Source organism: Brevibacillus sp. Leaf182, assembly GCF_001423865.2.
Classification (GTDB): domain Bacteria; phylum Bacillota; class Bacilli; order Brevibacillales; family Brevibacillaceae; genus Brevibacillus; species Brevibacillus brevis_C.
The window spans coordinates 1-55966 of the sequence record NZ_LMPN02000031.1; the positions used below are offsets into that span (position 1 = coordinate 1).

Sequence of the window (55966 nt, forward strand, 5' to 3'; positions counted from 1 at the left end):
GCAGAGGGTCGGCGGTTCGATCCCGTCAGCCTCCACCATTTTTATATGCGGTCGTGGCGGAATTGGCAGACGCGCTAGATTCAGGTTCTAGTGGTGGCAACACCGTGGAGGTTCAAGTCCTCTCGACCGCACCAAGCAAACCTTATATATGGCGGTCGTGGCGAAGGGGTTAACGCACCGGATTGTGGCTCCGGCACTCGTGGGTTCAAGTCCCATCGATCGCCCCATATATGTTCAAATGTAAAATGAAATAGCCCAGCGGTGGCTCCTGTACAGGAACTCCGGCTGGGCTTTCTTAGTTTCCGTCTACGTATGATCAATAGGCTGATAAAAATGAAGGCGATTGCCAAAAGGATCGGTCACGCTCACTTCAAGCGTTCCCCACGGCGTCTCTTCTAGACCGGGACGAGCGTACATGTATTCTTGACGCAACAGTGACTGATGAAAAAGCTCAATGTTCTCTACCTGTACTCGAATCGCTGAGCCAGGACAAGCATCCCCATGATGTCAGACAGATGAAGCGTGCATGATGGTGAGGAAATTTGCATGTACAAAGGAAAGTGATCCTCGTAACGATGCTCCCAATCAATTTGAAACCCTAGAAACTCCACATAAAACTCTCTTGCCTTCTCAACGTCAAACATGCGAAAAATAGGTGTTATGATCTGATTCATTTGCCAAGAAACCTCCTGATTGTATTGAGGGAGGCGAGGTGCACCCCTTCGTGAAAAATCGTTCGGACAAGCACTTGTGCAATCGTATGCATGCCGGATTCCGTTGCGGGAAATTCTTCTTCTAATCGATCCTTGTAAGCAGCTTGTATCTTCTGAGGTTGTTCTTGTAATAACGTGACGAGCACTTCAAGATTCGGTGGCGGTGTATCCCAGTCAGCAGGTTTTGTCCCGAAGTTGAACCATTCGTTAAAGCCAAGGGGGATTGGGATCGTTTCTTTTGTAAGGTGAGCGATCCATAAATATTGATCGAGATAGATGTGCCCCAGATTCCACAAGATATTGTTGGAGAAACCATCGGGAATGATGTTCGCATCTTCATCCGTCAAACCAGCGATTGCTTTTAACGTCTCCTGTCGATAATCCTCTAGCTGCTGGAAGAGCACCCTGTGCCGCTTTTCCATACATTTTCCCCCTTTTGAGTGGCAGTCTTAGGAAATAGATTCGAGTCAGATAAGCTACTTCCTTCTAGTAAGAAGGGGTGTACCAACAAAAAAAGCGTGCAGAACCAGCTCATCTGCACGCTTTTTTGTATGCTGTGTATGGGAAACGGCGCTACATTCTTTCCTGCTCGAGGGCGTGAGAAGGAGAGAATAGTTTCCGCCATTTTACTTGCGGTACACAAATGGCAGCGAGGATCATGAATACGCCACCCCATTGAGGGAGAGAGACAGTCTCTTGAAGCACGAAACTCGACAAGAGCACAACTGTAGGTAGCTCGACTGCACTTAAAATGGTAGCCAGTCCATTTCCGATCCGCGGCACACCAACAGCCAAACAGAAGATCGGGATGACCGAACCGAAGATTGCAACCAAAAGACCGAGCGGCAGCAAACCTTGGAGAAGCTGACCATTTACCAGGAAAGTCGGTGGATAAACGATCGAGAGCATCAGGGCAGCCATACTAATCGAAATCGCGCTTCGCAAGTATGGATCCATTCCAGGGAGAATTCGTCCGCTGAAGAAAATAACCAAGGCAAAGGTCGCGCCCGACATCAGACCAAAGATCAGTCCGACCATGTCTACACTCTGAATGCCGCTTTCACCCAGTCCGCTTGCAAGAACCGTCCCGATCCCAAGCATAACGAGAGACACCCATTTTTCAGCGGTCGGCCATTTGCGATCCACAATTGCCTCCAGTAAGACGCCGATCCAGGTAAACTGAAAGAGGAGAACGATGGCGAGCGATGCAGAGACCCGGCTAACAGCCTGATGGTAAAAAAGACTGGTTGAGGCCATCATGAGGCTGGCTGGTGCCAAAAGTAACAAATACTTGAACGAAAACCGTTGCTTGGAGAAAAAGATAGCCATGATCGTCATGATCAAGCCGCCAAAAATCAATTGGCTTCCGCTCATTTCAAATGGAGTAAAGCCGAGTTGAAAAGCATGCTTCATGAAGATTGAGAGTACACCGTAGCTGCACGCACCGAGTAAAACTAAAAAGATAGATCGCCAGCATGTCATAAGTAAAAGTTCCTTTCGTATGACTAAACTCGGAAGAATAATGACTATTGTACTACAGGTATAAAAGTGGTACAATAAAATTTTTGTCCACTCTTTAATGTGCTACTAAGGAAATTAGCTAGCTGCATGCATTGGTAATATGGTAACGGATGAAAGTGTAGGGAACACCTTATTCTTCGTGAGAATACATAGCTGTTTTTTTGTATTTCCGTTACACTACTCCATAGAGAAGAAGTTCAAAAAGTTGTCTATAGAGAAAGAGAAGGCGAAACACATGGAGGAGCAAGGATGAGACAGGGGATACTTTACGCAATTGTGGCGTATTTGGCTTGGGGGTTACTCCCGCTCTATTGGAAGCTGTTTCAGGCAATGGGGGCATGGGAGATACTCGCTCATCGAATCGTCTGGTCGATTATTTTTGTCGCAATCATTATTCAGGTAACGAAACGCTGGCGCAGTATGTGGCGAGCGGTTACTGGCTTTAAAATGTTCGGAGCATTAGCGATATGTTCACTGCTAATCAGCGCAAACTGGCTCATTTTTATATGGGCAGTAAATAACGATCAAGTCATGCAAACGAGTCTTGGCTATTACATGAATCCTCTCATCACCGTACTGCTCGGAGTCATTTTCTTAAAAGAAAAAATGCATGCTGGGCAATGGCTCGCGCTTATACTTGCGGCTTTCGGAGTCATGTTCATCACCTTCCAGTACGGTGAGATTCCATGGGTCTCTCTATCACTTGCCCTGACCTTTGCTTTTTACAGCTTGGCGAAAAAGCTCGTCCGGATGGAGGCGATGATCGGACTAGCGTGGGAGACGCTGTTTGTGGCCCCTATTGCTTTCGGCTATCTGCTGATGCTACAGGTCAATGGGACGGATACGATGACATCCTTGGCATGGTGGCAACTTCTATTGCTGACGTTGGCGGGGGTAGCTACTGCCATGCCGCTCTACTGGTTCGCCCAAGCAACGACTAGACTCCCACTTTCCGTTGTGGGCTTCATTCAATACGTGGCGCCTACGATATCGCTCCTATCAGCTGTTTTCTTGTTTGGAGAGCCTTTCACCCAAACACATCTCATCAGCTTTGGATTCATCTGGTCTGCGCTCATCGTATTTACGGTGTCTTCCGTTCGCATGAAACGAAAAGCTACTCCAATCAATCCCGAAGTCGCTCTCAAAAAACAAGCGTGATCATAAGAAAACTCCTGACCTGCCGAGGAAGACTCGGATACGGTCAGGAGTTTTTGTTTACAAGGACGTAATTAGCAAATCGCTTCGCCGTGCTTTTTCATGCGGTACGCACCGTGATTAGTAGGTCCTACATATTTATTGAGAGCAAACGAGTGGCGAATCGCTTCGGTAATAAATTCTTTGGCAACCGCTACTGCGTTGTGTACAGAGCTTCCTTTTGCCAATTCGGCACAGATTGCAGCCGAGAACGTGCAACCAGCACCATGAGTAAAGCTCGTTTCAAAGCGTTCTGATTCCAATACCTCGATCGTTTTTCCGTCATAGAAAACATCTACGGCATTGCCGCTTTGAAGCTTGCTGCCGCCTTTTACAACGACATAAGAGGTGCCGAAGTCGTGAATGCGTTTTGCCGCTTCCTTCATGTCATCGACACTTTTCAGGGCGCCCATTTGGCTGAGAATACCAGCTTCGAACAGGTTAGGAGTCGCAACTGTTGCATGCGGGAGCAAGACTTCACGCAGGCTGACTGCAATTTCTGGATGGAGTGCTTCATCTGCACCCTTACAGATCATCACAGGGTCAACGACAACATTTTTCAAATCGTATTGTTTTATTTTACGGGTAGCGAGGTCAACCAGTTCAGTGGTTCCGAGCATCCCTGTTTTTACAGCATCTACGCCAATTCCTGCGAGTACGGTTTCGATTTGTTTTTCCAGGATCGCAACATCGATCGGAAACACTTCGTGAAACCATTCGTTGTGTGGATCTTGGGCGACGATAACGGTGAGGGCGGTCATCCCGAAAACACCAAGCTCCTGAAACGTTTTGAGGTCTGCTTGCTGACCAGCTCCGCCGCTGGTGTCGGAACCTGCAATGGTGAGTGCTTTCTTCATGGTCATTGTGATTATCTCCCTTTGTATACCGCTGCACAATCGAAGCGGATCTATACTGTCATGCACTGTAATGCCTCTCTCTATATTAAAGAGGAAGAAATCGGTGCTGTCAATAATATCCCCAAAATATAAAAACCGCCTCCCATAACGGGTAAGCGGTTTATGTATGTGTGCATTTATGCTTGAGAAGCAGCGTGGTGAAAAGAGAAGCTGATGGTAGTGGACATGGACTTGGAACGTTTGGTTGCAAGCTGTTTGGCTTGCTTTGCTGCCTCAAACATACTGGGTGCCTTGATGATTTCAACCCATCTGCGTGTTGCTGTTTCAAATAAAAAGCGATAGATAGTCATCTTCTTCGACCCTCCATGGTTTGTTGACATCTACATTGTAATACGATTTGGGCCGGAAAAGGTTACATGGCTGTTACATATTTTTGAAGAAAAGATGGTTATTCTGTAAATCGTAAAATGTTTCCGAAAGAAGCGTTACGTTTTGCGAAATGTTACGTCTTTAGTATGTGGTGTTTACGAAAACTTCCATTTTGAAAGAACGAATGAGGTGCGACAAACTTATGGTCAATTCAACAGGAGAGCTGACGGTGACAGGGGTCAATCACAGCTACGGAACGGGGAAAATCAAAGTGCCCGTGCTGTTTGATATCAACCTTCATATCAACAAGGGAGAATTCGTGGCTTTGTGTGGCTCGTCGGGGTCAGGCAAGTCTACGCTCTTGAACTTGCTTGCAGGTTTGACCAAGCCGGAGGAAGGGAGTGTCATGGTTAGCGGAGCACAGATTTCCAGCTACAGCGAAAACGAACTATGCATGTTTCGCCGTAAAAATATGGGATTTATCTTCCAGTCATACAATCTGCTCCCAAATCTGACAGCGTTGGAAAACGTAGAACTTCCCTTGATTTTTGCAGGCGAAAGCAAGAAAAAACGTCGGGCAAAAGCAACGGAAATCCTCCACCGCGTAGGGCTGGAAGGTCGTATCGACCACAGACCCAATGAGCTCAGTGGTGGACAGCAGCAGCGTGTCAGTATCGCGAGAGCGCTCGTCAATCAGCCTGGCATTATCTTGGCGGATGAGCCAACGGGGAACCTGGACTCGAAGACAGAACAAGAGATTCTCCTATTAATGAGAGAAATGAACAAGGAAAATGGGACTACGTTCATCATCGTTACCCATGAGCAGGAAGTAGCGGAACAGTCCGACCGCGTCATTTATCTCCAGGACGGACGGGTTGTACAAAAAAGGACAAGACCAGCGTAGGCGAGGTTATGAGGTGAACAAACAGTGAAGGTAATGGATTCTTTTCGCATCGTCTGGAGGAATCTGTGGCGAATGAAGCTACGGACAGCCCTTACGTCGGTTGGTGTCATGATCGGGACGGCTGCAATCGTCGCGATGATGGCACTAAGTTTAGGGCTTAAGGAAAGTGCGGTAAAAAGCTTGGAGAACTTCGGGAACTTGACAGAGATGGACGTCGAGCCATTGCGTTGGTACGAGGAAAATGGCGAATGGATTGATGTTCCAGAGGATAAGGTCAAGAAGCTGAATATGCAAGCGGTGCAGGAATTAAAAAAGATTCCTGGCATTCAGGCCGTTATGCCGATAAAAGAATTACGAGAGCAAGCGAAGCTTAAGGTAGGTAGGCGAGAAGGTTACGTACAGCTTATTGGGGTGGATGTGAATGAGTCGGCTGCCTATCGCAAAAATGACATTGAAAAAGGAAGCTATCTGACAGGGGCCCCACAAGAGATCGTGGTTGCTTTCGATGTATCCAGAGAATTGCGCGACGTAGAAAAGGAAAAGCGCGAGGAACGGCGAAGAAAGGCCGGAGCTGGACGGCATGAAATGTCTCAGATGCCACCTCCTGATATAGGGGGCGGAGAAGCACTGTCCTTCAATCTCGTAGACAGAGCAGGGACTCTCATCTTGTCACGCGAATATCGCATCGACGATGAACCGAAATACGAGAAAAAAGAACTGCGTGTGAAGGTTGTCGGTCAATTAAAGAAGTCTGAAGAACGTAACTCGTCAGCCGCGGTTTATGTACCGATTAACGTTGTGAAAGAGCTGAACGAGTGGGTCACGCGCAGTCGAGGTGACGAAGTCGAAGAGGGAGCATCGCGCCGTTCACGCGATAAAGCCAAAAAGGATACCTTTGAATTTGACAGAATTACAGTCAAGGTAGAATCTCGTGAAAAAGTCGAGGGTGTAGTCAAAGCGTTGAAGGAAAATGGCTTTGAAGTATGGTCGCCTGCACGTGAGCTGGAAACCATCAATAACTTCTTCTTCGTGATTCAGATGGTCCTCGGAGGAATTGCAGCAATCTCCTTGCTCGTTGCAACCATTGGAATCGTCAATACGATGATCATGTCGATATTAGAGCGAACCAAAGAGATTGGGATCATGAAAGTAATCGGAGCCACTGTGTTGAATATTCGCTGGCTGTTCTTAATGGAATCAGGCTTTATTGGATTAATTGGTGGACTAGCTGGTCTTGGCATGGCGTGGGGAGCGGTTGAGCTCGTGAATTACTTCGGTGCGTCTGGCGGTCTCTTAGATAGTCTGAACATGGGCTACGGCGGTGGTGATCCAGAGGCTGAGCCAACAAAATTGGCGGTCATTCCGAGCTGGCTGGCACTCTTTGCGATCGGCTTCTCCTTTATTATTGGGGTGTTGGCGGGAATCTTCCCGGCGATCCGTGCGTCTCGTTTAAGTGCGCTGCAAGCGATTCGATCTGAATAAGTGATGAAATGTGAGGAACGTAATATGAACAAGAAAAAATGGATCATTATCGCCACGGTCGTGGCCGTTCTTGGAGGGGGAAGCTATTACGGCTATTCGTACTTCAAGGGCGAAGAGGTTACAGAAGAAAAGCCAGAAGAAAAACCGAACTTCCCGACAGCGCTCGTGGAACGTGGTGACGTTAAGAAAACGATCAACTCAGCAGGTACAGTGGAAGCGAAGGCGCGTGAGGAAGTCAAGCCAGAGCTCAGCGGCAAGGTGCAACGTGTGCTAGTCAAGGAAGGGCAATCCGTGAAAAAAGGCGATGTCTTGTTCACGATAGACAGCTCGGATGCACAGTTGGAAATCCAAAAGCTGGAGCTGGACATTTTAAAGGCGAAAAAAGAGCTAAGTGAAATTAAACAAAAGAAAGACAAGATCACGGCTACTAAAGAAGGAAAAGTGGTTGAGGTCCTTGTGGAAGAAGGGCAAGATGTAAGACCGGAGCAGGTAGTAGTCAAGCTGGCTAATACCGACTATCTGAAAATTATTGGGCAATTTACCCCCTATGAGTCTGAAAGATTCAGTGTAGGTCAAAAAGTGAAGGTATTCATTCCGACTTCCATGTACTTTGTGGATGGTGTCGTAACGGAAGTGGACAGAATTGGCGAAAAGGTAGAAGGAGCGGGCGGTATTCATAATGTCGAGGTTTTGGTCAAGAAGCCTGGCGCCATCTACGTTGGGGACAAGGGTGAGGTACAGTATACGGATGATAAGGGCCTCTTATATGTAAGCCGAAATCAGAAAGAATTCCAATTGCCAGATGAAATAGAAATTTTGGCGGGTACTCACGGAAAAATTGGCAAGGTAGACGTGAAAAAGGACGATGTAGTCAAAGTAGGGCAACAACTGTTCAAGATGGATATGGAAGCGTCAGGTATGGAACTGCTGGAAAAAGAGCTCGCACTAAAATCGTCCTTATTGAACATGGAGCAGAAAAAGCGTGAAATTGCGAAGAACCAGGTAACAGCGCCAATTAGCGGTGTCATCACCAAGCTGGGTGTAAAAGAAGGTGAAACGCCTGGATCAGAGCCTGCCGCCATTATTATGGACACGACTTCTGTTTACTTTGTGGCAGCCGTTGGAGAGCTCGATATTCCCGAGATTAAAATCGGACAAAATGTCGATGTTTACGTGTATGCGTTTGGTACGGAGCCGTTTAAAGGCAAAGTCATAGAGCTTCCAAAAGAAGGAAAAAAAGAAGACAAGGAAGTTCGGTTCGCGGTAAAAGTGGAACTGCTAGACAAGGCTGATTTTAAGCATGGGATGACGGGAGATAACGATATTATCGTTGCCCAAGCACAAAATGTCCTGCGCTTGCCAAGCAATGCGGTTGAAATTCTGGGGCCAGGTCAAGGAACGGTTATGGTGAAAGATCCGAGCACCGGAGATCCAATGCCGAAAGACGTAGAAATCGGTATTGAAGGATATGATTTTATTGAAATCAAAGGCGGCTTGAATGAGGGAGAAGAGGTTCTGGTGACCAACTCCGAAGGCATGTAAAAGCCAATATAGCGACAGCCCCGTTGCCACTGGCCAAAGCCCTAAGCAAACGGGGCTGTTTTTTTACACGCATACGCCTTTCAACGATTTGAACGTAATCGTAACGTTGCGGACATTTGCGACGTCAAACTATGTAAAGGATGGGAGATTGTACAGCCGTTTTCCTTTGCAAACTGATCAGCAACAGGTGCCATGGAGAGCTGTGCCACTGCAATAGCTCGGTCTGGAAGCGTATGGTGGAGCTGATACAGAGCGTCTTTAATCGCTTCTCTGTACGCTTCCTGCTTGTTTTCCATGAGCAGGGCAAAAGCATTTTCGACGATGGTTACTTGTACCTCCGGATGTAGGTTGTGGGAATGGGCGTGTTGCGCGAGACGCTCCATCGTAGGTCGAACAGTAGCGGGATTGGAGAACAGCAGAATTTGTGGCTCCGTATATCGTGCAAGCTCATGAAAAAATGGGCCATCGATTGTGAAGATGGGGACAGTGGCAGTTGCCTCATCCTCTGGTGTTACTAGTGCGGCATACTGCGTACAAGTGATTACAATTGCATCGACCGCGCAGCTCTGCATCCAGCTTAGTTGCTCACGTAATTTGGCATGCGATTGTTCCTTGGTATGGATAGGGGTTCCCGCGTTTTGCAGGAGTAAAGCTGGATCAACAAAATGAATGAGCTCTACGTCAAAGGCTGCGAACGCATCTGATAAGAGCGAAATATTCGAATAATGTCCATGGAGACAGGCAATACGAGTCATCGTGCAGCACCCCCGTGTAGTGTATCACTCTCTGATTTCTTATGGGCAAGGACGCGAATACGCTTGTAATCGAGCACCCAGTGACCCTCTTGAAACAGCGCAGGACGCAGGAAGTCAGTGACTTCCCTACAGACTTGCTGGATTTCATCTGCCGACAGTCCCGCAAAAAAAGGACTGCAAAAAGAATTCAGCCAATGCGAAAGCCCCAGGTCCCCATCAGACATGACTGTCGGACGGTCAAAATGGGAGGCAAGTACGACGTGGAAGCCTTGCTTCTCCAAAAGAGTCGTGTACTCTCCAATGCTGGGAAAATACCAAGGTGAGCACTCATCAGCAGATATTCCTTTTCGCGCCAATACAGTTCGTAATGCCTTTGTGATTTGTCCGCAATTGCCGTGTCCTCCAAATTCGGCAACAAAGCGTCCGCCGGGAGCAAGAGCCAACCAAATGGTTTCAACGACTTCGGCAGGACGTTTCATCCAGTGGAGTGCGGCATTGGAAAAGACAGCGTCGTAACGGACATGTGTACGATACGTATGCGCATCGGCTACTTCAAAGGCAAACTGTGGATATTTTTGGCGAGCAGCCTCAATCATGGCGGCAGAAAAATCGATTCCTGTCACATTTGCTCCTGCAAGTGATAGTTGAGCACACAGGTCGCCTGTTCCACAGCCTAAGTCAAGAATGCTTTCTCCAGGAGCCGGCTGTAGCCAGTCCACTAACTCTTTGCCGTATTCAGAAACGAAATTCATTTTGGCGTCGTATAGCCCGGCATTCCATTGATTGGTTCGAATCATCTGTATCCCTCCCTTTCTTCCTTTTTACCGACTTAAAAGACATAAGTCAAATCTATATAAATTATTAAATGGATAGTTTTTAACTATATCCAGTTTAGGAAAAAGCGTGCGAACATAAAGGATATAACACGGTTATTGTCGAATAAAATCAGTTGTTTCCATGCAAATACGTAAGACGAAAAAGTAGGAGGGCAGTTCGTGAAAAAATGGGTTGTAAAAGCACTACTTGTGTGTTTGGCAACTGGTACCTTTTTGTCAGGTGTGTCAGTACCGCCAGCCATGGGAGCCGGGGCAACAGCATCAATGAAAAAAAACAGCCAAGTATCTAAGCCAATCCGGAAGCAGCCTGTTCACGATATGGTTATCTTTAACGATTATCAGGTTGCGGGACTGGATTCAAAAGGTTGGAACTGGGTGAAGAATGATGAGTTTATTCTACCTCCGGAGACACCACTCGATATTGACGTGATACAGACTACATATGGAAATGGAACAAACCTAAGTCGAAAGCAAGTATATTTGGATGGTGTAGAATTAACGGAGTTTCAAATGGAGCAAAGCTCAAATCAAGCAGTGTTCAAATGGCAGGTACCGCGCTTCACAATTCCCTCAACGAAATTGTCTGCTGGCTCTCATACGTTGACCTTTGTAGTGACTGATGCCAATGCAAAGAGCAGTACGTTACACGTGAATTTTCAGGTAGAAGCACAAAATTATCCACGTATTTATAAGGGAGAAAAAGCAGAGGGAGAGCCTTTGGCGACAGGCGGGCAGATGACCATTTTCGGAAATATGGGGTCAACTGATTTTAACAGTTCTGTACCTGGTACGTGGAAGCTAACAAACAAGTCTACGAACCAAGAAATGAGATCTGTTCCTGCTACTGTGTTTTCAACAGGTACCTTGTTGACTGGTCAATACCAACTCCTTTTTCTACCTGATGATACCTCCATGTCGCCTTGGACTACGACGGTTCAGATTGGCATGGCGGAGCTTTATATGGGTACAGATGCGAGTGGTCAAAAACTGGCACCGGATCAGACTATTACTGCCCCGGAGTCATCAGGTAAGATTTCCTTGTATTCGGCATACCCAGGTCGATGGTCGGTGAACGGAACTGGACAAACGTTGACGAATGCGCAACATTTTGAAGTGGATATCCCGATGATGCTGGCGGGTATGACGATTTCTGTCACTTTTGAGCCAGATTCCAAGGAAAACAAAACGGATTCCTTATGGGGAGGTTCTACGTCGACTACGATTCACATACAAATTCCAGGTGCACCCAATGCTTGTGGTCCCACAAGCGGAGACGTCACGATGGATGTGTTGATGCAGCCAAACGAAAAATCGACACTCATGGTCGAGAAAGCAAACGTGTATTCATCAGACAATACAGTAAAGCTCTATCAAAACCCGGTTCATGTGATATGGCTGACTACAGCAGCAGAGCATATCGAATTCGGTAGTGAAGCTGATGACGAGGAAGGACCAGGAGTATGGGCAGTCGATAACGTCGTGGTCGATAGTGATAAATTGAATTGGGATCATACAGGCTTGTTACTGTCTGGCTATAAGCCAGGGCGTTACAAGGTAAACTATTACAGCAAAAGAGACCCTGCCAAGACATGGTGTGGTTACATACAGGTCATTGAGGATACGCCACCAATCCCAGCGTCCCAAAGTTGTGATCCAGGTGATTCAGGTATGGCTCCACCACAGGCGCCGATGTTCATGAGAGGAAAAGAGGGCAAGGAATTTCGAGATGGAGATCTTGTAACTGTGGAATCTGATAGCGATCTTGCTGAATTGGAAAACCTACAACTCATCTCGACGTATGCAGAGCGGACTGGGACGAAGAAAGTTAGAGAGAGCAGGAAGGCTTCCGCTTACCATATGCCCAAGTATGAGTGGAAATATGGAGAGAACGCCATCGGTGCTAGACAAGAGCATAGCAGTGCTACGATATCCTCAGAAAATCGGATCGAGATTTACTACGAAGGAAAAGAAATCACTGCCATTAAGCCTTCCAATCGAGATGGTGACACTGGTAACGGACTGGAATCACTTGATATCAGCAAGTATATTGATCGGCAGCAGCCCGGTAAATACGAGATCAAAATAACCAACATCCTTAGCAACAAGGCTTGCAAACTCGTTACAAGACAAAAAAGATCAGTCAAAAAAACAGACGTTGATGAGCGAAAAGAAACGATCACATTTACAGTCGAAGTGAAATAACGATTGACCCCCTTGCATTTTGGCATGGGGGTTTTCGACTACAAGGGGAGGAAGTCCTGTGACAAATGAACAGAAGGCGATCCTGGAAAAGTTCGGGTTTCGGATCGAAGGAGAGGAAGTGAAACATTTGAAGCTGGGAATCGTAAGAAATAAAAAAGAATTCGTCTGTCACGCCTCATCGGAAGCGTTGCAGGACTACATTAAGTCCATCTTGCGCAACCAATGTCAGTGGAGGCGAGGAGAATCTGAGTGAGCAGCCAGGGAGGTTATTGGGTTTGAGGGAGTCCAGGGAGACATTAGTTACGGCATTACGTGAAGTGGAGGCTTGGGAGAAGGATCAGAACGACTTGTGGTTCTGGGAAAAGCTTGGCAGACTTCCTTTTGTTCTGTTGGATCGGATTACGCCTGCATTCGTTCAAGAGAAGCTGGGAAAAGCCGTAGATGAAATGGCAGCTTTTCTTGAGACAGGTGGAACTTATTTGGTGCAGGATGAACCGATTTACAAGCGGTTTGGTAAACGGTTAGAGGGACAAGGCACATCTGTTATTGGCAAGGAGGAGATTGCCGCTGTACCGCTTACGATGATGAATGATGTCGCCATGGAGCTAAAGGATTCACGAGCGAATTTTGCCACGGTACAAGGTGCGACGACTGGCTTCGGAGGGATTTTTACCCTCGCGATCGATATCCCGTTATTAATGGGGACATCCCTAAAAGTATTACAAGAGATGGCTCTTGCCTATGGCTATCGACCTGAAGAGAAGAGGGAGCGGTTGTTCGTCGTCAAATGCTTGCAGTTTGCTTCCTCCGACATCGTAGGGAAAAAAGCGATACTCGCTGAGCTCTCTCGCTTTGATGATCCAAATGCACAGAGAGAGGTAATGGCGCAATTGCAGGGATGGCGTGAAGTCGTGGTAACGTACACAGAAAACTTTGGGTGGAAAAAGTTATTTCAAATGGTGCCCATTGCTGGTATTTTGTTCGGGGCGTATTTGAACCGCTCAACCGTACAGGATGTCGCCGAAGCGGGGATGATGCTGTACCGCAAACGGCGCATCCTGGAGCGGCTGCGTGAGAGCGAAAAGAGCGAGGAAATTACGGAGACCACTCCTCAACAGTAAGAGCGTAGAGGAGATGATCCTCCCATTCACCGTTAATTTGCAAATAGCGTAACGAAAGTCCTTCCTGGCGAAAACGGTTTTTTTCCAGGACGCGAATGGAAGCTTGGTTGCGAGGCATGACAGCAGCTTGTACCCTGTGTAGTTTAGCATCAGAAAATGCAAAATGAAGGGCGAGATTTACTGCGGATGTCGTATAACCTTTGCCATTGCATGACTGATCCATAAAGTAGCCAATCGTTGCATTTTGCCACGCGCCCCGCGCGACATTCGATAACGCTACACGTCCTATCATCTTTTTGGCTTCTCGGCTGAATACGCCGAAAGCATAGGCTGTGCCACGTTCAAAATCATTCTGTGCTTGTGAAATCTGTTCTTGCTGTCCTGGGAGGGTCAGAAAGGAAGAGGGGCGGATCGGTTCAAATGGTTGGAGAAAGTCATGATTACGCAGCCGAAGCTCTAGGAGCTCGGCTGCGTCTTGTTGTTGGAGAGGCCGTAAGAGAATCTCGTCCGTATGTAGTGTCATGAGATCAATCCTCCTTAAAAAGTTGGATTGATAGTATAGCATGTGCCAGAGTATTTGGGAAACATCAATTAGCCGAGCAATTCAGCAAACGATACCCCAAATGCTTTGCAAGCTTCCACTTCTTTTGCAGTAGGAGAAAGCTCGATTTTCAAACCTTCCAGAGGAGTTTCCGCACCACGCTCGCTCGCCTTTTTCAGCAAAATATCAACAGCTGCACCGACATGCTCGTAAGCGGAGTCGCAAGAGCCAAAAGCAACGACCTTTTTCCCGCTGAGGTCAATATCGTCCATTTCCTCATAAAAATCCAGGCATTCGTCTGGCAATTCGCCATCGCCCCATGTGTAGGCACCAAGCAAGATTCCGTCGTAAGCTTCTAGTTCTTTTGCGTTCGCATCCATTACTTCTTTTATCTCCAGCTCAGCACCAGTTGAACGAATACCTTCTGCAATTGCTTCAGCAATTTCCTGAGTATTCCCTGTCATGCTCGCGTATACCATCAAAATGCTCATAAAACGTAAAACCTCCATTTAGATAATGAGTATCATTCTCAGTAATAAAATAATGAAAATGAGAATCGTTGTCAATAACTTTTTTCTTATTGCCACGTTTCATTGATTTTGGTAGAGTTAAATAAAATTATAATAATGTACTCTAAATAGAGGTGCGCCGAAGAAGAGTAAGTCTTTTCGCAATCTGCCAGGGGGCAGGAGAAGGAAGAAAGGCTAAAGCGCCGAAGCTTATGCTATGCCCCTACGTAGCACAGGCTGGGGTGTCTCATGAAAAATGAACATCCTGTCACAAGGGACCTCAAGTCTTTTTGTGGAGCGCTATTTATGATTTGCTTATGTAGTATCAAGAGCAATGAGATAGCGAATGCACTCATTGCTTTTTTTGATTTACCATGCTGTTATTTTGAGGAGGATGTAACTATGAACATGATGGATGCTAACGAAATTATCGCGTTTATTCAAAAAAGCGAAAAGAAAACACCGGTGAAGGTATATGTGAAAGGGAACCTGGAGGGAATCGACTTCGGTGCGAGCTCCAAAGCCTTCATTACTGGTCCTACTGGTGTTGTTTTTGGTGAGTGGAAAGAGATTGAGCCAGTGCTTGCTGCTAACGCAGACAAAATTGAAGATTATGTAGTAGAAAGCGACCGCCGCAACTCCGCTATTCCATTGCTGGATACCAAAGGGATTCAAGCGCGTATTGAGCCAGGCGCAATTATTCGTGACCAAGTGACAATCGGTAACAATGCGGTCATCATGATGGGTGCTTCCATTAACATCGGTGCAGTGATCGGTGAAGGTACGATGATCGACATGAATGTTGTAGTAGGTGGACGTGGAACCATCGGGAAAAACTGCCACATCGGCGCGGGATCGGTTATTGCGGGCGTTATCGAGCCGCCATCTGCACAGCCAGTTGTTGTCGAGGATGATGTTGTCATCGGAGCAAATGCTGTCATTCTGGAAGGTGTACGCGTAGGAAAAGGTGCTGTGGTTGCAGCGGGTGCTGTCGTGATTGAAGATGTACCTCCATACGTAGTAGTTGCGGGAACGCCTGCACGCGTGATCAAGCAAATCGATGAAAAAACTCGTTCCAAGACAGAGATCAAGCAGGAGCTACGTCAACTGTAAGGGAGAGAGTGCACATGGACTGGCGTTCGCTCGATAAACAATATATCGTCTCCTCTTACAAAAGACTTCCGATTGCCATAGAAAAAGGCGAAGGAAATTACTTGTACGATACGAACGGGAAGAGCTATCTCGACTTGTTTACCGGACTCGCGGTAAACGTTCTGGGGCATTCTCATCCGCGAATTGTACAGGCTCTGCGTGAGCAGGGAGAGCGCTTCTTGCATATTTCCAATGTATTTCTAAACAAGCCGGCTATTCGTTTGGCTGAGCGTTTGGTTGGGAACAGCATTAGTGGAAAAGTGTTTTTCACCAACTCTGGTGCAGAGGCTACAGAGTCTGCGATCAAGCTGATTCACAAATGGACGAAAAACGAGGGGGCAGGCCGTGAAGGCATCGTTGTCTTACGCAACAGCTTTCACGGGCGAACACTCGGAGCAGTGCGTTTGACGAGGCAGGCTCACGTCTATCAAGACTTTCCTCAACCGGCTTTTCCAGTGTATGAACTGGATGTGGAGGATACGGAAGGATTGCGAGCGATTTGCCAGGAAGCAAAGCCCGCTGCGGTCCTTATGGAGCCAGTCTTGGGTTCCGGCGGTGTCGTGCCATTAACGGAAGCGTTCTTGCGAGAGGTAGCTGCGATCTGTGAACAAGAAGGTATGCTCTTTGTCATGGACGAGATCCAGACTGGAATGGGCAGAACAGGAAAGCTGTTTGCTTATGAGCATGCAGGCGTAACGCCAGACCTGATCCTTTTCGCCAAAGGCATAGGGGGAGGGCTTCCACTCGGCGGTGTCATCGCTGGTCCAAAGCTGATGAACCAGTTCAAACCGGGGGATCACGGAACGACGTTTGCACCATCACCACTGTCTGCTGCCCTGGGGAATGTCGTGTTGGACGAATTGCTTAATCCAGCCTTCATCGCTCACGTAGAAGAAGTGATTGCGTACCTGTGGTCGGGCTTGGAAGCGTTGCGAACGCGTCTTCCAGATCAGCTGCAATCCCTTCGCGGAAAAGGCTTAATGGTTGGAATTCCGCTCTCTTCCACCCCGGAGGAGGTAAGTCACTTGCAGCAAGCATTGCTTGACAAAGGAATTCTCGTTGACGTGACACAGAAAACCATTGTTCGTCTGCTTCCACCTCTGACGTTGACAAAAGCTGATGTGGACCGTTTCCTTGCTGTGTTTGAGGAACAATTAACAGCAAGAACAGGCACGAAAAAGGAGGCGTAGGCCATGACGACTTCCTTGTTTACACAAATTCGCCGAGACCTGCACCAAATACCGGAGCCAGGCTTCGCTGAAGTGAAGACGCAACAATACTTGCTCGACTATTTGAAAAAGCTGCCCCAAGAGCGAATCGAGATCAAAACGTGGCGGACAGGCATATTGGTCAAGCTGGCGGGAACAAAGCCAAAACGATTCATTGCCTGGCGGACGGATATGGATGGCCTACCGATTATAGAGGAAACGTCCTATCCGTTTCGCTCGCTTCATGAAGGGTACATGCATGCTTGCGGGCATGATATGCATATGGCAATTGCACTTGGCCTCCTGACGCATTTTACCGAGCATCCGATAGCAGATGATTTGCTGTTCCTCTTCCAGCCGGCAGAAGAAGGTCCTGGCGGTGCTGAGCCGATGATGGAAAGTGAAGAGTTTGCAGGATGGCGACCGGACTGCATTTTTGCCCTGCATATTGCGCCAGAATATCCAGTTGGTCATATTGCGACGAAGCCAGGAATCTTGTTTGCCAACACGTCTGAGTTGTACATTGACTTGGTAGGCAAAGGGGGGCATGCGGCCTTCCCGCACAAGGCGAACGACATGGTGGTTGCAGGAAGCCATCTTGTGACACAGCTTCAATCGATTATTTCGCGTAATATGGACCCATTGGATTCTGCCGTCGTTACGATTGGAAAGCTGGAGAGCGGGACGAAGCAGAACATCATCGCAGAGAAGTCCAGGCTAGAAGGGACCATCCGAACCTTTTCAATGGAATCGATGGCAATCGTCAAGAGCCGCATTGAATCTCTCGTAAAGGGAGTGGAAATAGGCTTTGATTGCCAGGCAACGATTGACTACGGGGTTGGCTACTGCCAGGTTTACAACGAGGAGCAGCTAACGACAGACTTCATGCAATGGGTACAGGAACAATGTGAAGATGTAACTCTCATCACCTGCAAAGAAGCCATGACTGGAGAAGACTTCGGTTACTTTTTGAAAGAAATTCCCGGCTTTTTGTTCTGGCTGGGAGTGCAAACGCCATATGGCTTGCACCATTCCAAATTGGAGCCGAACGAAGATGCGATCGAGGTTGCCGTTCGACTGGTCTCTCGGTATTTTACATGGCTTTCGCAACAGGAGTAGCAGGTGTCAGGAGCAAAAAAAGAGTGGCTGGAAAGCCGCTCTTTTTTCTGTGTCATTCCCAACCGTATTCTCGTCAAGAGTAAGGAGTAGTTACTAACATCTCTGTGCATAAGTCTTTCTTCCTAAGATTTTTGTGCTTGTGGATAATGTGGATATTGTTGAAAAAACTTATCAGGGCAGCACAACTATTTCCTTTTCCAAACGTATAAACTAGGGAGAAGAAATTCCGGAAAAACAAGCGCTGCCGCGCACACATACAGGAGGATTATTGACATGAAAAAAGCATGGTTATCGGCCTTGTTGGCGTTGACTGTAGCAGCAGGGGTGGGGAGCACTACTGCGCTGGGAGAGGGTGCGATGCGCGTATTTTTCGGCGCGGAAACCGTAGCGAGTGAAATGCCAGCATCCAAGGCCGAATCGGTAGAATCAATAGTGAACAAGCTTGGTGGTTTTGCTGATTACGATCAGCAATCTGGCAAATTGCAAGTGATTAAGCCAAACGTAAATATTATTGTGGTCGAAGGAATTCAGCAGACCCGCAATAAAAATGTCGTTTTTAGCAACCCTGTCAAAGGATACAGCGACAAAAATGTGCCTCGTACGTTTAACGTGTTCGTAGAGGTTGATGACGCGCCTGTAGCCAAAGACTTGCGCATGCAACTCGTGTTGGTCGGACCGGACGGCAAAGAAGTGTCTAAAGGGAAAGAATGGAAATACTCCACTCAAAATGCAAACAGCTTCTATTTTTCTGAGCCTTTTGTATCTACAAAACTCGAAGCATACGGCACTTATAAAGTACAAGTTCAAATGAAATCCGAGAAATTTACTTCTTATGTAACCGTGGGTGAAAATACATTTACAGTTGGGCGTTAAAAATTATGGCTTGGATGCGTTTCCACTTCGCATGTCCCCGTGCTATAATATAGGGAAAAGCCAATATGATTGGTGATAGCAAGTACATGAAAGAAAGGAACGATGGGAGCGAATGGAGACAAATCCCCCGCGATCGTCCACAGATGTAGAAGGCCCGAGTATACGCATTGCCTGGAAAGATGAGCAATCCATTCAGGCAGAGTGGAGCATGACGAAGGAGTTCGAGCAAGAAATAGAGCGAAAGTTTGCTATTCCGTTTGCTGAACTGCCTTTTGTCCTACGCCTTTTTGATGTGACGTACCGCAAAGAGATCCGAAATGATGGCACTGACCTTTATACTGATTTTGATATCAACCACCGTTCTTCCGAATGGATTTTGTACGGAGTGACGCAAGGATTGGAATATTGCGTCGATCTGGGAATTCGGATGGTGGACGGAAGGTTTTATTCGCTGTCCAGGTCTCAAATGATTTGATCAACGTGCTCAAGCAACGTACGACTGAGGCAACTGCATTTTTATACGAAACAGCCCCATTATCCGCGAGATTTGCTTGTGGCAATGGGGCTTTTGATTTATATTCGTACACTTATGGGTTCTCTCGCTGTTTGTCCAACAGTCGCAGGGCAACCGCTAAAACAGCCCATACTGGCATTGGTTCGTCTAACTTCTTTAGCCATTCGGGTGAGGTCAGCAAGCCCTCTTGTAACGCACGATTGCCCAGCTCCAATTTCCAGGGAGGAAACGATTGTGGCTCTTCTGGGGCGAATGGATCGTACTGAGACAAGTTGTACGTTTGAATGAGGCGCGTCAGCTTTTCTGCGTACGCAGGATCGGTAGCGTAGCCGGCTTCTTCTAAAGCCTGTGCGGCTTGTGCGGGAGTAGCTGCTGCCAGCACGTTTTTGTATGCGGGCTTACGTAAAAACTGGGCATGGTCTTCCATGGATTGCTGGTAATTTTCGTAAGCGCGGAACTGGGAGGTACGTGTGACTGTCTTTCCGTTTTCTACCTCTTTGCTTTCGATGGTGACAGAGCCGGCAGGTCCCGTTCCCTTCATTCCAAAGAGGTTGTACGAGAATGTCCCAGTGGCAGGGTCAACAGGTACTTTTTTACCCCAACCTGACTCGAGTATGGCTTGCGCTATGATAATGGAGGGGAATATACGATGGCTCTGATAAGACTTTCTGGCGTGGTCAGCAACCAACTGAATAAATCCTTGCGCATCCATAAGTACCCCCCTTTCCTCTTTTTGTTATTCGTATGAAAAAAAGAGGTCAGGGGGAATAGGCCTGAACATGAAAAAACAGTCGATATTTCTCGACTGTTTTTCCGTTTTTTGTTTATGGCTTTCGAGGTTGGAAGTATTGAATGCGCTTGTTGAAGAGGTGGAGCTCTGCTTTATAATCACGTGCCAAGTATCGACAGTATTCATTTGCCTTGTTTTTATCGCCGTGTGTCGCCGATTCAGGGAGGGACACTTGTATGTAGTGCTTCTCGGAACCGTTTTCATTTTTGCTCCCGACGCCAACAACGATAGCTTTGTACATGTTTGGATCTTTTCCTTTGAGAAGGAACCACGAGTTGACTCCTTCAGGGCGTTCTTCTAGGGTGTAAGGGAAAGCTGCGTCAGCATAGGTCCAGCCCAATTGCTTTCCTGTTTTTGAGGTCATGTCAACGTATCGCGTAAACTTGGCTTTCACGTCGTCAATACTTACAGATGCTGCGGTAGAACCATCAACGAAATAGATGTAGGCGGATTGAAGTTTCACGACTGCACTCACTCCTAGTACCGGTATTCTGTGCGTTAAGTGTAGCATTGTCTTCCACTCTTTGGCAATGAGGCAGTTGGCGACCGAAAACAATTGCGTGTTTTTTCTGAAAAGTGTAAAATATATATCATATTTATATGCCGTTAGATGAACGATAAAGAATCATGGAGGAATATACGCATGCAGGAGGCCTCAATTAGACACGTATTCGAAGCTTTAAACACCATGCGCGCCATCGATGTGGTGAACAAAGAAGACTGGGAGCGGGCAGCGAAGGAAGCCGAATTGGATTCCTCTGTACAGTTAAACATTCTCTGGATCATCTACTGTTATGAAGGTGTACGCGTCACGCAAATTGCAGATTGGACCTTCTGGCATCCCTCATCGATTGTCATTCATATCAAGAAATTAATGGAGAAAGGCATGGTGACGATCGAAAAGTCGGAGTTGGATGGGCGTGTGGTTCACGTATACCCGACTGAAAAAGGAAAAGAAGTATTGGAAGCCAGTCGAAGAAGTGTACCAGATATTTTTAGATTGACGTATGCATTGGAGAAAATGGAGGAACGATACAGTACAGCAGTAGTTGAACTGTTCTTTGAATGTCTCTCCTTTGTCGCGCAATCGTTGCATGGTGCAGAAAAAGTGAGATGGATTCAAGAAGGGGAAGACAGGGTCATTAACCCAACGCGTCTGGTAAATGATGCTGTTTGGGTGGCAAAAACGTGATTTTTCGCTTATACTAGTGAATAATCCGAATATTTCACGAAATTCGGAGGCCAAAATACTGTTGAGGAGGGATTGCTGATGGAGCACTACGACCACTTATACGACGTTTCGGAGAATGCTAATGTACGTTTCCTTGGATTTATTTCAGAGGGAACACGCTACGACTTTGGCATGGTTTTTACACACAAGTTTTATGGGAAGCCGTTGGTGATCTGTATGCAGACAGGGCAATCGACTCTTCTCAGTTCGGAAGATGCGGTGAATCCAGGATACCTGCAAAAAATTTTCAGGCTGGATTCAGAGAACGAGGCAGTCGCGCTTGCTGAGTTTTTCCAGGAACATTTACCATCCATTCCATTTGAAGAAAATCAGTATTAGGTAACGAGCAGAAGTTTATCTTCTGCTCGTTTTGGTTTTTTTCGTAAAATACGGCCTTCCGTTTTTTAGTATAATCGAAAGAAATCAGGCAGTAGGGGGAACAGGGAGAATGGGTGTACATAAATGGTCGGCCAAAAATTCTCGGGGAGCGATTGTTCTCGTCCATGGAACGGGAGAGCATCATGGGCGCTATAAGCATGTAGCGGCTTATTTTAATCAGGCGGGCTGGGACGTATATGCGGAAGATTTGCCAGGATGGGGGCGCTCTCCAGGGAGACGGGGGCATATTCAATCATTCGAAGACTATTTGTCCCGTGTACGTGAGTGGACGAGTACCGCGTTTGCCGATACGTTAGGAGAGAAGCCTGTATTGTTAATGGGGCATAGTCTGGGGGGGCTCATCGCGACTCGTTTTATTCAGACGGATGAACGGAGCAAAGAGCTGGCGGGGTTAATTCTCACATCACCATGCTTGAAACTGAAACTGACTGTACCGGCGTGGAAGGAGCAATTGGCACAATTTCTCGATCGGGTCTGGCCAACACTTGTCATGCCTAATGGAATCACTCCCGACATGGTTTCGCGTGACGAAGCTGTTCAGGCTGCTTACAAGAACGATCCGCTCAATTATTCCAAGGTAAGTGTCAGATGGTTCACAGAATTGAACCGTTCTATGGAAAAGGCGTGGGAGGAAAGAAATCGAATCAAGCATCCTGTCCTTGTTTTACAGGCTGGTGCTGATACATTGGTAGATGCGGATGCAGTGGAGCAGTTTACCGTGGGCCTTCCAGACAGACAAACGTTTGAACGATTCGCGGGCTTGCGGCATGAAATTTTGAATGAGCCTGAAAAGGAAGAAGTCTTGCAAAAAATCGTGAACTGGCTGAATGAGAATATTCCGCATTAATGTGACATACTAATTATCAACGAATGCATCTTGACTCCGAATGGTGTAGCATATTAAGATGAATGTAACATAACATTTACAGGGATATGTGAATCAATTGAATGCGGAGGGGACATAGATGGGAACTATCGTATGTCAGACTTGCGGAACCATCATCGAGCATTTTGAATGTAATTCAGTGAAAACGCTTTATGCCGTGTGCAACTGTGACTGCCGACCTGGTGAAAGACAGGAAAAAGAATAAAGATATAGTCAACAGGCCTATGTTGAGGCCTGTTTTTTTGACAACCTTTTTCGTATGGAGGATAATGGAGAAGTGTGAGAATCGTTGCAAAAGGAGGAATTGTGTCATGAAGCGACAACCGATACAGGGAATGCTGGCTGCTGCACTTTTGGTCACATCTCTGTGGAGCGGGACACCAGCGCTTGCTTACAGTATTGGTGATGAAGAAAAAATAGACGGTAGTCAGCCATCAATATCCTCAGATGGATATGATATAGCAAAAAAATATGCGGTATGGATTGTTGAGGGGGGGCAAAGAGTAACACTCTACAACCTCGCTAAAGGTAACCAGAACGAAATAGGTGACAAGGAATCTGAGAAGACAAATCCAAAGGTTGATGGAGATTACGTCGTATGGATGGATTCCCGTGATGGCGGCTCAGATGTCTATTTGTATGACATAGTGAAAGAGAAAGAAATCCGTTTGACAAGTGGTTCTGCTTCGGTCGATGGACTGGAGATTGCTGATAAAAATGTTGTTTGGACTGACAACGGCGATGTTTATCTACATAAAATTTCTACTGGAGATACAGAGATCGTATCAGCGAGTGGAAAAGCAAGCAACCCGGTGGTAAGCAGCGGTTATGTTGCTTGGGAAGATGATCGTAATGGCAATGATGACATTTATTACTATGACATCAAAGCAAAAGAGGAAAAGGCTGCCGTCATTGCTAAAGGGGATCAAGGCCGTCCTAGCATTTTCTCCGATCAAATCGTGTATGAGCACCAATCGGCTGGAGACCTTTATTCCTATTCCATCAGCAACGGTCGAATTAAGCAATTGACCGATGACAGCAACGAACAGCAAAACGTACATTTGTATCAAGAGGATTATGTCTACGCAGACAATAATGACTTGAAATATCGTGAGCTTGGCAAAAAGTCTGGTAAAAAGATCGCGAGCAATCTGTACGGGGAGACCGGACCGAAAATTTATGGCGATTTCGTCCTTTTCGCGAAAAAAGACAGTAACAAAAAGCTCCAACTCCACTTGTATGACCTGGACGAAAAGGAATTAGTTCCGATAGGTAATGCAGGCGGGGAACCAAAGGAGCCAAGTGCTCATGATCGATATGTAGCGTACGTCACCGAGTCTAAAAAAAATAATACGGTCGTATTCTACGATGTCGAAAATAAAAAAGGGAAAGTCGTCAGTAATCCAGAGCATGATTCTGTTCGCCCTGTTGTAAGCTCGCGTTATGTTGTCTGGTATGACGAGCATGAAGATGCACTCTTCTCCTACGATATTCGTAAGGATACGCAGAAGCAGATCACACATGAAGATGATGATCAAGAACCGAGTGAGAAGCTGTATGAGATTGACGGAGAGCGTCTGTTATGGGTGAATACTGCTGGCAGATCAGAAGTGATTATCACAGATCTATCGACTGGAAAGCATACGGAAGTTACGACGTTAAGAAAAGAACCATTAAGTGTTGATATTTACAAAAACTACGCTTCCTGGGTAGTGGAAGAAGGATCAAAGAGCGCAAGTATCGTTCTCTACGATATCGAAGAAGATGATGAGACTGAAATCCGCGATAACGTAAAAGTAGAGAAAGCAGAAGTCGGCGATGGCTTCGTTGTTTGGAGCGAAGATACAGGCGATTCCAAAACCGGTTGGGATTTGTACTATTACAACATCGACCGTCAAAGAGTCAATCCGTTGCTTCGTTATACGGATGGTGACCAGAAAAATCCACAGGCTTCACGCAATATGATTTTGTATGAAGAAAATCGTCTGTCCACAAAAGGCAAGGAATTTTACTATGAGCTGTATGATTTCGAAGAGGATTCCTATAGCGATATTGAGTGGGATGATGATGCGGAGATGCAAAATGTCCGCATCGGTGGAAATCGCGTTGTCTGGGTCGATAAGCGTGATAAAGATCCATATGTATACACGGTAGCCTTCGCTCCGGGCGATGATGATGACGAAGATGAAGAAGACGAAGACTGATTCTGCCTAATAGTCGTCAGGCTTTTATAAAAGAAAAACAGACGAAAGGAATTTTTTCGTCTGTTTTCTTTTATGTCCGGCATAAATACGGCTTCAAAAGTACGAGTGCTACGAGAAAGAAAATGACTGCGACATAAGCAGGCAAAAGATGAATAAAATCGACATACCCAACAGTAAAATGTATGCCTATGCCGGAAACAAAGCCTGGAATACCCGCTAAAAACAATGTCCACCAAATCCACGCTTCTCCTCTCCTGATACCCCAAAGACTGATCAGCAAGACAGCCAGGCCATTCGAAACTAGTGCCCCTCCAAAGCCAGCGCGGTCATGAGCAATGACCGGAATTAATCGCTCATTGTAAGACTGCAAGGTATCAGCAGACACACAGAGAAAAACGAGGTCAGAAGGAACGAAGACACCTGTGACGCCGATGATCGAAATGACGATACCAGCCCCTGTCAAACCAAATCCGATGATGACAAAGAGCAATTGTCCCCATAGAGCCATTCGCCAATCCCGATCGTTGTGAAGCTGAGGCGGTAGGCGAGTCAAATGAACCTTTGCAGGTGTTCGTAATGCGAGCAAAAACATGGGGAACAACACGAGCGCTAAAATCGCGTGCAAGTAATCGAAGTACCCGTATCCAATAAATAAAAAGAAGCTGGAAAATCCAACAGTACCGGAGATAAGCAAGATGGTCCGCGTCCAGTGAATATCTTTACGTAGGCCATGATAAGACAGTTGGCTGTACAAAATTCCTATGGATATCATCGTTCCTGCCAGACTAATCCGATCGTGTGACATAAAAGAGAGGATTTGCGCATTTAAGAGCGCAAGCTGGTCGGCAGACATCCCGAGGAAGCGTTCGTCGTAGGGGAGGACGACGGTTGTTGCGGCGATCATCCAAGCAAGTGCCCCACCGATCATCATGCCCACGCCCAACAAGATTCCCCATATCCAAGAAGGAAATAAAAAAGCAGATCGTTTTTCTTGAGGAGGGTCAGTGTCTGGTTGTGTTTGTAAAATAACTTCGTTAATTCGTTTTGGCAAGCCAGGGCCAGAATAGACCAAGCCACTGTGCAATTGCACAAAATTGGCACCTGCGGCAAGAAGGGTTAGAGCATCGTGTGGCTCCAGAATGCCGCCTGATCCAATGATAAGGGCATCTGACCACTGTTCCCGTGCCCAGGAGACAAATTTGACAGCTTGCTCGTGTGAACTCCTCCCCGTGATGTAAACAGAGTTATTCGCGCATGATGAATCTTCCTGAATCGTGCCTCCAGCGACAACTAGGCCGTTTAGTCCTGCTTCTTTTGCCGCGGTAAGAATCGGGAGTGCTTCCGCATCGGTCAAGCTCGGGGGGATCGCCAGCAAGAGTGGCATATCCGTATGGTTACGCAAACAGGAAAAATGTTCCTTCCACGCTGTATGGCTCCATTCGGGCTGTCCCATATTTGCCCGCGAATCAATAGTGAAAAACGAACAAAAACGCTCCAAACTGTCGATTAGCTCCTGAAGATCTTCTGTGGCTTCTCTCAGGCTGACTTTTGGTTGGCAGGCCAATCTGACTCCGAGAGGAATTTTGATGCCAGAAGCCCCCTCCAGGCGCCTCTGAAGGGTATATATACCATTATTTACCAGAGGACTCGAATAGTGGATATTCATCGCGGCAATGTCACGTTGAACGGTGCCGAGAGAATCAATCGGTTCTTTGGACACAGGTCCCAGCTCTAGAAACCCGAAGCCGAATTTGGACAGCGCTTTAATGGCGATGCAATCCAGGTCTAATCCGGCACCCAGCCCGACTGGAGTAGGAAACGTGACTGGACCAATTGTTTGGGAGAGCTGGGAGGGAGGCTCCATATGTCCCATCCATTCGATGATGAGCGAACCCCCCGGAATTTTTGCCAAAGTACCGATTGACTGCAAGGTAATAGACCGGGCCCGTTCGGGTGGCATGAGAAAGAGAAGTGGCCGAAACATCGTTTGATACGACCAGTCTGGCATGGCAGCATCGCCCACCTTTCCTGATTTTTCCCATTTCCATCTTATCTCAAAATGTTTGTATAAAAAATAAAAAAAGCTGCTCTCTCGTGAAAGAGGCAGCCGTTTTTCGGTTCAGATCGGTTAGCCAGAAATGGCGGTTTGTCTTTTTACGACTTTAATCGTTTTTAGTGTCTCATCTTCGGGGCCTTGTACAGGTAATCCGACTCGGATGTTTTCTTGAATGTACGCGATATTTTCCTCAGTGATGACCTCTCCAGGAAGGAAAATCGGGATGCCTGGAGGATACACCATGATAAACTCAGTGATGACTCGACCTGCTGCTTCCACCAACGGAATCGTCTCTGTTTCTGCATAGAATGCATCTCGAGGGGTTGTGGACAGCACAGGGATATTCGGCAATGAGATGGTAGGCTTATCTTCTGCTTGTACGTGCGAAAATTCAACAGACAGATCACGCAAGCCATTTACCAGCGTACGGATGGATTCTTCCGTATCTCCCGCAGTAACAAAGCAGAGGATGTTGTACAAATCGCTCATCTCTACTTCAATGTTGTACTTGTCACGCAGCCAGTTCTCGACTTCCCATCCAGTGATTCCGAGATCGCGTACGTGGATGAGGAGCTTAGTTGGGTCCATCGCAAAAGTCGCAGGCTTTCCAAGAATCTCCTTGCCAACGCAGTAGATGCGCGGAATTTCGTTAATCATATCACGTGCTTTTGCTGCCAGTTCCATCGCTTGATCCGCGAGCGTTTTCCCGTTAAGGGCCAGATGCTGACGCGCCATGTCCAAAGACGCGAGGAAGATGTAGGAAGTCGAAGTCGTCGTGAGCATACTCATGACCGTTTTCACCCGATCGACATCGACGAGCCCTTCCCGTACATTCAAGATCGACGTTTGGGTCAAAGAGCCACCCAGCTTGTGTACGCTGGTTGCTGCCATGTCGGCACCGGCTTGCATGGCCGAAATCGGCAGTTCCTCATGAAAATGAATATGCACACCATGAGCTTCGTCTACCAATACAGGAATTTCATAGTTATGCGCAGCCCGCACGATCTCGCGCAGGTCCCCTGCAATACCGAAGTACGTTGGGTTAATCACCAACAGGGCAGCAGCATCAGGATGAGCTTCCAATGCTTTTTGTACGGCCTTCACTGTGATCCCATGAGAAATACCCAGACGCTCGTCCATGGCAGGGTGAATAAAGATTGGGATTGCGCCAGCGAAAATAATCGCCGACATAATCGATTTGTGTACGTTACGCGGTACGATAATTTTGTCACCAGGACTGCATGTCGCCATAATCATTGCCATGATGGCACCGCTTGTACCTTGCACGGAAAAAAATGTATGGTCAGCGCCGAATGCCTCGGCTGCCAAATCTTGTGCTTCTTTGATCATTGCCTTCGGGTGATGCAAGTCATCCAATGGCGCAATGTTGATGAGGTCTATCGAAAGAGCGTTGTCCCCGATGAACTCGCGAAATGCCGGATGCATACCCATACCCTTCTTATGGCCCGGAATGTGAAATTGAATCGGGTTCCGGTTGGCGTGCTCCAACAACCCGCTGAACAAAGGAGTTTTCATTTGTCTCACTACGATCGCCTCACTTTACTAATCAAGAATAATAAGGGGAAAAACAAACAAATTGAGTATAGCAAAATAGGGGGGGAAAGCAAGCGAATTTTTATTCATGTCCGCGAGTGGTGGCAGGAGTTTGGCCTGTAAGCCGAGAAGGTCATTTACACGAGGTGATAATCAGGATGAAAACGAGAGTAACGGAGCTACTTCAAATTACATATCCGGTAGTTCAAGGTGGCTTGGCTTATTTGGCTTACGCAGACTTGGCTGCGGCCGTGTCAACTGCCGGGGGACTCGGACAAATTACGGCTATGTCCTTGCCATCGGCTGATGCACTGCGGGAGGAGATTCGCAAGGTCCGTGCATTGACGGATAAACCATTTGGTGTGAATTATGCAATTGGTCAACATGGTCGGCCGTATGAAGAAATGCTGGATGTGGCGATTGAAGAAGGAGTAACAGCAGTTTCGGTAACAGGAGGCAATCCAGAGCCGCTGCTGCGCAGACTCGATGGTCATCCCATCAAAAAGCTTGTCTTGGTTGCGTCTGCCCGCCAAGCACAAAAAGCAGAATCGATTGGTGCGGATGCTGTGATGGCTGTCGGTCAAGAAGGCGGGGGGCACCTGGGACGAGATGATATCGGGACGTTTGTTTTGATTCCGCGTGTGGTAGATTCCGTGAAAATTCCGGTATTGGCTAGCGGTGGCATCGGTGATGGTCGGGGAATTTTGGCAGCGCTTGCACTTGGTGCAGAAGGTGTAGAGATGGGGACGCGATTTATTGCGACGCAAGAATGTGTTCATGCGCATTCGGCCTACAAAGAGGCGTTGGTTGCTGGAACGGAGCACGATACCGCAGTTATCAAGCGCACACTGGGAACACCTGCGAGGGTCGTTCGCACACCAGGGTCTGATCACATTCTTCAATTGGAAAAAGAAGGAGCAGGCTACGAGCAGTTAAAGAGCCTTATCAGTGGAGCGAACAATTGCACATTTATTTATGAGGGCGACAGCCAGCGCGGCTTTGGTTGGGCTGGTCAGGTTATTGGATTGATTGATGATGTGCCAAGTGTCCAACAATTGTTTGACCGCATGTTTGGCGATGTGAACAAGTCGTTGGATCGATTGCGGTCTTTTTCTTAAAACAAAAGAACAGGCCTGCGTTTTTCAAATGAAAGCGGACCTGTTCTTTTGCATATAACTTAACTAAAGAAAGCGGGAGGCGGTCTATCCACGAGAGTTTCCTAATGAATAGAGCTTGCTCAACACGCCAAATGTTTCTTCGAGACGACCCACCAATGCTTCTCCGTCTGCAAGGATTGGATCATGACGGTCAATAGTAATTCCACAGAGCAATTCCGCTTTTTTTACCTGTGCCAGCCTGTCCACCAACTTTTTCACGCCAGCCGTGCCCAGCTCTTTTTGAGACGTGCTTGCTGGTTGCATATGATCGTAAGACCAGTGAAAATGCTCCGGAATCATCGCGATGACCTCATCTAAACGCTTGTTAAACGCATGACTGATCAGCTCTTTGGAAGGAGACTCGTAGATTACTGCGTACCAAACGAACAAATGTGTTCCCCACAAGCCGATTTGAAAGTGCGGGTGTTTTTTGTAACCGCGTTTATCATTAGCCCAGGCAACCCACGTATCAGCTGGTGGGTTCACCGTACGGCGTGCATGTTTTGCTATGTGCGTAAACATTTCATCCCCGGTTGCTACGGAGAGAAAAGGCGCAAAGTGCTGGCTGAGTACTTCGAATTTGGGACGGATATTGGTTTTGATCGCGTCCATCCGAGCATCCAGTCCATCAATGGCAAAAACATCAAAATCTTCTTGACGAAAGCCTGGAAACGTTGGCATGTAACAAACACCTCTTTTAAGCATCATCGAACCCCACTGGAAAGAAAAGGGCGATCGTCCCCGTCAAGGGAGCTTGGAATCCTCCATATGATATCATACCATCCAGGAAAAAAATACATGCCGAGTTTTATGAATAGCAAAACCAAAGCCTGAATAATATGATATACCACTCACTCCCTTGCGGCAAAAGTGATATCTGAGTATTCTGTCAACGGGAGGGGCCTGTAGAAGATGAATCTCGGCATGGAGTTGGAGTATTTTCATTTGGCAGTTTGGTTTGACCGCAAAACATTGCACGCGATGGTGCAGGCCCTGGTGGAAGCAGGGGTGAGCGTCACGTGGAAAGAATCTCCCGAGCAGTTTCACCTCCTCGTGAACACCACAGATGGCCGATCCGACTGGAAAATGCAGCGTTTAAACGGGTCCTATAAGCTGCACATTGCAGGCATTCCTGTCAATGATTCTCGGGTGGCACTCGTACTGTACCACTTCGTAGAGCGGGCAAAAGGGCATGCCATGATCAAGGTCACTTTTGAAGAGTGCGTCTTGCTGAAGCAAATCCAGTACGGAGAAGTTATCAGAATAGTGGAATTAAAAGGAGCTGAGAAAAAAGTGATCTATGAAAAATTTTGCAATGTAACGATGGATCAGGTAATTGCCGCGATGAAACGACGTGACTCGGAAGAACGCATCCCGGTGCTCCGTCTGGAGTTGGATTATGAACTGGCGACGTTGTATGACGCAATGCAAGCCAAAGACCAAAGTCAAATGAAGCAGTCCACAGAGCGATTAAAGCAGCTCCGTCGGGAAATGTTGCTTTTGGAAGCGTAGGCAGACTGGAGGATAGCCAAAGGACGATGAGTTTGACACAAACCAATACGGAATGAAAAAGCGACATCTCAAACAAATGAGGGTGTCGCTTTTTTTGGTTGCAAGTCGCTTATTAGTAATTGTTGTTTTTATAAAAGACTTGTTTGAATGGGAGGCCTGGCGGTTGTACAATAAAGAAGGTTTTTAACAGCATATTTACGCACACGCCGGAAAGGAAGAAAAGTTTTGGAAGCATTCCTATCACAAATCCCCAATGTAGCGATCCTGCTTTTAGCCGTCATCGCATTGACACTGATCCTGTTATGGATCGTGATTATGCAGTCTGTCCGGATTAGTCGATTGAGGAAATCAATCAACCGGATTATGACAGGGACGGGAGGAGCCAATCTCGAGGAAGGCTTGCACAGACTGCTGGATCAGGTAGAGGAAATGAAAAAGCAGCACAGTGATCAGCAGTTTGCCATCAATCGTCTGTCACAACGAATGGCAGCGCAATGCGGCAAAATAGCGATTATCCGTTACAATGCTTTCGGGGATGTCGGCAGTGATCTTAGCTTTTCGTTGGCGGTAACAGATGACGCTGGGAACGGCGTCGTGATCACCAGCATTTTTGGACGAGAAGAATCTCGTGTGTACGCCAAGCCGCTTGAGCAAGGGACATCGAGCTACCATTTGTCTGAAGAAGAACAGGCTGCGATCAAAAAAGCGATGACCTCAACCGCAGGGATATAAGTCCCTCTGAATTTCAATGAAACAGCAAGCATATGAATGAATCAGGGAGTTCTTTTCATTTCCCTGCGTCTGATTGCGGATATTCCGGTTTTTTGCTAAAATTCATCGCCATTTTCCTCAAGACTTTTGATGGCATCTGAGGTATAATAAAGATGTCAAAAATGGCTTTTTTGCGAAAAACAAAAAGTAGGTGATCCGCCTTCATTACCCAAATCGATTTTCGATTCGCGGGGCAAGGCCAGGTTCTACAGCGTTCTTTTGTTGACACTTAGCGTATCTCCTCTGATTTGGATAACTGTTCGGTCGTACTCGGCCCATGCAAACCAAAAGAATTGAGGAGATATTTATGGCACAGCGTTTAGCAACTAATTACGCCAAGGCCTATTTTACGGTGAATGAAGAAGAGCTGAACCAGTTCGTTTCGCTTTTCACCAATGAACACATTTCAGTCCAAGTCAAAGTGTGTGACAATGGCGATCGTGACGTAATCTTGAATGACAAGAACGGCGAAATTCAATTGAGTTTTTGTCGGGTTGGCAGCCGCTACTCATGCGACAGCTCGTATCTGATCCAAGATCGGCAACTGGCAAATGCAATGAGAAAAGCAATGAAAGCGTTCCGAGGCTATGGAATCGTCCACCGGATTTATGACGGCTTCACAATGGTGTATCACTACGATCAAGGATCGGTTGTGAGCATTCAGGAGCTAACCGGAGACGAGGAAGTGTCCATCTTTGAAAATAACTCTCTGCACATGACCAATGAGCTGGAGGCGTTGTTCCAGCAGGATGGCAGCGAGCAGGAGATTGAGTCCATACGCCAAGAAACGGACCGATGGCTGGATTTGCGTAATTGGGCAAAGAGAACTGCCCCGGAAAAACTTCCAGCAATTGATGTTCGATTAGCAACGTTATCGCGGCGGTTATATGAATTAGAAGTTTAGTGAAAAAAGGGTGCTCTGGGCGCCCTTTTTTATGTAAATAACAAAAAGCGGGTTTCCTCCTAACAAGAGGTTCCCGCTTTTGTTGTTTCTTGGTTCATTTTAGCGTAATTGTAATGGTTTGCTCATATTGTACCAAATTGCACCAGCGTGATCTGAACTGGAAACACCGTTGTTGAGGTATCCATGACTTTCATAGTAGCTAATCAAATTTTCCTTACAAGTAAGCGTGATCGTCTCACGACCGGACTCTCTTGCTGATGCTTCCAGGTGTGCGAGGAGCTTGGAGGCAATGCCGCGATTTTGAAAAGCGGGAGAAACCGCTAATCCTAAAATGGTTTGATGGCCGCCAGATGCCGGGTTTTCTTTGATCGTTTGAAAAAGATCATCGGTAATGAAGGTGGATTCGACGACGGGTCCATTGACCAAACCCGCAATGACCCCATCCGCTTCCGCTACAAAAAAGCTGTCAGGAATCAATCGAATACGCTTCTCAAATGCTTCCTGGGTCGCAGCCTCATCTGGTGAGAAGCAAAGGTGCTCGATGGCGATCAGTGCCGGCAAATCTTCTGCTGTGGCATTACGGATAGTAATCATTTCCTTTGCCATCCTCTCCATTCTGGTTCATTTCTGAAAGTGTACCATAACTCACAGCATGTGAAAGCCCACTTGTAGCAAGTGGTTGCTCTCCATCCTGTAGAATAGCCGTCAGCCTATTTATAGTGTTCTTAATAGATTATTGAAAAAGGGTATTGTCAAACTAGGCCGATGCATGGTATTGTTGTTTTCGTTGGAAACAGGATTAGGAACCAGGATTCACTTTAAAGGGTGGATAACAACGGAAACCGCCCCCGTTAGTGAATGACGCAGGTCCTAGCGATGTTTAACATTACACTCGTTAGGAAGGGGGAACCGAAAGATGGAATATTCGACTTTCGGAAGACACGTTGCTGTTGACACATGGGGAGTTCAGTTTGATTTGTTGAACGACGCAGAATTTTTGAAAAAGGAAATGATTGAGGCTGCTGAGGCATGCGGTGCTACGGTACTGAGTGTGCAAGCGAAGCAGTTTTCTCCTCAGGGTGCTACCGTACTGGTTCTTCTCTCGGAAAGCCACCTGTCCATTCATACGTATCCTGAGCGCGGCTTTGCTGCTCTGGATTGCTACACGTGTGGGGAAACCGTTGATCCGCAAATCGCCATCGACTACTTGGTATCCGTGCTGAAGCCGGAAAAAACTTACGCGAAGAAATTAGTTCGTGGTTTGGGTGAACTGCAAGTTGTTGAGCCAGAAATGAAACTGGTTGAAGCGACAAAGTAAGTATCAAATGGAAAAGTTTTCAAGAGGTGCGGGCTGATTCCGCACCTCTTTTATATGGAACTTCGATTCATATTTGTCATTATGGAGTGACAGTAGGAATTCTGCGGCCAATATCGTGGAGCAGAGAACGAAATTCCGTGGATGTATTGGTGATCTGGCTTTTCATGTCGGGTCTCACATCAACTTGATTGGTCCGATGCGTCGCTTCTTCATAAATATCTGCATGGATGGCACGAATCCGGTCAAATGTGGCTGTGTCGGATGCTACTTGGATCGAGAAGTTGGGAACGCGTGAACGAACGGCGGAGTGGACTTGCTGTTCGATTATGCGCGTTTGCTCAGGGCCAAAATTTTTCCGAACACGAATTCCGATGACAGCATCGGTGCCACTCACGAGAACAGTAGCACGTTCCACACCAGGAACGTCATCTGCGACCATGGTGAGCTGTTCAGCCAAATCCTGATTAAAACCGTTAACCGTATATCCGTTTCGATAATTGCGGGCATTGATTCCGCCAGTGTAGGCATGATAATCATGAGCGAGGCTTGTCCTAGCACCTGGGGCCTGCTGATAGGTGGTACTTTGTGTGTGCGCTTGATTTTTTGGATGGCTGCTCGAGCTTACGCATCCGGTCATCATGGTTGCAATCATAAGCAAGCCAACCAAACATTTCGGGCCGTACCGTTCCATACGTTTGCCACCTCCATTTTCCTTAGTATGACGAAATTAAAGTCTCTTACTCAGGAAGTGGCTCCCGTAAAAAACTGCCCATTGTGCCGCGTTTCACTACCTGTTAATATGGAAGGTATGCATAATAGAGGAGGTTCACATGAAGCGTCTTGACATACGCAACATTGCAATTATTGCCCACGTTGACCACGGAAAAACAACGCTGGTTGACAAACTTTTGATCCAATCGGGCACATTCCGCTCGAATCAACAGGTAGAAGAGAGAATGATGGACTCTAACGACCTGGAGCGCGAGCGTGGAATTACGATCCTGGCGAAAACCACTTCTGTTAAATACAAGGATTTCACAATTAACATCTTGGATACACCAGGCCATGCTGACTTCGGTGGCGAGGTTGAGCGTATTATGAGCATGGTGGATGGCGTTCTGTTGATCGTCGACGCCTTCGAAGGCTGTATGCCACAAACGCGCTTTGTATTGAAAAAAGCGCTGGAAGCAAAAGTTACCCCTATCGTTGTCGTGAACAAAGTTGACCGCGACAATGCACGTCCTCAAGAAGTTATCAACGAAGTGTATGACCTGTTCATCGATCTGGATGCGACGGAAGACCAGTTGGAATTCCCAATCGTTTATGCTTCCGGTCTGCAAGGGATTGCAGGACTTGAGCCAGACAAGCTGGAAGGCGACCTTCGCCCACTGTTTGACACCATCGTAGAGCATATGCCTGCTCCTGACGCAGACGAATCTGCTCCGCTCCAAATGCAAGTAACCATGCTGGATTACAACGACTTTTTGGGTCGTATCGGGATTGGCCGCATCTATCGCGGAACCATGAACCTGAATGAAATGGTATCTGTCACTACACGCGAAGGTGAAGTGAAAAAAGCACGGATTCAAAAGCTGTTCGGTTTCTCCGGATTGCAACGTGTTGAGCAAAAAACAGCACGAGCAGGAGATATTGTAGCGATTTCTGGTATTGACGATATCAACGTAGGGGAAACCGTTTGCCACGTTGACCATCCAGAGGCATTGCCACTCTTGAAAATTGACGAGCCTACCCTGCAAATGACGTTCCTTGTGAATAACAGCCCGTTTGCTGGTCGCGAAGGTAAGCACGTGACTTCCCGCAAGCTGCGTGATCGTCTGATGGCTGAGCTGGAGACAGATGTATCTCTGCGTGTAGATGAAACAGATTCGCCAGATGCGTATGTGGTTTCTGGACGCGGTGAATTGCACTTGTCCATCTTGGTAGAGAACATGCGTCGTGAAGGCTTTGAGCTGGGTGTGTCCAAGCCTGAGGTTATCATTCGTATGATCGATGGACAAAAAATGGAACCGGCTGAGCTGTTGATCATTGATGTGCCTGAGGAATACACAGGGGCAGTAATGGAGACATTGGGTCAACGTAAAGCCGAGATGGTTAACATGATCAACAACGGCTTCGGACAAGTTCGTCTGGAATTCATTATTCCATCCCGCGGTTTGATCGGATATCGTACAGAGTTCTTGACGATTACACGTGGTTACGGTATTCTCAACCACTCCTTCGACAGCTATCGTCCACTTGTACCAGGAGCGGTAGGAGGACGTCATGCAGGGGTACTTATTTCCCATGAGACAGGAACAGCTACCACGTATGGCTTGATGTCCGTAGAAGATCGCGGAACCATGTTCATTCACCCAGGTACAGAAGTATACGAAGGCATGATCGTGGGCGAGCACAACCGTGACAACGATCTTGTTGTTAACGTATGTAAAGAAAAGCATGCGACCAACGTACGTTCTGCGACCAAGGATGAGACTGTCAAAATGAAGGCTCCTCGCATGTTGTCCTTGGAAGAGGCACTGGAATATCTGAACGACGATGAGCTGTGCGAAGTAACACCTCAATCCGTTCGTCTGCGCAAAAAATATCTGAACAAATCAGATCGTGAGCGCTATGAGAAGCAAAGACGCTATGAAGCACAACCGCAAGCGTAAGATAGAAAGAAAAGAACGCCACTTGATCCTGTTGGGGATGAAGTGGCGTTTTTATTTGGGCTTGTCTTTGTCCTTACAACAGACTCTCAATATCAGGGATGAGTTCTTCCGGTTGAGTACGAGCACTGATGCGTTTTACGACATGACCGTCTTTATCCACGAGGAATTTGGCGAAGTTCCATTCGATATCGGAATGTTCCTCGCTCAGGGCATGCTCCTTCAAGTACTGATACAACGGGTGAGTACCAGGACCATTGACATCGATCTTTGCAAAAAGCGGGAAGGTCACGCCATAATTTCGATCGCAGAACGTTGCGATTTCTTCTTCTGTTCCTGGCTCTTGCCCAGCGAACTGGTTGCAAGGGAAGCCGAGAACGACGAGACCCTTATCCTGATAACGCGTGTACAGCTCCTGTAGCCCTTTGTATTGAGGAGTAAGGCCGCATTGGCTGGCGACGTTTACGATTAGCAGGACATGCCCTTTGAAGGCGGCTAATGTCTTTTCATCACCGGAAATCGTTTTGACGGCAATATCATACAAGCTCATCTTATTCCCACCTTTTTCTACTGACATATCCTCATCATAGCATGTACCGCGAAATTCATGCTAGCTACATGGAAGAGCCTACCGTTTTTTGACACAGAATCCACCACCTGATAAAGTAAGAAAGATAGCGTTTTCCTAAGAAAAAAGGAGTGACTATTCGTTTCATTCCGCCTATGAGGTGGTATGTGAAGCGGTAGGAGTTTCACCGCTTGAAGACAGGAGAGATAAGTGATGGACTGGATACAAATCGCATCAACCTATGTGCCAACGAATCCAGATCAGCTCACAGCATATGACAGCTTTCGCATGTGGGCTGATAAATATCGGGCTTGGATTTTGTTTGTGGAATTAATTATTGTCTATTATCTTGGCTTTGCTACCCGTATTCGTATGCCTATTTTGAAAAACGTGCTCTTGTACATCCTTTTATTTGCCGGAGCTCTCATTTTCGCTATTCTGGATGTGCAGCTTCCTGTGAAAAGTGCAATGATGGTGGCGATCGCGATTCTCGTGATTGTAAAGGTACGGATCAAGCCGGAGCAAACTGGGCGAAAGTGAGGAGAACCGCGTGAAGCGTGAAGATGCACTTTTTAATTGGCTGCAAATTCAAGTGGTTGCCGATGCGCGACCAGAAGACCGCTCTGCTTTGGATACAGCTGCTTTTTTCTTGCAATTGCTGCAAGAGGATCATCAAATGAGTGATATTGGCTATCGTCAGGAAGGCAGTTGGTACGTGCTATTTGGGAACGTTGACTCTCAGTCCATGGAAGTGCGATACCCTGCTGAATCAGTCGAAGCTTTATTAGTCGCGATTGAAAGTGAACCCAAGTACAACTGCAACTAACGGGACAAAGACTCCCCCTCTACTTGCCGAAATGATTCGGAAGTTGGGTGGAGTTTTTTTGTATCAAGCGTTTTTTATAGGTAATAAGACGCGGTTTCTTGGAAGATGCAACTTTTGAAAATGATTTCCCGTCAATATTCATGCCCCAAGCATGCAGGGGGATTTTGGCAGACTAGAAGGGGGAACTACCATTGAAAAAGTATATGACCAAGCCCGTATTAGCAGTGGTGACAGCGGCAGGTATTCTTGGCTGTTTGACGCCAATTTTTGCCGATGCAAGCTCGATTGCAAGTCCAAGTGCCACAAAGGTAGTCATGAACGACGAGGGTAAGCAAGTTACACGCTACAATCTGAAAGAACTTGCCCAAAATGATCCAACCACACTGAACATGCTCTTGAAAAATCAAGCGGATCACTTGTACATCATTGTAGAAGAAATCAACTTGAATACGAAGCTCCAAACGTTTATGGAAGAAAACAAAGCGGAATGGGAGCGTATCTACAACGAGTACTACAGCGATATTTGGCTGGAAGTGCGCTTGACAGACAACGATGAAGAAATCGTGAGCGTAAATGCCAAGACTGAAAATAACAAGGTGTACATAAAGGGGATTGTGACTTCGGATGTGACCAAGGTGGTTGTGAAAAAGCCGAATTCCGATATCATTGAAGTCGTTCCAACCGACGAGAACTCTTTCACAGTCAGCTTTGAAGCTCCTGATGCATCCTATGAGCCGTATGTAACCGTGAGTGCCTATGAAGGCAGCAAGCTGGTCGATAGCGAAAAGGTAAAGATTGTTCCAAAAGCAGAAGAAGATAAGGAAATGATCATCCATACGATGTCTGTATTGGATGCGAAGAAAAAGGAATTAAAAGTAAAAGGAATTGTCAAGCAGGGGGCAGACAAAGTAACTGTCACCTATAATGGCGTGAAAAAAGACGCAAGCGTGAAGAAGCTGTGGGATGGCGTAGGCAGCTTTACGGTTTCAGTAAAGGATGTACAAGCAGCAAAAGATCAAAAAGCCTTGATCGAGGTTTACGAGGATGGCAAGAAGGTTGATTCCGAATCCGTTCAGGTAGAAATTGTTAACGCTCCTGACAAGGATCAAGCAACCGAATATACCATCAAGGCGACTGCTGTAAACAATCCTGCCGCCAAGTCCATTCAGGTGAAGGGGACAGTAAGCGGCTGGAATAAAAAGGACGATACTGAATTGTTTGTGATCGCTCCAGACGGTCAGAAAAAAGAAATTGAACCGAATGACAAAGGTGAGTTTTCTTTGACGTTATCTTACAAGAATCGTTCCTTTAGCGCCAAATCGATTCAATTCGCATTGTATGAAGACGATAAGCTGGTTAAGAAAGCTGACGTTGCATTAAGCACAAAAGTCATTGTCGAGCCTGTGAAGCCAACAGACGAGGATGAAGACGACGATGATGACAAAAAGAAAAAAGAAAAAGGGAAGCAGAAAGATAAGCATCCCAACGGCAACGCGTATGGCTATTGGAAAAAGCACGACAAACATCATGATGACGATAATGATCAGGACGATGACGACGACGAAGATCATGACGACGACAGAGACTAGTCTCTAGCGTTAAGGTCGCTGCTTGTAAGTCTCGACGTACTCCACCAATTGTCTGATGTAATCCCCGAGAATGGGGATTGAAAGAAATTGCGTCAAGAGGGAGCCGAGGAAAGCCAAAACGATAGCAGTACCAATCGTCAATCCCAGACCCCGGGCAAGACCTGCGAGGAAATTGATCCAGAGCAGCTTGCGCGGGGCTGTGTAATTTTGGATCACGTCTGCTAGTCGAATATCTTCCAGGAACATTGCAATTTTATGCATCCGCTCATTTACCTTCCGAACTTCCTGAAGCTCTTCAAGAACTTGGTCAATTTGCTGCATGAGGCGGTCTGTAGGCGACAAGCTGTCCATCCCCTTCCATCATTCGGTATCGTTACCTACCAGTCTAGGGAAAAAGACAACCAGAATCAAGGTGGAGAGGAAACGTTTGCCTATCCGCTATGCGAAGGGTAAAATGAACGTACAAAACGTTTGTTAGGAGGCTTTGAAATGGCTGAAACTGTTTCCCAATCTCTTTCCGAAGATTTATTCCAGCTCTTGCAAAAGGAGCGTTTTGTTACCTTGGGCACAGTAGATCATGAGTCAGGGGCACCATCGCTCAGCTCCTTGTCCTGGACGTATGCTGTCAGCGCCGATACGATTCGTTTTGCCGTGGATAATCGCTCACGTATTTTGGCTAATATTGCGAAGGAACCGCAAGTTGTCCTGCATTTGATCGGTGCCGGCTCATCTTTTGCCATTAATGGTCGTGCCACCGTCAAAACAGACCGACTGGAAGGTGTTCCGCTCAAGCTGGCCATGGCAGAAATCAAAATTGAGGCCGTTCGTGATATTATGTTTTATGGTTCCCGTATTTCCGTAGAACCACAATATGAAAAGACGTATGACAAAAACGCGGCAGCGAAGCTGGACAATCAAGTTATGACCGCCTTGAAAGATGCAAATTAACGGGTGGAAATAAATTGTTGACAAGAATCCTGCCGATCCTTTAGTATTAGGTTCAATCGAATTGAATAGCAATCTTCTTATCCAGAGCGGCGGAGGGACTGGCCCGATGATGCCCGGCAACCAATCACCTGTATATTAACAGGGAGATAATGGTGCTAATTCCTGCAGAGTTATCAAACTCTGAAAGATGAGAAGGATTTGCTTACGGCGACGTAAACAAAGCCTTCTTTCAGAGGAAAGAGGGCTTTTTTGATGCCCTCGTACACTATTGGAGGGAGAGAAACAGACATGAAATTGGAAACAAAGTTGATTCAGGCGGGAGTAGGCAGAGACGAAAAAACAGGGGCGGTGAGCTTTCCTGTTTACTATGCAACGGCTTATCGCCATCCTGCCTTGGGCCAGAGCACTGGATATGATTATACACGCACAGCTAATCCTACTCGCACCATATTGGAGGAGACCATCGCTGAAGCGGAATCAGGGGATGCAGGATTCGCTTGCGCCTCAGGAATGGCTGCTGTTCATACTGTCATGGGCTTGTTTTCCCAAGGGGATCATCTGATCGTTTCACTCGATCTGTACGGGGGAACCTATCGATTGTTCGAGCAAGTGCTCTCTCGCTACGGTCTGACGTTTTCATACGTGGATTTGCGTGACATAGGTGCACTCAAAAATGCGATTCTTCCAAATACAAAGGCCATCTTCGTTGAGACACCAACCAATCCGCTCATGCAGATTACCGATATTCGAGCAGTAACGCAATTGGCGAAGCAGCACGGGCTCCTCACGATTGTAGACAACACATTCTTAACCCCGTATTGTCAACGCCCACTAGAGCTTGGTGCAGATATCGTCTTACATAGTGCGACCAAGTATTTGGCAGGACATAATGATGTGCTGGCTGGACTCATCGTCACAAAGGGGGGAGAGTTGTCGGAAAAAATCCGGTTTTTGCACAATTCAATCGGTGCAGTGCTCGGACCACAAGATTGTTGGCTGCTCGTTCGCGGGATGAAAACATTGGCATTGCGGATGGAGCGCCATCAATCCAATGCCTTGATTGTAGCGGAAAAGCTGCGTGAGCATCCAGCAGTTGCGGAGGTGTTTTATCCAGGTCTGCCCGAGCATCCGGGGCATGAGATCCAGGTGAATCAAGCGACTGGGCATAGTGGGATGGTATCGTTCCGTGTACGTGATGCAGAGCAGGTGGGATTGTTTTTGCAAAATCTGCAAATTGTGTCCTTTGCCGAAAGTCTGGGTGGCGTCGAGTCATTGTGTACGTATCCGGCGACGCAGACTCACGCCGATATCCCGCAAGAAGTACGAGAGCATGTCGGTGTTTGTGATCGATTGTTGCGACTGTCGGTTGGCATCGAGCATCCAGATGATGTCGTAGCCGATTTGTTTCAGGCATTGAATGCTAGTTTGGTCGTAGGGGGGAGTGTACGATGAATTTTGCAACCAAGCTCCTCCACGGTTCAACTTGCATTGACCCGTTCACAGGTGCGTCGTCGGTTCCGATTTATCAGGCTTCCACGTTTCATCAGGCTGATATCGATCAGCCAGGTACATTTGATTATGCCAGATCAGGCAATCCGACCAGGCAGGCTTTGGAGGAAGCCATTGCGTCTCTGGAGGGAGGCGCACGCGGTTTCGCGTTCTCATCTGGCATGGCTGCCATTTCCAGCGTGTTCATGTTGTTTTCAGCTGGAGACCATGTTGTAGTGGCGGAAGATGTATACGGTGGCACGTTTCGGTTTTTGACAAAGGTATTGTCGAGAATGGGCATCTCCGTTACGTTCGTGGATGCAACAGATACAGAAGCCGTTCGTGCGGCCATTACACCGGCGACGAAAGGGGTATACCTGGAGAGTCCCTCCAATCCCACCTTAAAGGTGACAGACATTGCAGCAGTTTCTCGTATCGCAAAGGAGCACAACTTGCTCGTCATAGTCGATAATACGTTTCTTACCCCGTATTACCAGCGGCCATTAGAGCTTGGCGCGGATGTGGTCATTCATAGTGCAACGAAGTTTATCGGAGGGCATAGCGACGTCGTGGCAGGTCTGGCTGTAACCAGAGAGGCTGCGTTGGGGGAGCAGCTCTACTTTATCCAGAATGGCATGGGAGCGATTCTGGGTGTGCAGGATTGCTGGCTCGTGATGCGTGGGCTCAAAACATTGAAAGCCCGATTGGATGTGAGCACGAAAACAGCCGCAAGCTTGGCTGACTGGTTATCTTCGCATCCACAAGTAAGCGGAGTCTACTATACAGGACTGGCGGATCATCCCGGTCATTTGATTCAAACACAACAAGCGACGGGTCATGGGGCTGTTCTTTCTTTTGATGTAGGGAACCGCGAGCGAGCAAAAGCGTTGTTTGATCGCGTAAAATTGCCGATTGTGGCTGTCAGCCTCGGGGCAGTCGAAACGATTCTCTCGTACCCAGCTACGATGTCACATGCAGCGATGCCTGCTGAGGAAAGAGCAGCAAGGGGAATCACAGATGGTTTGATCAGGTTGTCAGCCGGTTTAGAGGATTTCGATGATTTAGTGGCAGATTTGAAGCAAGCTTTGGATCATTTACCATCTGAAACACCAGTCTATAAAGAAAAAGAGGTATTCTCCCGGGCTTAAATCCGGGGGGATACCTCTTTTCTGTTAAGGTGTTCCTGTACGATTTGCGTTGATCTTGTTTTGTCCTTGCGGCTCTTTGTGCATGCGTTTTTCTTTTACTTGAGAAGGGGTTTCTTCGCGAGGCTGCACACTGCGCGGCAGTTGGGGAATGATCCGACCTACGATATCTGCCAACTCTTCCGTGATTCCAGCAACAGGATGGCCGCGACGAATATCATCTCTCATTTCACGTAACCGCTGTACGATAGCAGGGTCTGCCGTTACGACAGCGTTCGCTCCTTGAGGGTCTTCTTTCAGTGCTTCCGCAACCGTATACTTAATGACGCCGACTTCTGGGCGATCCAGATTCGGGTCCACAGTGATACCGACTACGGCATATTTGCCCAAGACCACAGCAGTCGCGCTGTGTACCCTTTTCACACGTGTTGCCAATTGGACCAGACGGTCAGCGGTGGCTTGAGAAGATTGATTATAAGCAGGCTCAGGAGTCGTTTGCTGAACGCGTTGCGTATGAGTGGCATGCTTCGGCTGTGCAGCCTGATTCGCCGGTGGTTTATTTCCCGACATGCATGCTGTAAGCAACAAGCTAAAACCGAGGCAGCAGATCATGATCCGTTTCACAGGCATTCTCCCTTTCCCAGTATTGCCGTCCTTCGTGAGGAGGGCAGGGTTACAAGTATTTTGTTCTGGGCTGTCCATTTTCATTCTGCCAATGGGTCGTCTATCTCTGTCTACCTGAACATAGACTGTAGTACATCACGTCGCCGCACTTGAGCATCCCTCCAAAAATTGCATAGGGTATATAAGAAGGGTAATAGGAGGCGAGATTTTGAAGAAAATCTACGTACTGGACACCAACGTACTCCTGCAAGATCCAAGGGCGATGTTTTCTTTCGCTGACAATGAAATTGTCATACCAGCCGTCGTATTAGAAGAAATCGATTCCAAAAAGCGGTACATGGATGAAATTGGCCGCAATGCTCGGTACGTATCTCGGCTCTTTGACAGTTTTCGTGAGCTGGGGCAATTGCACACAGGCATTACCCTAGAAACAGGCGGGTTGTTTCGGGTAGAACTGAATCATTCCTCTTTCCACCGCCTTCAGAAACAATTTACGGAAATGAGTAATGACAACCGCATTTTGGCGGTCGCACTAAACTTACAGGAGGAGGAAAACGGAAAGCCACAGCCAAGACCAGTCATTTTGGTAAGTAAGGATGCTCTCATGAGAGTCAAGGCTGATGCATTGAATATTTCCGCAGAGGATTTTCTTTCGGATCGAGTTGTGGGAGAGTTCTCCAGTATTTACCCGGGGTATCAGAAGATGATGGTAGCGTCCGACATCATCAAGACTTACTACGCAACAAGAAAGCTGCAACTGGCCTCCTGTTTTCCACGCTATCGCTTTTACCCTCATCAATTTTTAGTGCTGAAGGACGAATGCAACCCATCAATTTCTGCGATTGGAAAAGTCGACCCGGACGGAAAAGTGTTAGAAATGCTTATTTCAGATGATGATCCGATTTGGGGCATCCGAGCCCGTAACGTGCAGCAACGGATGGCAACCGAATTGCTGTTACGTGATGATATTCCTTTAGTAACCATGACCGGTAAGGCCGGTACAGGAAAAACCTTGCTGGCATTAGCAGCGGGCCTGCTGCAAATCGAGGACCAGCAAAAATACAAAAAACTGTTAGTGGCAAGACCTATCGTTCCGCTTGGAAAAGACATCGGTTATTTGCCCGGCGAAAAAGAAGAAAAGCTTCGACCGTGGATGCAACCGATTTATGATAATTTGGAATATTTGTTTAACACAAAACGGCCAGGAGATCTGGATAAAATTTTGGCAGGCATGGGTAGTTTGCAGGTGGAAGCTTTGACGTATATACGGGGGCGGTCTATCCCCGAACAATTTATTATCATTGATGAAGCCCAAAACTTGACAAAGCATGAAGTGAAGACGATCCTGACGAGGGTCGGGGACGGCTCGAAAATCGTGCTAATGGGTGATCCTGAGCAGATCGATCATCCGTATCTGGATGAGAGCAACAACGGTTTAACCTACGTGGTAGAAGTATTTAAAGACCAAAAGCTGGCTGGACATATCCGCTTGGAAAAAGGCGAACGGAGTGTGCTCGCACAGTTGGCCGCAGATTTATTGTAAAGATGGATGTATGAAAAACTGCGAGGAGGTCATACTATTTTTGTCGAGCCCGATGATTCATGTAAGTAAACGGCGAAATGCCTTGCAGGAGGCGAAGATCCGTGGATAATCATGATCAAGCAATCGACGAAAGTCGTATGGAGATAAACCGATTCCTTTAGCTACTTTTCTCTACAATGGAGGTTGAAGAGCCAAAGAGAATAACCGGTAGAACCCCATAAGCAATTCGGGCTCGACAAGGACCGCTCCTCATTGGAGCGGTTTTCATTTTTTTGAGATTCGGAGGCAAAAAGAAAAACGCGGATAAAAAATTCCCGCGTTTTTGTCCAAATTTCCTTATTTAGTAGCTGCAATCGCATTTCGCAAAGACGAAATACATCCGATGTGCATACCTTCATGGAAAAGAGTGAAGACCATCATTTCCCCATAAGTATGCATAGTACCTCTGTCTCCTAGTTCAAACGGTTTTGGCAATGGATCATTCAAGCGGGAGTGCAATTCTTCTTTGATACGCACATGCTGTTCTTTTAGCTCGGCAGCTAAAGTCTCGAGGGAAGGTCCTTCTTTTTGCCAATCAGCAGGCTTGGTTCCTGGAGAGAACATGGCTGCGTAATACGGAGGACATTTCATTCCTTCTGGTCCGAAGAGCAAGTAATCTTGTGTCAGGAGAAGATGACCAATATTCCAGCGAATGTTGTTTTTAAAGCCATCTGGAACCACGTCTGCTTCTTCCTCGGTTATTTCCGTTAATTTCTTCAAAAACATTCCGCGAATCAAGTCGTACTGATTCCATACAAAAGAAAAGTCCTGCATAGCAATCCCTGCCCTTCCTCATATTTACATGCACCAACATGTTACCGCATAAACAGAAAAGGGGAAATATACAAACTGCAAAAAAATTTGCAAGTTGTCCCTCTAACTCCATACATATGTACAAAGGGGGGAAGAATGATGGTTACGTTGGATTCATCTATTTCTTTTTTGATTTATATAACAGCGGTGTCCAGCGCGGCAGCAGGCGTTACGGAAGCATTTAAATCAGTCATTCCCTTTTTGGCGACGGACTATGAGGCGAAAGAAAATTGCTGGGAGGATCAGTATCACGCAGCTCGATTGATGCACTACAAGCGTTTTTTCAATCTACTTATTTCCGTATTGGCTGCGGGTGTCATTTTTGGTATGCTCGGACTGGACCCGGCTCTTATTTTAACTGGTGCCCAATCAGCTTATGTAAAAAATTCGTGGCAGCTAGGAACCTGGATGTGGGGAATTGTTGCGGTGTTTGGCTCGCCTTTTTTCGCATCACTCCTCAAAATACTAGAGAGCTTCAAACAATCGGTGGACAGCAATCTGCCACCAAATCGACCTCGCCGCAAAGTCAGCGGAACACGAGAATAAGCTCGTCTCCCTAAGGTTGCCCGATGCTTGCCGGATACGCTAAGATAACCAAAAGAGCGGTAGTAAAGGTGGGCACAGGTGAATGATGTGGAAATGCTTGCGAATGACTGCGTTTTGGGTAGTATCAATAGTTGTTTTGGCGGCGTGTTCGATCCAGTCGGAACCAACTGCTGCATTTGACCCCGAAAATCAAAAGGAATACGGAGTAAACGGCGTCTATCTCGGGCAGAACATAAAAGAAGCGATGGATATTTTGAAACCGACAAAAGCTGATTTTATGGATATGGTGACAAGGCAAAGCTACACAGTAGAACAGATGGCGCAGGGTGCGGGAGATGCCGTGATGGGGATGCTGCTGGTGGATCAGACCCAGATGATGCTCAAAGTCCACAAAGGTGAATTGACATCGATCATGCTGGGAGGAGTACCCCGTGAGGACGCGCAAAAATTCAAAACATATCGAGGACTCGCCATGTTTGACAGTGCGGAGCAGTTAGAGAAGCTGTACGGCAAAGGAAAAGGCGAACAAGAAGTGGTATATGAAGGCAGCACATACACCGCCAATTTTGGTCTTGTGGACAATCAAGTTGCATGGTTCCGATTCGATCGTAAATCATCGTAAAAAGGAGAAGGGAGTTCGCTTATCAGGAACTCCCTTTTTGCATGTCATGGATTTATGTAGTCGGATGGAGCCAAACGAGCTTCACTTGATAAGCCTTCGCGATTCCCTCTGCCAGTGGTATCAAGCTTTGATCGATCAGGTAGGCTTCGGGTTGTTGTGTATTTTCGGGTATCACGCCTAGAACATGCTCGCGGAGTTGCTCCATGGCTGCCCACTGATCTTCAGATTGGAATGGAGCTCCGAGCGTTACGATGGCAACTTGATCTGCATATACATACAAATGTTCATTTTGGGAGACAAAACCGATATCATCGAGTTTTTCGATTGTGGTTGCTGACGGGAGCAGCAATAGAGGGAAGGCATCACCTAACATGTTGGACTTCTCCAAAATGGTTGCCAGCTTCTCCTGTTCAGCTTGATTCTCTACAATAAAAAGCAGTTTGTCCCGATCAAAGACATTGACATGATCTCCGATTTTATGTATGACTTGAGCATAGAAGCCAGGGAGCTTCCCGGCTGGTACATTCAGTTCAATTCCGTACATATGACGCATGTCATACCCCCATGTTTGCAAGCGTGTTTTTTCTATCGTATCAAAAAATCAAGGAGGTTTCCTATGACGAATCAAAATCTTGCCATTGAATCTTATGCATTGGGAGCATTTCAAACCAATGCGTATGTGCTGACTAATACCGATACCAATCAAACCATTGTGATTGATCCGGGCATGGAGCCAGATCAGTTGCTCCACGCCCTTGCGAATAAAAACGTCGTTGCCATTCTTTTGACGCATGCCCACTTGGATCATATCGGTGGTCTCAACCAAGTAAGAGAATTGACAAAAGCACCGGTTTACATTCATCCGCTGGAGCAGGAATGGCTCACAAACCCGGATCTCAACGGATCTCGACGCTGGAATCTACCTGAACTCATCGTATGTGAGCGAGCGGAGCACGAACTAGAGGATGGTCAGACTCTGGAACTGGCAGGTTTTCACATTCAGGTGCTTCATACGCCAGGTCATTCACCCGGCAGTTGTTCATTTGTAATTGGCCAGCATTGCTTCGGTGGCGACGTTCTGTTTAACCAGAGCATCGGGCGTACGGATCTCTTCGGAGGAGATTACGAGACACTGATGATCAGCATCCAAGACAAGCTGTTTGAGCTCGATGATGAAACCATTGTTTATCCAGGGCATGGTCCGAAGACGACGATCGACTACGAGAAAACGTACAATCCGTTTGTAACAGGCATGCTTCGCTAGTTACTTCATCATTCTTTATAAAGGTTGGGAGAGGATTTTGTCAGGTGGTGGAGAAAAGGAAGGGGTCACCATTTACTAAAGGAGCTATTCATTATGAAGCGAACATGGAAATGGGCACTCCTTCTCGTTATCGCCTGCACGAGTCTGGTTGGGTGTACGGCACCCGTCGCCCAAGCAGACAAGACAAATCAAGCTCCCAACGTGAAAGTGCCTGATCCCGAAACACCACCGCAGACAGCGCCCGATCAACAGGAGACACAACCTCCGACTTTGCCATCAAGATTTCCGGAACAGCGTATCTCCCTTCTCGCTGTTGGGGATATCATGATGCATCAGGAGCAGTTGGATGCCGTCTGGGACCCAGCGACGAAAAGCTATGATTTTAAACGTTTCTTCCCGAATGTCATTCCGATGTTCCGCGAGGCAGACTGGGTCATCGGCAATCTTGAGACAACGATGAGCGGCAGCGAGGCCAAATACTCAGGCTATCCGATGTTTAATTCGCCAGAGTCGCTAGCACATACGTTGAAGGAAATTGGATTCACTGCGGTATCGACAGCGAATAACCATTCGATGGACCGCAAAGAGCAAGGGGTTCTGCAAACGATCAAATATCTCGATGAAGCTGGTCTACCGCACACGGGAACGTTTGCGAGTCCCGAGGAACGAGATGAGCCCTTGCTGTTGACCAAGGACGGATTCACACTCGCCTTGCTAGCGTATACGTACGGGACGAATGGCATCGCAATTCCAGAGGGCAAGCCGTATCTGGTCAATCTGATTTCGCCTGAACTGATGAAAAAAGACATCGCACGGGCAAGAGAAAAAGGAGCCGATCTGGTTGCAGTGGCGCTTCATTTCGGAAATGAGTATCAGCGAATGCCCAGTCCTGAACAAATCAAGACCGCCGAGCAAGCTCTAACATTTGGAGCGGATTTGATTTTGGGTGCGCATCCACATGTGGTACAACCTTATGAATGGAAGACGGTTACCCTCGAAGATGGACGGCAACACAAAGGACTAATTACTTACTCTTTAGGCAATTTCATCTCTGCGCAGCGATGGGACTACAAGGATGTTGGCGCAATCCTGAAGCTAGTGCTGTACAAGAATGAGTCAGGAGAGGCTAGCATTGAAAGTGCTGAAATGATTCCGACCTACGTTCATTTTTATCGGAAAAATAACAAGCGCAACTATGTTATTTATCCGGTGTCAGAAACATTGGAGAAGCTGAAGCAGGGGCAGAAATATCCTACGCTGACGAAAGAAGCGATCCAATACATGACACAATTGCAGAAGGAAATGCCGGCTCATGTCAATAAGGTTGTCTCCAAGAAAAAAGCCAGCTAACGAATAGCTGGCTTTACTTCTTTCCGAATCCAAATGGAAGATTGAATTGTAATTGGAGTTTTAATTCTTCGTCCATCAGCGTGATGCCCTGTACTTGGATATTGGGGGAGATCAACTCCGGATAAAATCCGAGATCGTACGCTTCTTCCATTTCCTCCACGGTCGATTGAGGCAAGGCAAAGCCGTCAAAGTACAACTCGGTAATGTGGAATTTGAGATGGGTAGGAGAGACGAGCTCATAGTTACCAACGAGCTTTAGTTCCATCTGATCATACGTGCCTTCCACGGTCAGCTTGTTATCCTTAAAGGAGAAATGGGATTGTTTAAACAAGGCATCTTTCTCTATCAAAAAATTGTTGAAGTCAGTCTGGTTGATGGTCAGCGTATGCTTGAGGAGACCTTCCGACTGAATTCGATCCGGCGTCGCCAACTCGGGAACTTGAACCATGACCTGCGCGAGCATTCCGAAGAAGGTCTGGAAAGCGGGCAAACCACGTTTTTCCCAATCTAAAATCAAATGATTCATCATGGATTCCACAACCGTCGGGTCGTCCAGCTTTTGTACGTTTTTTTCTTTTTCAGCGGCAACGGCGAGCATCTCCGACAATTGAAGCTCGTATTTTTTTCGCAGTGTTTGAAGTTGGTCCAATCGATTTTTTTTGTCGGTTTGCATCGCGGTGAGCTTGGTGCGCTCAGTATGATAGGACTCTAGTCGAGACATGTCACGCTCGTACAAGATCTCGTAGAAGTCGTACATCAATAAGAACTGATTGAAATTTTCCGCATTTAATAGTAACGTCAGAAGATTAGTACGCTCGCCCATGTAATAGGCCCGCGCTACCTCACCGGCCCGGCGTTGTGTCGCTTCCATCACCAGCTTTTGCCGTTGCAAATCGAGATCCATTTGAGCGATTTCTCCGTATGTCCGCGTCTCTTCTTCCTTGAGTAAGGTGAGGGTTCGCTCCAGCTCTTTTTGTGTAAAATGCTGCTGCAGGATGAGCTGCTCCAAAGGAGTAGAAGGCTCTTCCTGGGCGAATACCGTCAGTGGACATACAAGCAGGAACAAGACGAGAAGAATTTTGCGCATGATTTCACCTTTTGCTTTTGCCTTTCCATATTGTATGCTTCTTTTCGTATTATAGCCTTATCTAGTTGAATTTGGATAGCAGGAGAAGAGCTTATGACGATGATCGAACTGATTCACGAGGAAATAGCAAGTCAACCAGGGAAAGCAATTACGTTCGCGCGCTTTATGGAGTTGGCTCTCTATCATGACACTTATGGATATTATATGGTCGAACAACCCAAAGTAGGCAAAGCGGGAGATTTTTATACGAGTGCATCGGTGCATCCTGTCTTTGCGGAAACAATCGCAGATGCAGTCTTGGCATTATGGGAGAAGGCGAATATCACTTCACCTGTGCTCGTTGAGATCGGTGGTGGAACCGGGGCCATTTGCCGTCACATGCTGGAGCGCATCCGTGAGAGCAAACCAGAGGTATACAAAGAGTTGACGGTCATATTAATAGAGGCGAGTCCGTATCACCGGAAAATGCAGCAGGAGGCGCTCCAGTGGCACGAGGGTCCGAAGCGTTGGTATTCTTCCGTGAATGAAGCTATCAAGCATGAGAAAATAGAAGGAGTTATTTTTTCGAATGAATGGCTGGACGCATTTCCCGTACATATTGTGGAGAAAACTAGATCGGGCTGGCAGGAAGTGTGGGTGCGTGTTGGCGAGGACGGGTTAGAAGAGTATCTGGGGGAGATGTCACCAGCGCTAGGGGAATATTTGCGCGGGCTGAACTTGAAGCTGCCAATCGGTATGCGGATGGAGATAAATATGGCGATGGAGCAAGCTGCACAAGAAGTTTCCAGCCTATTGAAAAAAGGGTTTGTCATCACGATTGATTACGGCGACCTGCAAGAAGAGCTTTACCATCCCAGTCGAAAAAACGGAACACTGATGTGCTACCATCGTCATCAGGCTCATACAAATCCGTATATCAACATAGGCGAACAAGACTTGACAACACATGTGAATTTTTCTGCGTGGAAGCAGTATGGAGAAAAGGCGGGTTTACGGGAAATAGACTATATGAGACAGGATCGGTTTTTGATGCGGAATGGCTTGCTTCATAAAGCGGTCGCGCATATGGATACAGACCCTTTCACGAGCGTTGCGATGAAACGGAATCGGGCAATTCAACAGTTGATTGATCCTGCTGGCTTGGGTGGACGTTTCTGGGTCATGGTCCAAGAGAAAAACACCCGGGAGTAAAAAAGAGGAGAATACAAAAAAGATGCTCAAGGCGAGCATCTTTTTTCTTACATGATCAATTGTAGCAAAGCGTGTTCTTGTGGACCAACAGGCATCACGAAGAATGTGTAATACGTGAATCCAACAAAAGACAGGAACATGAAGCCGAAGAAAATGTTTAGGTATACTCGTTCAGTCAGGTTCATGTAGCTCAGCGCTACGAAGAAAGCAGTTAAACTGAAGAAGATGAGCGCCATCGGGTACAATTCTGCCCAAAACGCCATCAACGCGATCACGATGGTCCAGAAACCAAGAACGCGATACATACGATCCATTTTTGTCCCCCCTTTTTGCCTCGACCGGTAAGATTTACAAGATTCCTCCCCCATTATATAGGACAGGTGAACACGTGTAAACGATAAAGGTATGACGGATTGTTGTCACCCGGGGAGGAGAGACTGGACTTGCGGTGCTAATACTGAATCACCGTATAGTTGCAGGATTGGCATCCGCGAATTTTGGAATCATCCTCACGTAATTCAATGTTCCCCAAGTACGTTTCGAATATTCCCATCAACAGAGCGTTATGCATCTGGCATACGGCATTCGGATATTTTTTTGCGCTATCAGAGAAGGTGCAGTTATTCACCCGAAAACGCAGCTTTCCTTCATCCATTGCTTCGATGTCTGGTTTCAATCCCTGAGCCACGACAATCCGATGGACTTGGTCCAATTTTTCTTCCATAGAGGCTATTTCTAAATTGATTCCGCTTTGGACAACCGCCCGTTTTGCCATCTCTGTTCCAATGCGATATCCCATTTTAATTAGAGCGGCTTCGCCAGCTTCGCCGAGCGAGAGCAGGCTTTCAATCGCGATATCTGCCAACAGCTGATAGTCACGAGGAGGGAATTGCAGACTCACAACCTGTTCAGACAGTGAGTACAACCGACTGGGACGTCCTCCCTTACCACTTTTGTCTGTAACAGCAGTGAGTAAATTCACGTCCTCTAACTTCGTCAAATGCAAGCGTGCCACATTAGGGTGGATAGAGAAATGATCAGCTATATCCTGAACCGTGATGGGATCTTTACTGTAGGCGACAAATTGGTAAATGGAAAAACGGGTGGGGTCAGCTAAAGCACTGGTTAACTTTTGCGCATCGTGGTCCATGCCGATACCCCTTTCTCAAAACAATCTCCATAAGATCAAATTCAAAAAGTCGTCTTTTCAGCACCGAGAAAGTGGTGAGAACCTGAAAAAGGAGGAGCGGAGTGTAGGGGACCTACATGAGCACCCGACTTTGAAGGTGAACGCCTCTTTCGATGTTGCCCAAGCTTTCAGGACTCGTTCGTGATCAAAAGACGACTTTTTGAACAATCTTCATAAGTGTATCCCATTTTGTGTTACTTGTTAAGGTAGCAGTGTGCTACAACAGCAGATCACACGAATTTTCATCTAGTTTTTAAATTAACTACTATTGACATAGTGTTAATGAAGCATTAAAATCCAAAGTAAGGAAGGAAATTTTATTGACTAACTTTTTGTAAGAGCTTGAACCAAACATCAAGAACTGCAAATGGTAAGACTTTTATAGATGAAATCATTCGTGATAGATGAGATGGAGGGGTAACCAATGGCCGTTGCTGAACGTACACAAACACAAAAATTGACGTTTTTCACTTATCCTAGCTGCACATCCTGTCGCAAAGCGAAGGCATGGCTGGCAGAAAACGGAGTGAATTACGAAGAGCGTCACTTGTTCAAAAATCCACCGACAGCAGAAGAACTGCTTGATATTATTAAAATGACTTCAAATGGCCTGGATGAGATCCTGTCGACGAGAAGTCAGCGTTTTAAAAACCTGGATGTCGATATTAATGATATGTCGGTGAAGGAACTGCTCGAAATGCTTAGCGAAGAGCCACAGCTTTTGAAGCGTCCGATTCTGACTGACGGTGAAAACCTGATCGTCGGATTCAATTCTTCCGCCATGAAAAATCTACTGTCCTAATGAAGAGGGGGGAAAAGACCTCCTCTTTTTTGTTTGTCCATCGAAAGGTAAAATAAAGCCACAAGCTGATAAAAAGGTGGGAGTTCTTATGGAGACCTTGCTTTTGCAAAAACAGGACGGTATCGCCACGATCACATTAAATCGACCGCATGTACATAATGCGATCAGCGTGGAGCTGGTTGATGAACTGCATCAGGTCTTGCAAGATTGCCAAGCCGATCCTGAGGTCAAGGTTCTGATTGTCACGGGGACAGGGAGAAGCTTTGTTTCCGGAGGCGATCTGAATCAGTTTATTGCAGCGCGCGGCTTTGAACAGGCGCATCCTTTGCTTAGTAAAGTAACGGGGCTTTTGTCCGCCATTGATCAGTATTCCAAACCGGTGATTGCCATGATTAACGGTGCAGCGGTCGGAGGTGGCTGTGAGTTTGCGGGCGCGTGTCATTTTCGTTTTGCCACTGACCGGGCGACTTTCGGGTTTGTACAAATTAGCATGCATATTACGACAGGCTGGGGTGGAGGAAGTCGGCTGTTGGACTTGCTGCCAGAGTCAAAAGCACTCGCACTCCTTTTGACAGGTGACAGATTGCGTGCAGAGGAAGCCAAGTCCTACGGTTTTGTTGACGAAATATACACAGAAGAGGAGTTGCATGAGGAAGTAGATCGTTTCGCTCGAAAAATCGCTGCCCAGCCACTAGCTGGCATTGAGGCGTACATGAAGGTCTTGCAATGGAAGCGTATGGGCCTTCCGCAAGAAGAACGAATTCGGCGCGAAGTGAGTCAATGTGCGCATCTTTGGGGTAGCCCTGAACATGTCGCCGTAGTGGAAAGCTTCCTGACAAAGCGCTCCACATCGTGATCGATGTAGTCCTTTTCGTTTAAACATTTATTTGCTTGGACATACTTTTTCTAGTAGAAAGCGATTCTACAAGAGTAGGGAAAAGCATAGGATGAATTACATCATCCTTTTTAAAGGTAACGGGAGGGACTCATAATATGGTAGCTTCCAGACAAGACGCATGGACCGAAGATGACGATCTAGTGTTGGCGGAAGTCACCTTGCGCCACATACGCGAAGGCGGCACACAGCTTGCTGCATTTGAAGAAGTGGGTCAAAGGTTAGGAAGGACAGCAGCTGCGTGCGGCTTCCGCTGGAACAGTTGCGTGCGCAAACGGTACGATGCGGCCATTTCGATTGCGAAAAGCCAAAGGCAGCAGTTGAAAAAGCTCGGGAGGATTCAAGCACCGCCTCCTGTGGTGGCTGAGGTCGAGGTCGTCACGTTGCACACCAAACGCTCTGAGCCACCGGTAGCAGAGGTGCAAAAGTACGCGGATGTAGAGGAGCAGCAGATTGAAGCAGTCATTCGCATGCTCGTCAATCAAAAAGAAATGACTCGTCGTTTGCGACAATTGGAACAAGAGTTGGAAGGAAAAGAATTGGAGTTAAAAGAATTGAAAGAAGCCCATGAACG

General features: G+C 47.0%; 61 protein-coding genes, 2 tRNA genes, 1 pseudogene and 2 riboswitches (1 of these 66 cut by a window edge). Of the genes and pseudogenes, 40 read left to right on the forward strand and 24 right to left on the reverse strand.

From position 1 onward, the window contains the following. Positions 1–47 precede the first annotated feature (47 nt). Together ASG16_RS21405 and ASG16_RS21410 are read left to right on the forward strand one after the other, a co-directional pair. A tRNA-Leu gene (locus ASG16_RS21405) sits at positions 48–134 on the forward strand. Positions 135–151: 17 nt separating this feature from the next. Next, positions 152–227 (forward strand) — tRNA-His (locus tag ASG16_RS21410). Between the two features lie 79 nt (positions 228–306). Here ASG16_RS21410 and ASG16_RS21415 read toward each other — a convergent pair. From ASG16_RS21415 to ASG16_RS21425, 3 genes and pseudogenes are all read right to left on the reverse strand, one after another. Then, positions 307–665 (reverse strand): annotated as a pseudogene (locus ASG16_RS21415) (glyoxalase superfamily protein). Positions 666–670: 5 nt separating this feature from the next. Further along, complete coding sequence (locus ASG16_RS21420) at positions 671–1135, reverse strand: DinB family protein (RefSeq protein WP_056485849.1); 465 nt, start codon at positions 1133–1135, stop codon at positions 671–673. A 151-nt stretch (positions 1136–1286) separates the two neighbouring features. Beyond that, positions 1287–2195 carry an EamA family transporter gene (locus tag ASG16_RS21425; protein ID WP_056485852.1) on the reverse strand — a complete coding sequence of 303 codons (909 nt, stop codon included), beginning with the start codon at positions 2193–2195 and terminating at the stop codon, positions 1287–1289. A gap of 288 nt (positions 2196–2483) precedes the next feature. Between ASG16_RS21425 and rarD the strand changes: the two genes are divergently transcribed. Further along, positions 2484–3392, forward strand: a complete 909-nt coding sequence (gene rarD, locus ASG16_RS21430; protein WP_056485855.1) for an EamA family transporter RarD — start codon at positions 2484–2486, stop codon at positions 3390–3392. 71 nt (positions 3393–3463) lie between these two features. Here rarD and pdxK read toward each other — a convergent pair whose 3' ends face one another. Beyond that, the gene (gene pdxK, locus ASG16_RS21435) at positions 3464–4291 is read right to left on the reverse strand and encodes a pyridoxine/pyridoxal/pyridoxamine kinase (protein ID WP_007723175.1); all 828 of its coding nucleotides are present in this window, start codon (positions 4289–4291) and stop codon (positions 3464–3466) included. Positions 4292–4461: 170 nt separating this feature from the next. Beyond that, positions 4462–4635 carry a hypothetical protein gene (locus ASG16_RS30995; protein WP_007723176.1) on the reverse strand — a complete coding sequence of 58 codons (174 nt, stop codon included), beginning with the start codon at positions 4633–4635 and terminating at the stop codon, positions 4462–4464. A gap of 221 nt (positions 4636–4856) precedes the next feature. On the opposite strand from ASG16_RS30995, the gene ASG16_RS21440 reads away from it, so the two are divergent. The 3 genes from ASG16_RS21440 to ASG16_RS21450 are packed head-to-tail and all read left to right on the forward strand — an operon-like array spanning position 4857 to position 8582. Beyond that, positions 4857–5558, forward strand: a complete 702-nt coding sequence (locus ASG16_RS21440; RefSeq protein WP_048033818.1) for an ABC transporter ATP-binding protein — start codon at positions 4857–4859, stop codon at positions 5556–5558. A gap of 24 nt (positions 5559–5582) precedes the next feature. Further along, entirely contained in the window at positions 5583–7040 is a 1458-nt protein-coding gene (locus ASG16_RS21445; protein ID WP_056485858.1) for an ABC transporter permease, read from the forward strand. Between the two features lie 24 nt (positions 7041–7064). Beyond that, a complete protein-coding gene (locus ASG16_RS21450; RefSeq protein WP_056485861.1) occupies positions 7065–8582 on the forward strand; it encodes an efflux RND transporter periplasmic adaptor subunit in 1518 nt (505 codons plus the stop codon). An 80-nt stretch (positions 8583–8662) separates the two neighbouring features. Here the strand turns inward: ASG16_RS21450 and ASG16_RS21455 are convergent, their stop codons facing one another. After that, on the reverse strand, positions 8663–9337 hold the full coding sequence (locus ASG16_RS21455) for a hypothetical protein (RefSeq protein WP_056485864.1): 675 nt from the start codon (positions 9335–9337) through the stop codon (positions 8663–8665). Beyond that, positions 9334–10134, reverse strand: a complete 801-nt coding sequence (locus ASG16_RS21460; RefSeq protein WP_056485866.1) for a class I SAM-dependent methyltransferase — start codon at positions 10132–10134, stop codon at positions 9334–9336. Before ASG16_RS21460 ends, ASG16_RS21455 begins: the two co-directional genes overlap by 4 nt. A gap of 198 nt (positions 10135–10332) precedes the next feature. Here ASG16_RS21460 and ASG16_RS21465 point away from each other — a divergent pair, with 198 nt between their 5' ends. The 3 genes from ASG16_RS21465 to ASG16_RS21475 are packed head-to-tail and all read left to right on the forward strand — an operon-like array spanning position 10333 to position 13496. Continuing rightward, positions 10333–12375 carry a hypothetical protein gene (locus tag ASG16_RS21465; protein WP_056485868.1) on the forward strand — a complete coding sequence of 681 codons (2043 nt, stop codon included), beginning with the start codon at positions 10333–10335 and terminating at the stop codon, positions 12373–12375. A gap of 58 nt (positions 12376–12433) precedes the next feature. Then, positions 12434–12628: a hypothetical protein gene (locus ASG16_RS21470; protein ID WP_241970810.1), complete on the forward strand. Its 195-nt coding sequence runs from the start codon at positions 12434–12436 to the stop codon at positions 12626–12628. Positions 12629–12650: 22 nt separating this feature from the next. Then, a complete protein-coding gene (locus tag ASG16_RS21475; RefSeq protein WP_198674253.1) occupies positions 12651–13496 on the forward strand; it encodes an EcsC family protein in 846 nt (281 codons plus the stop codon). Here ASG16_RS21475 and ASG16_RS21480 read toward each other — a convergent pair. Beyond that, entirely contained in the window at positions 13471–14019 is a 549-nt protein-coding gene (locus ASG16_RS21480; RefSeq protein WP_056485877.1) for a GNAT family N-acetyltransferase, read from the reverse strand. The two genes, ASG16_RS21475 and ASG16_RS21480, sit on opposite strands and share 26 nt — an antisense overlap. A 68-nt stretch (positions 14020–14087) precedes the next feature. Continuing rightward, the gene (locus tag ASG16_RS21485) at positions 14088–14528 is read right to left on the reverse strand and encodes a flavodoxin (RefSeq protein WP_056485880.1); all 441 of its coding nucleotides are present in this window, start codon (positions 14526–14528) and stop codon (positions 14088–14090) included. A 139-nt stretch (positions 14529–14667) separates the two neighbouring features. Beyond that, positions 14668–14857: riboswitch (Lysine riboswitch) on the forward strand. A gap of 91 nt (positions 14858–14948) precedes the next feature. Between ASG16_RS21485 and dapD the strand changes: the two genes are divergently transcribed. The 5 genes from dapD (at position 14949) to ASG16_RS21510 (ending at position 19373) form a co-directional block, all read left to right on the forward strand. Next, positions 14949–15659 (forward strand): 2,3,4,5-tetrahydropyridine-2,6-dicarboxylate N-acetyltransferase, encoded by a 711-nt coding sequence (gene dapD / locus ASG16_RS21490; protein WP_007723196.1) that lies wholly within the window; start codon positions 14949–14951, stop codon positions 15657–15659. A 14-nt stretch (positions 15660–15673) separates the two neighbouring features. Further along, a complete protein-coding gene (locus ASG16_RS21495; RefSeq protein ID WP_056485883.1) occupies positions 15674–16888 on the forward strand; it encodes an aspartate aminotransferase family protein in 1215 nt (404 codons plus the stop codon). Positions 16889–16891: 3 nt separating this feature from the next. Further along, complete coding sequence (locus ASG16_RS21500) at positions 16892–18025, forward strand: N-acetyldiaminopimelate deacetylase (protein ID WP_056485886.1); 1134 nt, start codon at positions 16892–16894, stop codon at positions 18023–18025. Positions 18026–18298: 273 nt separating this feature from the next. Beyond that, entirely contained in the window at positions 18299–18898 is a 600-nt protein-coding gene (locus ASG16_RS21505; RefSeq protein WP_048033807.1) for a hypothetical protein, read from the forward strand. A gap of 112 nt (positions 18899–19010) precedes the next feature. After that, positions 19011–19373, forward strand: a complete 363-nt coding sequence (locus tag ASG16_RS21510) for a DUF4912 domain-containing protein (RefSeq protein WP_007723202.1) — start codon at positions 19011–19013, stop codon at positions 19371–19373. 112 nt (positions 19374–19485) lie between these two features. Here ASG16_RS21510 and ASG16_RS21515 read toward each other — a convergent pair whose 3' ends face one another. Next, positions 19486–20124 (reverse strand): glycoside hydrolase family 73 protein, encoded by a 639-nt coding sequence (locus ASG16_RS21515; protein WP_056485889.1) that lies wholly within the window; start codon positions 20122–20124, stop codon positions 19486–19488. Positions 20125–20236: 112 nt separating this feature from the next. Next, positions 20237–20665, reverse strand: a complete 429-nt coding sequence (locus ASG16_RS21520) for a DUF1885 family protein (protein WP_056485892.1) — start codon at positions 20663–20665, stop codon at positions 20237–20239. A gap of 180 nt (positions 20666–20845) precedes the next feature. On the opposite strand from ASG16_RS21520, the gene ASG16_RS21525 reads away from it, so the two are divergent. The 5 genes from ASG16_RS21525 to ASG16_RS21545 all read left to right on the forward strand — a co-directional run bounded on the left by ASG16_RS21525 (position 20846) and on the right by ASG16_RS21545 (position 24922). Then, positions 20846–21394, forward strand: a complete 549-nt coding sequence (locus tag ASG16_RS21525) for a MarR family winged helix-turn-helix transcriptional regulator (protein ID WP_007723208.1) — start codon at positions 20846–20848, stop codon at positions 21392–21394. A gap of 78 nt (positions 21395–21472) precedes the next feature. Continuing rightward, the gene (locus ASG16_RS21530; RefSeq protein WP_015892160.1) at positions 21473–21772 is read left to right on the forward strand and encodes a DUF3055 domain-containing protein; all 300 of its coding nucleotides are present in this window, start codon (positions 21473–21475) and stop codon (positions 21770–21772) included. Positions 21773–21881: 109 nt separating this feature from the next. Beyond that, complete coding sequence (locus ASG16_RS21535; RefSeq protein WP_056485895.1) at positions 21882–22679, forward strand: alpha/beta hydrolase; 798 nt, start codon at positions 21882–21884, stop codon at positions 22677–22679. A gap of 118 nt (positions 22680–22797) precedes the next feature. Then, positions 22798–22923 carry a GapA-binding peptide SR1P gene (locus tag ASG16_RS21540; RefSeq protein ID WP_007723214.1) on the forward strand — a complete coding sequence of 42 codons (126 nt, stop codon included), beginning with the start codon at positions 22798–22800 and terminating at the stop codon, positions 22921–22923. Between the two features lie 106 nt (positions 22924–23029). Further along, positions 23030–24922, forward strand: a complete 1893-nt coding sequence (locus tag ASG16_RS21545; protein WP_056485899.1) for a TolB family protein — start codon at positions 23030–23032, stop codon at positions 24920–24922. Positions 24923–24992: 70 nt separating this feature from the next. Here ASG16_RS21545 and ASG16_RS21550 read toward each other — a convergent pair whose 3' ends face one another. Both ASG16_RS21550 and ASG16_RS21555 read right to left on the reverse strand, forming a co-directional pair. After that, positions 24993–26930: a beta/alpha barrel domain-containing protein gene (locus tag ASG16_RS21550; protein WP_056485902.1), complete on the reverse strand. Its 1938-nt coding sequence runs from the start codon at positions 26928–26930 to the stop codon at positions 24993–24995. A 120-nt stretch (positions 26931–27050) separates the two neighbouring features. Further along, positions 27051–28523: an aminotransferase class I/II-fold pyridoxal phosphate-dependent enzyme gene (locus tag ASG16_RS21555; RefSeq protein WP_056485912.1), complete on the reverse strand. Its 1473-nt coding sequence runs from the start codon at positions 28521–28523 to the stop codon at positions 27051–27053. Positions 28524–28690: 167 nt separating this feature from the next. Here ASG16_RS21555 and ASG16_RS21560 point away from each other — a divergent pair, with 167 nt between their 5' ends. Beyond that, positions 28691–29650, forward strand: a complete 960-nt coding sequence (locus ASG16_RS21560) for an NAD(P)H-dependent flavin oxidoreductase (RefSeq protein ID WP_056485915.1) — start codon at positions 28691–28693, stop codon at positions 29648–29650. Positions 29651–29734: 84 nt separating this feature from the next. On the opposite strand, the gene ASG16_RS21565 is transcribed toward ASG16_RS21560, so the two are convergent. Further along, a complete protein-coding gene (locus ASG16_RS21565; protein ID WP_056485918.1) occupies positions 29735–30370 on the reverse strand; it encodes a YktB family protein in 636 nt (211 codons plus the stop codon). Positions 30371–30601: 231 nt separating this feature from the next. On the opposite strand from ASG16_RS21565, the gene ASG16_RS21570 reads away from it, so the two are divergent. The 3 genes from ASG16_RS21570 (at position 30602) to ASG16_RS21585 (ending at position 32876) form a co-directional block, all read left to right on the forward strand. Continuing rightward, positions 30602–31201 (forward strand): YkzI domain-containing protein, encoded by a 600-nt coding sequence (locus ASG16_RS21570; RefSeq protein ID WP_048033797.1) that lies wholly within the window; start codon positions 30602–30604, stop codon positions 31199–31201. 225 nt (positions 31202–31426) lie between these two features. Then, positions 31427–31933, forward strand: a complete 507-nt coding sequence (locus ASG16_RS21575) for a DUF4446 family protein (protein WP_056485921.1) — start codon at positions 31427–31429, stop codon at positions 31931–31933. A gap of 346 nt (positions 31934–32279) precedes the next feature. Further along, the gene (locus ASG16_RS21585; protein WP_048033794.1) at positions 32280–32876 is read left to right on the forward strand and encodes a hypothetical protein; all 597 of its coding nucleotides are present in this window, start codon (positions 32280–32282) and stop codon (positions 32874–32876) included. A gap of 99 nt (positions 32877–32975) precedes the next feature. Here ASG16_RS21585 and ASG16_RS21590 read toward each other — a convergent pair whose 3' ends face one another. After that, complete coding sequence (locus ASG16_RS21590; RefSeq protein ID WP_056485927.1) at positions 32976–33470, reverse strand: GNAT family N-acetyltransferase; 495 nt, start codon at positions 33468–33470, stop codon at positions 32976–32978. Between the two features lie 322 nt (positions 33471–33792). On the opposite strand from ASG16_RS21590, the gene speD reads away from it, so the two are divergent. Then, on the forward strand, positions 33793–34194 hold the full coding sequence (speD, locus tag ASG16_RS21595) for an adenosylmethionine decarboxylase (protein WP_048033792.1): 402 nt from the start codon (positions 33793–33795) through the stop codon (positions 34192–34194). A gap of 79 nt (positions 34195–34273) precedes the next feature. Here speD and ASG16_RS21600 read toward each other — a convergent pair whose 3' ends face one another. Then, positions 34274–34885, reverse strand: coding sequence for a YhcN/YlaJ family sporulation lipoprotein (locus ASG16_RS21600; protein WP_056485929.1), 612 nt, complete (start codon positions 34883–34885; stop codon positions 34274–34276). 139 nt (positions 34886–35024) lie between these two features. Here ASG16_RS21600 and typA point away from each other — a divergent pair, with 139 nt between their 5' ends. Continuing rightward, entirely contained in the window at positions 35025–36866 is a 1842-nt protein-coding gene (gene typA, locus ASG16_RS21605; RefSeq protein ID WP_048033790.1) for a translational GTPase TypA, read from the forward strand. Between the two features lie 73 nt (positions 36867–36939). On the opposite strand, the gene ASG16_RS21610 is transcribed toward typA, so the two are convergent. Continuing rightward, on the reverse strand, positions 36940–37413 hold the full coding sequence (locus tag ASG16_RS21610) for a glutathione peroxidase (protein ID WP_056485932.1): 474 nt from the start codon (positions 37411–37413) through the stop codon (positions 36940–36942). 231 nt (positions 37414–37644) lie between these two features. On the opposite strand from ASG16_RS21610, the gene ASG16_RS21615 reads away from it, so the two are divergent. The 3 genes from ASG16_RS21615 to ASG16_RS21625 all read left to right on the forward strand — a co-directional run bounded on the left by ASG16_RS21615 (position 37645) and on the right by ASG16_RS21625 (position 39846). Beyond that, complete coding sequence (locus tag ASG16_RS21615) at positions 37645–37971, forward strand: YlaH-like family protein (protein ID WP_056485935.1); 327 nt, start codon at positions 37645–37647, stop codon at positions 37969–37971. Between the two features lie 10 nt (positions 37972–37981). Next, on the forward strand, positions 37982–38257 hold the full coding sequence (locus ASG16_RS21620; protein WP_056485938.1) for a hypothetical protein: 276 nt from the start codon (positions 37982–37984) through the stop codon (positions 38255–38257). Between the two features lie 191 nt (positions 38258–38448). Continuing rightward, a complete protein-coding gene (locus ASG16_RS21625; protein WP_056485940.1) occupies positions 38449–39846 on the forward strand; it encodes a hypothetical protein in 1398 nt (465 codons plus the stop codon). A 9-nt stretch (positions 39847–39855) separates the two neighbouring features. On the opposite strand, the gene ASG16_RS21630 is transcribed toward ASG16_RS21625, so the two are convergent. Continuing rightward, a complete protein-coding gene (locus ASG16_RS21630; protein WP_007723262.1) occupies positions 39856–40197 on the reverse strand; it encodes a DUF5665 domain-containing protein in 342 nt (113 codons plus the stop codon). A gap of 138 nt (positions 40198–40335) precedes the next feature. Between ASG16_RS21630 and ASG16_RS21635 the strand changes: the two genes are divergently transcribed. From ASG16_RS21635 to ASG16_RS21645, 3 genes are all read left to right on the forward strand, one after another. Beyond that, a complete protein-coding gene (locus ASG16_RS21635) occupies positions 40336–40794 on the forward strand; it encodes a pyridoxamine 5'-phosphate oxidase family protein (protein ID WP_048033785.1) in 459 nt (152 codons plus the stop codon). Positions 40795–40868: 74 nt separating this feature from the next. Further along, positions 40869–40988, forward strand: a riboswitch (SAM riboswitch). Positions 40989–41082: 94 nt separating this feature from the next. Continuing rightward, complete coding sequence (locus ASG16_RS21640) at positions 41083–42246, forward strand: aminotransferase class I/II-fold pyridoxal phosphate-dependent enzyme (protein ID WP_056485943.1); 1164 nt, start codon at positions 41083–41085, stop codon at positions 42244–42246. Further along, positions 42243–43430 (forward strand): trans-sulfuration enzyme family protein, encoded by a 1188-nt coding sequence (locus tag ASG16_RS21645; RefSeq protein ID WP_056485946.1) that lies wholly within the window; start codon positions 42243–42245, stop codon positions 43428–43430. The genes ASG16_RS21640 and ASG16_RS21645 overlap by 4 nt, the downstream gene beginning before the upstream one ends. A 24-nt stretch (positions 43431–43454) precedes the next feature. On the opposite strand, the gene ASG16_RS21650 is transcribed toward ASG16_RS21645, so the two are convergent. Beyond that, positions 43455–44057, reverse strand: a complete 603-nt coding sequence (locus tag ASG16_RS21650; protein ID WP_048033782.1) for a YhcN/YlaJ family sporulation lipoprotein — start codon at positions 44055–44057, stop codon at positions 43455–43457. A gap of 202 nt (positions 44058–44259) precedes the next feature. Between ASG16_RS21650 and ASG16_RS21655 the strand changes: the two genes are divergently transcribed. Further along, entirely contained in the window at positions 44260–45594 is a 1335-nt protein-coding gene (locus ASG16_RS21655) for a PhoH family protein (RefSeq protein ID WP_056485949.1), read from the forward strand. 336 nt (positions 45595–45930) lie between these two features. Here ASG16_RS21655 and ASG16_RS21660 read toward each other — a convergent pair whose 3' ends face one another. Continuing rightward, complete coding sequence (locus tag ASG16_RS21660) at positions 45931–46407, reverse strand: DinB family protein (RefSeq protein ID WP_056485952.1); 477 nt, start codon at positions 46405–46407, stop codon at positions 45931–45933. Positions 46408–46545: 138 nt separating this feature from the next. Between ASG16_RS21660 and ASG16_RS21665 the strand changes: the two genes are divergently transcribed. Both ASG16_RS21665 and ASG16_RS21670 read left to right on the forward strand, forming a co-directional pair. Then, complete coding sequence (locus ASG16_RS21665; protein WP_056485954.1) at positions 46546–46992, forward strand: hypothetical protein; 447 nt, start codon at positions 46546–46548, stop codon at positions 46990–46992. Positions 46993–47074: 82 nt separating this feature from the next. After that, positions 47075–47614, forward strand: coding sequence for a hypothetical protein (locus tag ASG16_RS21670; protein WP_056485957.1), 540 nt, complete (start codon positions 47075–47077; stop codon positions 47612–47614). A 52-nt stretch (positions 47615–47666) separates the two neighbouring features. Here the strand turns inward: ASG16_RS21670 and ASG16_RS21675 are convergent, their stop codons facing one another. Next, entirely contained in the window at positions 47667–48167 is a 501-nt protein-coding gene (locus ASG16_RS21675; protein ID WP_056485960.1) for a hypothetical protein, read from the reverse strand. Between the two features lie 63 nt (positions 48168–48230). On the opposite strand from ASG16_RS21675, the gene ASG16_RS21680 reads away from it, so the two are divergent. Together ASG16_RS21680 and ASG16_RS21685 are read left to right on the forward strand one after the other, a co-directional pair. Next, positions 48231–48878, forward strand: coding sequence for an MBL fold metallo-hydrolase (locus ASG16_RS21680; protein ID WP_056485963.1), 648 nt, complete (start codon positions 48231–48233; stop codon positions 48876–48878). A gap of 93 nt (positions 48879–48971) precedes the next feature. Then, complete coding sequence (locus tag ASG16_RS21685; protein ID WP_056485966.1) at positions 48972–50228, forward strand: CapA family protein; 1257 nt, start codon at positions 48972–48974, stop codon at positions 50226–50228. A gap of 13 nt (positions 50229–50241) precedes the next feature. Here ASG16_RS21685 and ASG16_RS21690 read toward each other — a convergent pair whose 3' ends face one another. Beyond that, positions 50242–51315 carry a hypothetical protein gene (locus ASG16_RS21690; protein ID WP_056485969.1) on the reverse strand — a complete coding sequence of 358 codons (1074 nt, stop codon included), beginning with the start codon at positions 51313–51315 and terminating at the stop codon, positions 50242–50244. A gap of 93 nt (positions 51316–51408) precedes the next feature. Here ASG16_RS21690 and ASG16_RS21695 point away from each other — a divergent pair, with 93 nt between their 5' ends. Next, positions 51409–52506 (forward strand): class I SAM-dependent methyltransferase, encoded by a 1098-nt coding sequence (locus ASG16_RS21695; protein ID WP_056485972.1) that lies wholly within the window; start codon positions 51409–51411, stop codon positions 52504–52506. A gap of 47 nt (positions 52507–52553) precedes the next feature. Here ASG16_RS21695 and ASG16_RS21700 read toward each other — a convergent pair whose 3' ends face one another. Continuing rightward, positions 52554–52820 (reverse strand): DUF2626 domain-containing protein, encoded by a 267-nt coding sequence (locus tag ASG16_RS21700; protein ID WP_007723294.1) that lies wholly within the window; start codon positions 52818–52820, stop codon positions 52554–52556. Positions 52821–52957: 137 nt separating this feature from the next. Next, positions 52958–53656 (reverse strand): helix-turn-helix transcriptional regulator, encoded by a 699-nt coding sequence (locus ASG16_RS21705; RefSeq protein ID WP_056485975.1) that lies wholly within the window; start codon positions 53654–53656, stop codon positions 52958–52960. Positions 53657–54119: 463 nt separating this feature from the next. Between ASG16_RS21705 and ASG16_RS21715 the strand changes: the two genes are divergently transcribed. The 3 genes from ASG16_RS21715 to ASG16_RS21725 all read left to right on the forward strand — a co-directional run. Next, positions 54120–54497, forward strand: a complete 378-nt coding sequence (locus tag ASG16_RS21715; RefSeq protein WP_016740704.1) for a Spx/MgsR family RNA polymerase-binding regulatory protein — start codon at positions 54120–54122, stop codon at positions 54495–54497. An 88-nt stretch (positions 54498–54585) separates the two neighbouring features. Next, positions 54586–55353: an enoyl-CoA hydratase/isomerase family protein gene (locus ASG16_RS21720; protein WP_056485978.1), complete on the forward strand. Its 768-nt coding sequence runs from the start codon at positions 54586–54588 to the stop codon at positions 55351–55353. Positions 55354–55490: 137 nt separating this feature from the next. Continuing rightward, positions 55491–55966, forward strand: the 5' portion of a protein-coding gene (locus tag ASG16_RS21725) for an RsfA family transcriptional regulator (protein WP_056485981.1). It continues 166 nt past the right edge of the window; the window shows 476 of its 642 coding nt (coding positions 1–476); it begins with the start codon at positions 55491–55493; its stop codon lies beyond the right edge, outside the window.

Coding starts and splice junctions, on each gene's coding strand:
- ASG16_RS21420 (WP_056485849.1), bottom strand. CDS start 1,135: ATGGAAAAGCGGCACAGGGTGCTCTTCCAGCAGCTAGAGGATTATCGA.
- ASG16_RS21425 (WP_056485852.1), bottom strand. CDS start 2,195: ATGACATGCTGGCGATCTATCTTTTTAGTTTTACTCGGTGCGTGCAGC.
- rarD (WP_056485855.1), top strand. CDS start 2,484: ATGAGACAGGGGATACTTTACGCAATTGTGGCGTATTTGGCTTGGGGG.
- pdxK (WP_007723175.1), bottom strand. CDS start 4,291: ATGACCATGAAGAAAGCACTCACCATTGCAGGTTCCGACACCAGCGGC.
- ASG16_RS30995 (WP_007723176.1), bottom strand. CDS start 4,635: ATGACTATCTATCGCTTTTTATTTGAAACAGCAACACGCAGATGGGTT.
- ASG16_RS21440 (WP_048033818.1), top strand. CDS start 4,857: ATGGTCAATTCAACAGGAGAGCTGACGGTGACAGGGGTCAATCACAGC.
- ASG16_RS21450 (WP_056485861.1), top strand. CDS start 7,065: ATGAACAAGAAAAAATGGATCATTATCGCCACGGTCGTGGCCGTTCTT.
- ASG16_RS21455 (WP_056485864.1), bottom strand. CDS start 9,337: ATGACTCGTATTGCCTGTCTCCATGGACATTATTCGAATATTTCGCTC.
- ASG16_RS21460 (WP_056485866.1), bottom strand. CDS start 10,134: ATGATTCGAACCAATCAATGGAATGCCGGGCTATACGACGCCAAAATG.
- ASG16_RS21480 (WP_056485877.1), bottom strand. CDS start 14,019: ATGACACTACATACGGACGAGATTCTCTTACGGCCTCTCCAACAACAA.
- ASG16_RS21485 (WP_056485880.1), bottom strand. CDS start 14,528: ATGAGCATTTTGATGGTATACGCGAGCATGACAGGGAATACTCAGGAA.
- dapD (WP_007723196.1), top strand. CDS start 14,949: ATGAACATGATGGATGCTAACGAAATTATCGCGTTTATTCAAAAAAGC.
- ASG16_RS21495 (WP_056485883.1), top strand. CDS start 15,674: ATGGACTGGCGTTCGCTCGATAAACAATATATCGTCTCCTCTTACAAA.
- ASG16_RS21500 (WP_056485886.1), top strand. CDS start 16,892: ATGACGACTTCCTTGTTTACACAAATTCGCCGAGACCTGCACCAAATA.
- ASG16_RS21505 (WP_048033807.1), top strand. CDS start 18,299: ATGAAAAAAGCATGGTTATCGGCCTTGTTGGCGTTGACTGTAGCAGCA.
- ASG16_RS21510 (WP_007723202.1), top strand. CDS start 19,011: ATGGAGACAAATCCCCCGCGATCGTCCACAGATGTAGAAGGCCCGAGT.
- ASG16_RS21515 (WP_056485889.1), bottom strand. CDS start 20,124: ATGGATGCGCAAGGATTTATTCAGTTGGTTGCTGACCACGCCAGAAAG.
- ASG16_RS21525 (WP_007723208.1), top strand. CDS start 20,846: ATGCAGGAGGCCTCAATTAGACACGTATTCGAAGCTTTAAACACCATG.
- ASG16_RS21530 (WP_015892160.1), top strand. CDS start 21,473: ATGGAGCACTACGACCACTTATACGACGTTTCGGAGAATGCTAATGTA.
- ASG16_RS21535 (WP_056485895.1), top strand. CDS start 21,882: ATGGGTGTACATAAATGGTCGGCCAAAAATTCTCGGGGAGCGATTGTT.
- ASG16_RS21540 (WP_007723214.1), top strand. CDS start 22,798: ATGGGAACTATCGTATGTCAGACTTGCGGAACCATCATCGAGCATTTT.
- ASG16_RS21545 (WP_056485899.1), top strand. CDS start 23,030: ATGAAGCGACAACCGATACAGGGAATGCTGGCTGCTGCACTTTTGGTC.
- ASG16_RS21550 (WP_056485902.1), bottom strand. CDS start 26,930: ATGCCAGACTGGTCGTATCAAACGATGTTTCGGCCACTTCTCTTTCTC.
- ASG16_RS21560 (WP_056485915.1), top strand. CDS start 28,691: ATGAAAACGAGAGTAACGGAGCTACTTCAAATTACATATCCGGTAGTT.
- ASG16_RS21565 (WP_056485918.1), bottom strand. CDS start 30,370: ATGCCAACGTTTCCAGGCTTTCGTCAAGAAGATTTTGATGTTTTTGCC.
- ASG16_RS21570 (WP_048033797.1), top strand. CDS start 30,602: ATGAATCTCGGCATGGAGTTGGAGTATTTTCATTTGGCAGTTTGGTTT.
- ASG16_RS21585 (WP_048033794.1), top strand. CDS start 32,280: ATGGCACAGCGTTTAGCAACTAATTACGCCAAGGCCTATTTTACGGTG.
- ASG16_RS21590 (WP_056485927.1), bottom strand. CDS start 33,470: ATGATTACTATCCGTAATGCCACAGCAGAAGATTTGCCGGCACTGATC.
- speD (WP_048033792.1), top strand. CDS start 33,793: ATGGAATATTCGACTTTCGGAAGACACGTTGCTGTTGACACATGGGGA.
- ASG16_RS21600 (WP_056485929.1), bottom strand. CDS start 34,885: ATGGAACGGTACGGCCCGAAATGTTTGGTTGGCTTGCTTATGATTGCA.
- typA (WP_048033790.1), top strand. CDS start 35,025: ATGAAGCGTCTTGACATACGCAACATTGCAATTATTGCCCACGTTGAC.
- ASG16_RS21610 (WP_056485932.1), bottom strand. CDS start 37,413: ATGAGCTTGTATGATATTGCCGTCAAAACGATTTCCGGTGATGAAAAG.
- ASG16_RS21615 (WP_056485935.1), top strand. CDS start 37,645: ATGGACTGGATACAAATCGCATCAACCTATGTGCCAACGAATCCAGAT.
- ASG16_RS21630 (WP_007723262.1), bottom strand. CDS start 40,197: ATGGACAGCTTGTCGCCTACAGACCGCCTCATGCAGCAAATTGACCAA.
- ASG16_RS21635 (WP_048033785.1), top strand. CDS start 40,336: ATGGCTGAAACTGTTTCCCAATCTCTTTCCGAAGATTTATTCCAGCTC.
- ASG16_RS21640 (WP_056485943.1), top strand. CDS start 41,083: ATGAAATTGGAAACAAAGTTGATTCAGGCGGGAGTAGGCAGAGACGAA.
- ASG16_RS21645 (WP_056485946.1), top strand. CDS start 42,243: ATGAATTTTGCAACCAAGCTCCTCCACGGTTCAACTTGCATTGACCCG.
- ASG16_RS21650 (WP_048033782.1), bottom strand. CDS start 44,057: ATGCCTGTGAAACGGATCATGATCTGCTGCCTCGGTTTTAGCTTGTTG.
- ASG16_RS21660 (WP_056485952.1), bottom strand. CDS start 46,407: ATGCAGGACTTTTCTTTTGTATGGAATCAGTACGACTTGATTCGCGGA.
- ASG16_RS21665 (WP_056485954.1), top strand. CDS start 46,546: ATGGTTACGTTGGATTCATCTATTTCTTTTTTGATTTATATAACAGCG.
- ASG16_RS21670 (WP_056485957.1), top strand. CDS start 47,075: ATGATGTGGAAATGCTTGCGAATGACTGCGTTTTGGGTAGTATCAATA.
- ASG16_RS21675 (WP_056485960.1), bottom strand. CDS start 48,167: ATGCGTCATATGTACGGAATTGAACTGAATGTACCAGCCGGGAAGCTC.
- ASG16_RS21680 (WP_056485963.1), top strand. CDS start 48,231: ATGACGAATCAAAATCTTGCCATTGAATCTTATGCATTGGGAGCATTT.
- ASG16_RS21685 (WP_056485966.1), top strand. CDS start 48,972: ATGAAGCGAACATGGAAATGGGCACTCCTTCTCGTTATCGCCTGCACG.
- ASG16_RS21690 (WP_056485969.1), bottom strand. CDS start 51,315: ATGCGCAAAATTCTTCTCGTCTTGTTCCTGCTTGTATGTCCACTGACG.
- ASG16_RS21695 (WP_056485972.1), top strand. CDS start 51,409: ATGACGATGATCGAACTGATTCACGAGGAAATAGCAAGTCAACCAGGG.
- ASG16_RS21700 (WP_007723294.1), bottom strand. CDS start 52,820: ATGGATCGTATGTATCGCGTTCTTGGTTTCTGGACCATCGTGATCGCG.
- ASG16_RS21705 (WP_056485975.1), bottom strand. CDS start 53,656: ATGGACCACGATGCGCAAAAGTTAACCAGTGCTTTAGCTGACCCCACC.
- ASG16_RS21715 (WP_016740704.1), top strand. CDS start 54,120: ATGGCCGTTGCTGAACGTACACAAACACAAAAATTGACGTTTTTCACT.
- ASG16_RS21720 (WP_056485978.1), top strand. CDS start 54,586: ATGGAGACCTTGCTTTTGCAAAAACAGGACGGTATCGCCACGATCACA.